This window comes from Rhodanobacter sp. FW106-PBR-R2A-1-15, from assembly GCF_058789735.1.
In genome coordinates, this window is record NZ_JBYTEM010000025.1 from 1 (window position 1) to 55,157 (window position 55,157).

At 68.8% G+C, this 55,157-nt stretch carries 56 protein-coding genes (1 of these 56 running past the window's edge); 35 read left to right on the forward strand and 21 right to left on the reverse strand.

What is annotated here, in order from left to right; translation table 11 throughout:
• Positions 1–269 precede the first annotated feature (269 nt).
• Positions 270–722 (forward strand): DUF192 domain-containing protein, encoded by a 453-nt coding sequence (locus AC3WTD_RS12990; protein ID WP_492614022.1) that lies wholly within the window; start codon positions 270–272, stop codon positions 720–722.
• 219 nt (positions 723–941) lie between these two features.
• Here the strand turns inward: AC3WTD_RS12990 and AC3WTD_RS12995 are convergent, their stop codons facing one another.
• Positions 942–1,136: a rubredoxin gene (locus tag AC3WTD_RS12995; protein ID WP_027491430.1), complete on the reverse strand. Its 195-nt coding sequence runs from the start codon at positions 1,134–1,136 to the stop codon at positions 942–944.
• A 112-nt stretch (positions 1,137–1,248) separates the two neighbouring features.
• Here AC3WTD_RS12995 and thiE point away from each other — a divergent pair, with 112 nt between their 5' ends.
• From thiE to AC3WTD_RS13015, 4 genes are all read left to right on the forward strand, one after another.
• Positions 1,249–1,896 carry a thiamine phosphate synthase gene (thiE, locus tag AC3WTD_RS13000; RefSeq protein WP_027491429.1) on the forward strand — a complete coding sequence of 216 codons (648 nt, stop codon included), beginning with the start codon at positions 1,249–1,251 and terminating at the stop codon, positions 1,894–1,896.
• Positions 1,893–3,176 (forward strand): glutamate-1-semialdehyde 2,1-aminomutase, encoded by a 1,284-nt coding sequence (hemL, locus tag AC3WTD_RS13005; RefSeq protein WP_492614023.1) that lies wholly within the window; start codon positions 1,893–1,895, stop codon positions 3,174–3,176. Before thiE ends, hemL begins: the two co-directional genes overlap by 4 nt.
• A 114-nt stretch (positions 3,177–3,290) precedes the next feature.
• Positions 3,291–3,947, forward strand: a complete 657-nt coding sequence (locus AC3WTD_RS13010; RefSeq protein WP_185754555.1) for a hypothetical protein — start codon at positions 3,291–3,293, stop codon at positions 3,945–3,947.
• Between the two features lie 4 nt (positions 3,948–3,951).
• Positions 3,952–4,593: a helix-turn-helix transcriptional regulator gene (locus AC3WTD_RS13015; RefSeq protein WP_492614024.1), complete on the forward strand. Its 642-nt coding sequence runs from the start codon at positions 3,952–3,954 to the stop codon at positions 4,591–4,593.
• Here the strand turns inward: AC3WTD_RS13015 and AC3WTD_RS13020 are convergent, their stop codons facing one another.
• The 6 genes from AC3WTD_RS13020 to AC3WTD_RS13045 form a co-directional block, all read right to left on the reverse strand.
• Positions 4,594–5,013: a VOC family protein gene (locus AC3WTD_RS13020; RefSeq protein ID WP_027491426.1), complete on the reverse strand. Its 420-nt coding sequence runs from the start codon at positions 5,011–5,013 to the stop codon at positions 4,594–4,596.
• Positions 5,014–5,037: 24 nt separating this feature from the next.
• Positions 5,038–6,273 carry an acetylornithine/succinylornithine family transaminase gene (locus AC3WTD_RS13025; protein WP_027491425.1) on the reverse strand — a complete coding sequence of 412 codons (1,236 nt, stop codon included), beginning with the start codon at positions 6,271–6,273 and terminating at the stop codon, positions 5,038–5,040.
• Between the two features lie 73 nt (positions 6,274–6,346).
• Positions 6,347–7,165, reverse strand: coding sequence for an SDR family oxidoreductase (locus AC3WTD_RS13030; protein ID WP_027491424.1), 819 nt, complete (start codon positions 7,163–7,165; stop codon positions 6,347–6,349).
• A 47-nt stretch (positions 7,166–7,212) separates the two neighbouring features.
• Entirely contained in the window at positions 7,213–7,821 is a 609-nt protein-coding gene (locus tag AC3WTD_RS13035) for an LON peptidase substrate-binding domain-containing protein (protein ID WP_492614025.1), read from the reverse strand.
• A 46-nt stretch (positions 7,822–7,867) separates the two neighbouring features.
• Positions 7,868–9,313: a UDP-N-acetylmuramate:L-alanyl-gamma-D-glutamyl-meso-diaminopimelate ligase gene (gene mpl / locus AC3WTD_RS13040; protein WP_492614026.1), complete on the reverse strand. Its 1,446-nt coding sequence runs from the start codon at positions 9,311–9,313 to the stop codon at positions 7,868–7,870.
• 36 nt (positions 9,314–9,349) lie between these two features.
• On the reverse strand, positions 9,350–9,934 hold the full coding sequence (locus AC3WTD_RS13045) for an adenylate kinase (protein WP_492614027.1): 585 nt from the start codon (positions 9,932–9,934) through the stop codon (positions 9,350–9,352).
• A gap of 191 nt (positions 9,935–10,125) precedes the next feature.
• On the opposite strand from AC3WTD_RS13045, the gene AC3WTD_RS13050 reads away from it, so the two are divergent.
• The 6 genes from AC3WTD_RS13050 (at position 10,126) to ppa (ending at position 18,016) form a co-directional block, all read left to right on the forward strand.
• A complete protein-coding gene (locus AC3WTD_RS13050) occupies positions 10,126–11,403 on the forward strand; it encodes a 6-phosphofructokinase (protein WP_492614028.1) in 1,278 nt (425 codons plus the stop codon).
• Positions 11,404–11,542: 139 nt separating this feature from the next.
• On the forward strand, positions 11,543–11,980 hold the full coding sequence (locus AC3WTD_RS13055) for an RcnB family protein (protein WP_027491419.1): 438 nt from the start codon (positions 11,543–11,545) through the stop codon (positions 11,978–11,980).
• A gap of 163 nt (positions 11,981–12,143) precedes the next feature.
• The gene (locus AC3WTD_RS13060; protein ID WP_027491418.1) at positions 12,144–14,216 is read left to right on the forward strand and encodes a sodium-translocating pyrophosphatase; all 2,073 of its coding nucleotides are present in this window, start codon (positions 12,144–12,146) and stop codon (positions 14,214–14,216) included.
• Positions 14,217–14,431: 215 nt separating this feature from the next.
• Complete coding sequence (locus AC3WTD_RS13065; protein WP_492614052.1) at positions 14,432–16,516, forward strand: prolyl oligopeptidase family serine peptidase; 2,085 nt, start codon at positions 14,432–14,434, stop codon at positions 16,514–16,516.
• 10 nt (positions 16,517–16,526) lie between these two features.
• Positions 16,527–17,381, forward strand: coding sequence for a 2OG-Fe(II) oxygenase (locus AC3WTD_RS13070; RefSeq protein WP_492614029.1), 855 nt, complete (start codon positions 16,527–16,529; stop codon positions 17,379–17,381).
• Positions 17,382–17,476: 95 nt separating this feature from the next.
• Positions 17,477–18,016 (forward strand): inorganic diphosphatase, encoded by a 540-nt coding sequence (gene ppa, locus AC3WTD_RS13075; protein WP_027491415.1) that lies wholly within the window; start codon positions 17,477–17,479, stop codon positions 18,014–18,016.
• 64 nt (positions 18,017–18,080) lie between these two features.
• On the opposite strand, the gene AC3WTD_RS13080 is transcribed toward ppa, so the two are convergent.
• A complete protein-coding gene (locus AC3WTD_RS13080; protein WP_492614030.1) occupies positions 18,081–19,103 on the reverse strand; it encodes a DUF2333 family protein in 1,023 nt (340 codons plus the stop codon).
• 181 nt (positions 19,104–19,284) lie between these two features.
• On the opposite strand from AC3WTD_RS13080, the gene AC3WTD_RS13085 reads away from it, so the two are divergent.
• The gene (locus tag AC3WTD_RS13085) at positions 19,285–20,301 is read left to right on the forward strand and encodes a zinc-binding alcohol dehydrogenase family protein (protein WP_492614031.1); all 1,017 of its coding nucleotides are present in this window, start codon (positions 19,285–19,287) and stop codon (positions 20,299–20,301) included.
• A gap of 18 nt (positions 20,302–20,319) precedes the next feature.
• Here the strand turns inward: AC3WTD_RS13085 and AC3WTD_RS13090 are convergent, their stop codons facing one another.
• Complete coding sequence (locus AC3WTD_RS13090) at positions 20,320–20,916, reverse strand: ferritin-like domain-containing protein (protein WP_492614032.1); 597 nt, start codon at positions 20,914–20,916, stop codon at positions 20,320–20,322.
• A gap of 131 nt (positions 20,917–21,047) precedes the next feature.
• Complete coding sequence (locus tag AC3WTD_RS13095; protein ID WP_027491411.1) at positions 21,048–21,695, reverse strand: TetR/AcrR family transcriptional regulator; 648 nt, start codon at positions 21,693–21,695, stop codon at positions 21,048–21,050.
• A 275-nt stretch (positions 21,696–21,970) separates the two neighbouring features.
• On the opposite strand from AC3WTD_RS13095, the gene AC3WTD_RS13100 reads away from it, so the two are divergent.
• Together AC3WTD_RS13100 and AC3WTD_RS13105 are read left to right on the forward strand one after the other, a co-directional pair.
• Positions 21,971–22,630 (forward strand): protein-L-isoaspartate O-methyltransferase family protein, encoded by a 660-nt coding sequence (locus AC3WTD_RS13100; RefSeq protein ID WP_008438148.1) that lies wholly within the window; start codon positions 21,971–21,973, stop codon positions 22,628–22,630.
• A 34-nt stretch (positions 22,631–22,664) separates the two neighbouring features.
• Entirely contained in the window at positions 22,665–23,966 is a 1,302-nt protein-coding gene (locus tag AC3WTD_RS13105; protein ID WP_027491410.1) for a TolC family outer membrane protein, read from the forward strand.
• Positions 23,967–24,029: 63 nt separating this feature from the next.
• On the opposite strand, the gene waaA is transcribed toward AC3WTD_RS13105, so the two are convergent.
• Entirely contained in the window at positions 24,030–25,295 is a 1,266-nt protein-coding gene (waaA, locus tag AC3WTD_RS13110; RefSeq protein ID WP_492614033.1) for a lipid IV(A) 3-deoxy-D-manno-octulosonic acid transferase, read from the reverse strand.
• Between the two features lie 126 nt (positions 25,296–25,421).
• Between waaA and lpxL the strand changes: the two genes are divergently transcribed.
• The 3 genes from lpxL to AC3WTD_RS13125 all read left to right on the forward strand — a co-directional run bounded on the left by lpxL (position 25,422) and on the right by AC3WTD_RS13125 (position 28,379).
• On the forward strand, positions 25,422–26,339 hold the full coding sequence (gene lpxL / locus AC3WTD_RS13115) for an LpxL/LpxP family Kdo(2)-lipid IV(A) lauroyl/palmitoleoyl acyltransferase (RefSeq protein ID WP_235642464.1): 918 nt from the start codon (positions 25,422–25,424) through the stop codon (positions 26,337–26,339).
• 265 nt (positions 26,340–26,604) lie between these two features.
• A complete protein-coding gene (locus AC3WTD_RS13120; RefSeq protein ID WP_492614053.1) occupies positions 26,605–27,306 on the forward strand; it encodes a polysaccharide deacetylase family protein in 702 nt (233 codons plus the stop codon).
• Positions 27,303–28,379: a glycosyltransferase family 4 protein gene (locus AC3WTD_RS13125; RefSeq protein ID WP_027491406.1), complete on the forward strand. Its 1,077-nt coding sequence runs from the start codon at positions 27,303–27,305 to the stop codon at positions 28,377–28,379. The genes AC3WTD_RS13120 and AC3WTD_RS13125 overlap by 4 nt, the downstream gene beginning before the upstream one ends.
• Positions 28,380–28,389: 10 nt before the next feature.
• On the opposite strand, the gene AC3WTD_RS13130 is transcribed toward AC3WTD_RS13125, so the two are convergent.
• The 4 genes from AC3WTD_RS13130 to AC3WTD_RS13145 all read right to left on the reverse strand — a co-directional run bounded on the left by AC3WTD_RS13130 (position 28,390) and on the right by AC3WTD_RS13145 (position 31,949).
• Complete coding sequence (locus AC3WTD_RS13130; RefSeq protein WP_027491405.1) at positions 28,390–29,142, reverse strand: glycosyltransferase family 2 protein; 753 nt, start codon at positions 29,140–29,142, stop codon at positions 28,390–28,392.
• Positions 29,132–30,463 carry an O-antigen ligase family protein gene (locus AC3WTD_RS13135; RefSeq protein ID WP_492614034.1) on the reverse strand — a complete coding sequence of 444 codons (1,332 nt, stop codon included), beginning with the start codon at positions 30,461–30,463 and terminating at the stop codon, positions 29,132–29,134. The genes AC3WTD_RS13130 and AC3WTD_RS13135 overlap by 11 nt, the downstream gene beginning before the upstream one ends.
• A 70-nt stretch (positions 30,464–30,533) precedes the next feature.
• Positions 30,534–31,661, reverse strand: coding sequence for a glycosyltransferase (locus AC3WTD_RS13140; RefSeq protein WP_027491403.1), 1,128 nt, complete (start codon positions 31,659–31,661; stop codon positions 30,534–30,536).
• A gap of 78 nt (positions 31,662–31,739) precedes the next feature.
• Positions 31,740–31,949, reverse strand: a complete 210-nt coding sequence (locus AC3WTD_RS13145; RefSeq protein ID WP_008438157.1) for a zinc-finger domain-containing protein — start codon at positions 31,947–31,949, stop codon at positions 31,740–31,742.
• Positions 31,950–32,040: 91 nt separating this feature from the next.
• On the opposite strand from AC3WTD_RS13145, the gene AC3WTD_RS13150 reads away from it, so the two are divergent.
• On the forward strand, positions 32,041–32,601 hold the full coding sequence (locus AC3WTD_RS13150; protein ID WP_492614035.1) for a Yip1 family protein: 561 nt from the start codon (positions 32,041–32,043) through the stop codon (positions 32,599–32,601).
• A gap of 3 nt (positions 32,602–32,604) precedes the next feature.
• Entirely contained in the window at positions 32,605–32,739 is a 135-nt protein-coding gene (locus tag AC3WTD_RS13155) for a hypothetical protein (protein WP_255324808.1), read from the forward strand.
• Positions 32,740–32,804: 65 nt separating this feature from the next.
• Here AC3WTD_RS13155 and AC3WTD_RS13160 read toward each other — a convergent pair whose 3' ends face one another.
• Both AC3WTD_RS13160 and AC3WTD_RS13165 read right to left on the reverse strand, forming a co-directional pair.
• Complete coding sequence (locus tag AC3WTD_RS13160) at positions 32,805–33,398, reverse strand: YceI family protein (RefSeq protein ID WP_492614036.1); 594 nt, start codon at positions 33,396–33,398, stop codon at positions 32,805–32,807.
• A gap of 53 nt (positions 33,399–33,451) precedes the next feature.
• Positions 33,452–34,045: a malonic semialdehyde reductase gene (locus AC3WTD_RS13165; protein ID WP_027491401.1), complete on the reverse strand. Its 594-nt coding sequence runs from the start codon at positions 34,043–34,045 to the stop codon at positions 33,452–33,454.
• Positions 34,046–34,178: 133 nt separating this feature from the next.
• Here AC3WTD_RS13165 and AC3WTD_RS13170 point away from each other — a divergent pair, with 133 nt between their 5' ends.
• Positions 34,179–35,168 carry a mitochondrial fission ELM1 family protein gene (locus AC3WTD_RS13170; RefSeq protein WP_027491400.1) on the forward strand — a complete coding sequence of 330 codons (990 nt, stop codon included), beginning with the start codon at positions 34,179–34,181 and terminating at the stop codon, positions 35,166–35,168.
• Between the two features lie 37 nt (positions 35,169–35,205).
• Here AC3WTD_RS13170 and glnE read toward each other — a convergent pair whose 3' ends face one another.
• The gene (glnE, locus tag AC3WTD_RS13175) at positions 35,206–38,061 is read right to left on the reverse strand and encodes a bifunctional [glutamate--ammonia ligase]-adenylyl-L-tyrosine phosphorylase/[glutamate--ammonia-ligase] adenylyltransferase (RefSeq protein WP_492614037.1); all 2,856 of its coding nucleotides are present in this window, start codon (positions 38,059–38,061) and stop codon (positions 35,206–35,208) included.
• A gap of 171 nt (positions 38,062–38,232) precedes the next feature.
• On the opposite strand from glnE, the gene AC3WTD_RS13180 reads away from it, so the two are divergent.
• The gene (locus AC3WTD_RS13180; protein ID WP_492614038.1) at positions 38,233–40,122 is read left to right on the forward strand and encodes an LTA synthase family protein; all 1,890 of its coding nucleotides are present in this window, start codon (positions 38,233–38,235) and stop codon (positions 40,120–40,122) included.
• Between the two features lie 176 nt (positions 40,123–40,298).
• A complete protein-coding gene (locus AC3WTD_RS13185) occupies positions 40,299–40,832 on the forward strand; it encodes a hypothetical protein (protein ID WP_492614039.1) in 534 nt (177 codons plus the stop codon).
• Positions 40,833–40,961: 129 nt separating this feature from the next.
• On the opposite strand, the gene AC3WTD_RS13190 is transcribed toward AC3WTD_RS13185, so the two are convergent.
• From AC3WTD_RS13190 to AC3WTD_RS13200, 3 genes are all read right to left on the reverse strand, one after another.
• Entirely contained in the window at positions 40,962–41,105 is a 144-nt protein-coding gene (locus AC3WTD_RS13190; protein ID WP_185754554.1) for a hypothetical protein, read from the reverse strand.
• Positions 41,106–41,356: 251 nt separating this feature from the next.
• On the reverse strand, positions 41,357–43,006 hold the full coding sequence (gene groL, locus AC3WTD_RS13195) for a chaperonin GroEL (RefSeq protein ID WP_027491395.1): 1,650 nt from the start codon (positions 43,004–43,006) through the stop codon (positions 41,357–41,359).
• A 131-nt stretch (positions 43,007–43,137) separates the two neighbouring features.
• The gene (locus AC3WTD_RS13200) at positions 43,138–43,431 is read right to left on the reverse strand and encodes a co-chaperone GroES (RefSeq protein ID WP_492614040.1); all 294 of its coding nucleotides are present in this window, start codon (positions 43,429–43,431) and stop codon (positions 43,138–43,140) included.
• A gap of 237 nt (positions 43,432–43,668) precedes the next feature.
• Here AC3WTD_RS13200 and cutA point away from each other — a divergent pair, with 237 nt between their 5' ends.
• The 13 genes from cutA to AC3WTD_RS13265 form a co-directional block, all read left to right on the forward strand.
• Positions 43,669–44,013, forward strand: coding sequence for a divalent-cation tolerance protein CutA (gene cutA, locus AC3WTD_RS13205; RefSeq protein ID WP_027491394.1), 345 nt, complete (start codon positions 43,669–43,671; stop codon positions 44,011–44,013).
• Positions 44,014–44,076: 63 nt separating this feature from the next.
• Entirely contained in the window at positions 44,077–44,973 is an 897-nt protein-coding gene (locus AC3WTD_RS13210) for a DMT family transporter (protein WP_492614041.1), read from the forward strand.
• Between the two features lie 72 nt (positions 44,974–45,045).
• Positions 45,046–47,235 carry a protein-disulfide reductase DsbD family protein gene (locus AC3WTD_RS13215; RefSeq protein ID WP_492614042.1) on the forward strand — a complete coding sequence of 730 codons (2,190 nt, stop codon included), beginning with the start codon at positions 45,046–45,048 and terminating at the stop codon, positions 47,233–47,235.
• Positions 47,235–47,774 carry a TlpA family protein disulfide reductase gene (locus AC3WTD_RS13220; RefSeq protein WP_492614043.1) on the forward strand — a complete coding sequence of 180 codons (540 nt, stop codon included), beginning with the start codon at positions 47,235–47,237 and terminating at the stop codon, positions 47,772–47,774. Before AC3WTD_RS13215 ends, AC3WTD_RS13220 begins: the two co-directional genes overlap by 1 nt.
• A gap of 133 nt (positions 47,775–47,907) precedes the next feature.
• A complete protein-coding gene (gene aroQ, locus AC3WTD_RS13225) occupies positions 47,908–48,360 on the forward strand; it encodes a type II 3-dehydroquinate dehydratase (protein ID WP_027491390.1) in 453 nt (150 codons plus the stop codon).
• A 75-nt stretch (positions 48,361–48,435) separates the two neighbouring features.
• The gene (accB, locus tag AC3WTD_RS13230) at positions 48,436–48,894 is read left to right on the forward strand and encodes an acetyl-CoA carboxylase biotin carboxyl carrier protein (protein ID WP_027491389.1); all 459 of its coding nucleotides are present in this window, start codon (positions 48,436–48,438) and stop codon (positions 48,892–48,894) included.
• A gap of 17 nt (positions 48,895–48,911) precedes the next feature.
• On the forward strand, positions 48,912–49,292 hold the full coding sequence (locus AC3WTD_RS13235) for a four helix bundle protein (protein ID WP_027491388.1): 381 nt from the start codon (positions 48,912–48,914) through the stop codon (positions 49,290–49,292).
• Between the two features lie 52 nt (positions 49,293–49,344).
• On the forward strand, positions 49,345–50,712 hold the full coding sequence (accC, locus tag AC3WTD_RS13240; RefSeq protein ID WP_027491387.1) for an acetyl-CoA carboxylase biotin carboxylase subunit: 1,368 nt from the start codon (positions 49,345–49,347) through the stop codon (positions 50,710–50,712).
• A 120-nt stretch (positions 50,713–50,832) separates the two neighbouring features.
• Entirely contained in the window at positions 50,833–51,750 is a 918-nt protein-coding gene (gene prmA / locus AC3WTD_RS13245; protein WP_492614044.1) for a 50S ribosomal protein L11 methyltransferase, read from the forward strand.
• Positions 51,751–51,857: 107 nt separating this feature from the next.
• On the forward strand, positions 51,858–52,718 hold the full coding sequence (locus AC3WTD_RS13250) for a zinc-ribbon and DUF3426 domain-containing protein (RefSeq protein WP_027491385.1): 861 nt from the start codon (positions 51,858–51,860) through the stop codon (positions 52,716–52,718).
• Positions 52,719–52,874: 156 nt separating this feature from the next.
• Positions 52,875–53,198 carry a helix-turn-helix domain-containing protein gene (locus AC3WTD_RS13255; RefSeq protein WP_492614045.1) on the forward strand — a complete coding sequence of 108 codons (324 nt, stop codon included), beginning with the start codon at positions 52,875–52,877 and terminating at the stop codon, positions 53,196–53,198.
• A gap of 154 nt (positions 53,199–53,352) precedes the next feature.
• Positions 53,353–54,963 carry a bifunctional phosphoribosylaminoimidazolecarboxamide formyltransferase/IMP cyclohydrolase gene (gene purH / locus AC3WTD_RS13260; RefSeq protein ID WP_492614046.1) on the forward strand — a complete coding sequence of 537 codons (1,611 nt, stop codon included), beginning with the start codon at positions 53,353–53,355 and terminating at the stop codon, positions 54,961–54,963.
• A gap of 140 nt (positions 54,964–55,103) precedes the next feature.
• Positions 55,104–55,157: the beginning of a glutathione S-transferase gene (locus AC3WTD_RS13265; RefSeq protein ID WP_027491382.1), read on the forward strand. The gene runs 657 nt beyond the window's last position; 54 of the gene's 711 nt are visible here — the first part of the coding sequence; the start codon lies at positions 55,104–55,106; the stop codon falls past the right edge of the window.

Consider the following 55,157-nt stretch of genomic DNA (forward strand, 5'->3'; position numbering starts at 1 on the left):
ACTTCGGTGATCGCCCCGGAACCTTTCGTTCCGGGTGAGCCGCCCATTCTACATCGCTTTTTGCGACCGTCAACACCCGCAGCAAGGAAATTTTCAGCGTGGGGTGTCGCGGAGACCTTCGCGAAAGGGCGCCTCGTCGAAGGGGCGAGAATCATAGCGCCGAGCTGGGCGTCTGGGAAGGGGGCGCATGCACTTTTCTCCGGAAAGCAACGCTCGCGCGCAGCGCTACACTGCCCGTCGCGCCTTCCCGCCCGCGACGAGCAGCTGCAATGAAACGATGGGTTGCCCCGATGTTTTTCCTGCTGGCCGGTTGCTCCGGCCCTGCTCCCACGCCATCCAAGGCATCGGCGCTCGAGCTGCATGGGCAGCATTTTCCGGTGGAGCTCGCCACCGACGACGCCAGCCGCCAGCACGGCCTGATGATGCGCACCGCGCTGGCGCCCGACCACGGCATGCTGTTCGTGTTTCCCCACACCGGGCCGCAGGCGTTCTGGATGAAGAACACCCTGATCCCGCTGGACATCCTGTACTTCGATGCGGAGCGTCGGCTGGTCTCGATGCAAGTGGACGTGCCGCCATGCAAGGCCGACCCTTGCCCGACCTACCCCAGCGATGCGCCGGCAATCTACGTGCTGGAGCTGTCTGCCGGCACGGCGCGACGTATCGGTGCGCAGCCGGGGGATGTGTTGAAGATCGAGGGCGATATCGGGCCGGTACGCTGAACAACCGCACCAGGTACGTCGAGCATGCCGGTGCGATAGGGGATCAGGTCCTCGGGACGCAGGTTTTCCAGTACGCCCCAGTCGTCTTCGAACGGAATGAACTGTCGCATGGGATGTTCCTGAGTACGGCGCGCCGCTTGACCGGCGCAGGAACATCAAAGCAGCCGGCCCGGCCAATGCACTGACGGAATCGGGCCGTTTGCGGGCAGGGATCGGCGTTCAGTCGATCACGATCATCTCGAAATCGTCCTTGGTCGTACCGCAATCCGGGCAGGTCCAGGTGTAGGGCACATCCTCCCAGCGCGTACCGGCGGGAATGCCTTCATCGGGCACGCCCATGGCTTCGTCGTAGATGTAGCCGCAGACAACGCACATCCATTTGCGCAAGGCGGTTTCGGTGGAGCTCTGGCTCATGATCGGGTTTCTTCGGATCGCTAGGGAATGGAGCATTCTCGCAACTCGCCCGACAATACGAAAGCGCGACAATGATGCCGCTACCTTCCCCACCCACCTACGAGGCGACGATTTGAAGAAGACGCCAATACTCTCCGCCGACCGCGGCCTGTACGCCATCACCGACGGGCCGCGCGACGACCTGCTCGCCGTCGTCGCCCAGGCGTTGGCCGGCGGCGCAAGGCTGCTGCAGTACCGCGACCTGAGCGACGACGCGGCGCGGCGCCACGCCGAAGCGACGGCACTCATGCAGCTGTGCCGCACTCATCACGTACCGCTGATCATCGACCACGACATCGCACTGGCCCAAGCCGTCGGCGCCGACGGCGTGCACCTGGGCAAGGACGACGACGATCCCGCTGCCGTGCGTGCCGTGCTGGGCGAGCATGCGATCGTCGGCGTGTCGTGCTACGGCTCGTTGCCGCGCGCACAGGCTGCCGCACGCGCCGGCGCCAGCTACGTGTCGTTCGGCGCGTTCTTTCCCTCACCGACCAAGCCGCTGGCAGCGCGCGTCCCGATCGACCTGCTGAGGCAAAGCGCCGCGTTGGGCGTGCCGCGGGTGGCGATCGGCGGGATCACGCCGGACAATGGCGCCTCACTGGTCGAAGCCGGCGCCGATTACCTGGCGGCCATCACCGCCGTGTTCGCCGCTCCCGACGTGCGCGCCGCCGCGCAGCACTTCGCCGACCTGTACCCCTCCGATCGGGAACCCTCACGATGAGCAACCACGAACTCTTCCAGCGCGCCCAGAAGCTGATGCCCGGCGGCGTGAACTCGCCGGTGCGCGCGTTCAAGTCGGTCGGTGGCGAACCGTTCTTCACCGCGCGGGCAGACGGCGCGTATCTGTGGGATGTGGAAGGCACCCGCTATATCGACTACGTCGGCTCGTGGGGGCCGATGATCGTCGGCCACAACCATCCGGCGGTGCGCGAGGCGGTAGAGCGCGCGGTGCGAAACGGCCTCTCGTTCGGTACGCCCTGCCCGGCTGAAGTGACCATGGCCGAGACCATCACCCGATTGATTCCCTCGGTCGAGATGCTGCGCATGGTGAACTCCGGCACCGAGGCCACCATGTCGGCGATCCGCCTTGCCCGCGGCGCTACCGGCCGCAGCAAGATCGTGAAGTTCGAGGGCTGCTACCACGGCCACGGCGACAGCTTCCTGGTCAAGGCCGGCTCCGGCGCGCTCACCTTCGGCGTGCCGACTTCGCCCGGTGTGCCCAAGGCGAACGCCGACCTCACGCTCACCCTGCCCTACAACGACCTCGATGCCGCCAAGGTGCTGTTCGCCGCGCAAGGCGAGGAGATCGCCGCGCTCATCATCGAGCCAGTGGCCGGCAACATGAACTGCATCCCGCCGATGGACGGCTATTTGCAAGGCCTGCGCGAACTGTGCACGCGGCACGGCGCGCTGCTGATCTTCGACGAGGTGATGACCGGCTTCCGCGTGGCGCTCGGCGGCGCGCAGGCGCATTACGGGGTGACGCCGGATATCACCACGTTCGGCAAGATCATCGGCGGTGGCATGCCGGTGGGTGCCTACGGCGGTCGCCGCGATTTGATGGAACAGATCGCCCCGAGCGGCCCGATCTACCAGGCCGGCACGCTTTCCGGCAACCCAGTGGCGATGGCGGCGGGCCTGGCGATGCTGGAGCTGATCCAGGCGCCCGGCTTCCACGACCAACTGGCCGCCCGCACCCGCCTGCTCTGCGACGGCCTGCAGTCGGTGATGGATGCCGCCGGGGTGGCGTTCTCCACCAACCGCGTGGGGGGCATGTTCGGGCTGTTCTTCACGGCACAGAAGGTCAGCAGCTATGCGCAGGCCACGGCGGCGGACACCGCGCTGTTCAACCGCTTCTTCCACGGCATGTTGGCGCGCGGCGTGTACCTCGCCCCCAGTGCCTTCGAGGCGGGCTTCCTCTCCAGCGCCCATTCCGACCAGGACATCGCCGACACCTTGCAGGCGGCGCGCGAGGCCGCGAGCGCAGCCAAGGCGGGCTGACCCGGAAAAAAATCACGCAATGACAAGCTTTACACATGAACATGTTTACTATTTGTCGCCGTCGTTCAGGATGACGGGGTCGCCATCCGACGACCTATCACCGGAACAAACATCATGAAATCCCTTGCCATTGCCTGTGCCCTTGCCATGGGTCTGAGCCTCCCCCTCACTACGCTCGCGCAGCCGGCCATGCCCGGCATGCAGGCCGCCCCGCAAGCCGCCGCCGCACCCGCCGCACCGAAGCTGCACGCCGCGCTGCGCGGCCTGTGGCACGGCCATCTGGTCGCCACGCGCGACTACGCGACGGCCGTGAAAGCCGGCAACAAGGCGGCTGAAGCCAAGACCGCCGACGCCGTGGTGGCGAACGCCAAGCAGATTTCCGACGCGGTGGCCGGCTTCTACGGCGCCGACGCCGGCAAGGGCTTGCTCACCTTGCTCGCCGGTCACTGGGGCGGCGTGAAGGCACTCACCGACGCGACCCACGCCGGCGACAAGGCCGCTGCCGACAAGGCCATGCAGGCTCTCGCCACGAACGCCGGCGAGATCGCCAAATTCCTGCACGGCGCCAATCCGAACCACTGGCCCGAAGCCACCGTCGATGGCCTGCTGCTGCAACATGCCGCCGACCACCAGTCGCTGGTGGGCGCGATCATGGCCGGCGACCAAGCCACCAGCGCGAAGGACTGGACGATGATGGAAGAACACATGAACACCATCGCCGATGCGCTGTCCGGCGGCATCGCCGCGCAGTTCCCGCAAAAGGCCCAGTAAGTCCGTGGGCGCCCTGCGCCAGCTCGGCCAGACCCAGCAGAAGCTGCTGCGGACACTGCTGGCCGCGCCGCAGGGCGCCAGTGTGGAGGCGCTGTGCCTGGCGCTGCACGTGACCCACAACGCCGTGCGGCAGCACCTCTCCGCGCTGATCGTCACGGGTCACGTCGAACGCGGCACGGCGCGCCCCACCGGCGGCCGGCCGCAGGCACGCTACCTGCTGACGCAGGCGGGCCGCGAACTCTTTCCGCGCCATTACGGCCTGATCGCCGGCAGCATCCTCGAACACCTGTACGCCAGCGCCGGCAAGGCCGGCGTGCAGGCCTTGCTGGCGAGCATGGGCGAGGAACTCGGCCACGCGGCGGCCAGCCGCATCGAGGGCGAAAGCGACGCCGCGATCGCCGCGCGCCTGGCCGAACAGTTGGACACGCTGGGCTATGAAGCCGCCACCGTGAAGCGCGACGGCGAAACCCAGGTGGAGGCCTACAACTGCGTGTTCCACGACCTCGCCAAGACCCACCCCGACGTCTGCCGCTTCGACCTCGCCTTCATGGAAGCCGCCACCGGACGGCATATCCAGCACATGGAATGCCTGGTACGCGGCGGGCAGGCCTGCCGCTTTCGCCTCGGCAAGCCGCGCCCCGGCTGATTACCACGCGCCGGTGTTCGGCATCGAGGCCCACGGCTCGGTCGGCGGCAGGTGACCGTCCTGCAGCAGCTCCACCGAAATCAGGTCGGGCGAGCGCACGAAGGCCATGTGGCCGTCGCGCGGCGGGCGGTGGATGGTGTAGCCCATGTCCATCAGGCGCTGGCAGGTGGCGTAGATGTCCTCCACGCGGAACGCCAGGTGGCCGAAGTTGCGCGCGCTGCCGTAGTCCTCGGTGGAGCCCCAGTTCCAGGTGAGCTCGACCTCGGCCTCGGAGCTGTCCGGCGCGGCGAGGAACACCAGGGTGAACTTGCCCTGGGCATTTTCCATGCGGCGCACCTCGCGCAGGCCCAGGCCCTCGCAGTAGAAACGCAGCGAGGCGTCGATGTCGCGCACGCGCACCATGGTGTGCAGGTATTTCATCGGAACTCTCCTGACCGGCCAGCCTCAGCCTGCCGCAAAATCGCTCAACGCCGCGTGCAGGCGCCCGAGGCCGTCGGCGAGTTCCTCGTCGGTGATGGTCAGCGGCGGCACGAAGCGCAGCACGTCCGGCCCCGCCTGCAGCAGCAGCAGGCCGTGCGCGGCGGCGTGGTCGAGGATCGCGCCGGCCTTGCCCCGATGTGCCTCGGCCAGCGCCGCCCCGATCATCAGGCCGCGGCCGCGCACCTCGTCGAACAACTGCAGCTCGTGGTTGATACGCGCCAGCCCCGCGCGCAGGTCGTTCGCCTGGCGCTCCACGTTCATCAGCACCGCCGACGAGGACAGCTTGGCCAGCGCGACGCGCGCCACCGCGGCGGCCATCGGGTTGCCGCCGAAGGTGGTGCCGTGGGCGCCGTACTGCATCACCTCGGCCACCTTGGGTCCGGCCAGCATCGCGCCGATCGGGAAACCGCCGCCGAGCGCCTTGGCCAGGGTCACGATGTCCGGTGCGACATTGTCGTGCGCATGCGCGAACAGCGTGCCGGTGCGGCCCATGCCGCACTGGATCTCGTCCAGCACCAGCAAGGCGCCGTGTGCGTCGCACAGCTCGCGCACGCGCTTGAGGAAACCCGGCGCGGCGGGCACCACGCCGCCCTCGCCCTGCACCGGCTCCAGCATCACCGCGGCGATGTCGCCGGCGGCGAACGCCGCCTCCAGCGCCGCGGCATCGTTGAAGTCGAGGTAGCGGAAACCCGCCGGCAGCGGCTCGTAGCCCTGCTGGTACTTCGGCTGCGCGGTGGCGGTGACGGTGGCCAGCGTGCGGCCGTGGAACGAGCCATTGAAGGTGACGATGACGCGCCGCTCCGGCGCGCGCCCCTGCGCGGCCGCCCACTTGCGCACCAGCTTGATCGCCGCCTCGTTCGCCTCGGCGCCGGAATTGCACAGGAACACACGTTCAGCGAAACCGCTCGCCTGCACCAGCTCCTCGGCCAGGCGCAGCGGCGGCTCGGTGTAGAACACGTTGCTGCTGTGCCACAGCTTGTGCGCCTGCGCGGTCAGCGCGGCGAGCAGGTCCGGATCCTGGTGGCCGAGCGCGTTCACCGCGATCCCGGCACCGAAATCCACGTAGTCGCGCCCCTCGGTGTCCCACACCCGCGCGCCCTTGCCGTGGTCGAGCACCAGCTCGCGCGGCTTGTACACCGGCAGCCAGTAGCGTTTGCCAAGCGAGATCAGGGCTTCGGTGGTGGCATCGGGGCGGGTCATGGGTGTTCCGGCGTGCGAGAAGGGGAAGGGTTGCGCATGCTAGCGCCCGGCTCGGGCCTTGGCACGGCCGACTTCAGTCGAGGAAGAGATCCGGCAGCAGGGCGGCGCCCGGCTGCACGGCATAGCCGTCGAAATCGCTCACGCCGGCCTCGCGCAGGATCTCTTCGTCGATCGCGAAATGGCCGGTGTAGCTGCGCGCCGGGCGGGTCAGGATGGCGTGGGCGGCGTCGGCCACGATCTCCGGCTTACGGCAATGCTCGGCCTTCACCCCGTCGATCATGCCGATCGCCGCGGTGGCGATCACCGTGCGCGGCCACAGCGCGTTCACCGCGATGCCCAGCGGGGCGAACTCCGGACTCATGCCCAGCACGCACAGGCTCATGCCCATCTTGGCGATGGTGTAGGCGGTGTGCGGCGCGAACCATTTCGGGTCGAGGCTGGGCGGCGGCGACAGCATCAGCACATGCGGATTGGCCGCTTTCTTCAGGTACGGCAGGCAGGCCTGGGTGACCAGGAAGGTGCCGCGCGTATTGACCTGCTGCATCAGGTCGAAGCGCTTCATCGGCGTGCCTTCGGTGCCGGCCAGCCAGATCGCGCTGGCATTGTTGACCACGATGTCGATGCCGCCGAAACGCTCGGCCGCCTGCGCGGCGGCGGCCACCACCTGGGCCTCCTCGCGGATGTCCACCTGCAGCGCCAGCGCCTTGCCGCCGGCCGCCTCGACCTCCGCCGCCGCGGTGTGGATGGTGCCGGGCAGCTTCGGGTTCGGCACGCCGCTCTTGGCCGCGATCACGATATTGGCGCCGTCGCGCGCGGCGCGCAGCGCGATCGCCAGGCCGATGCCACGCGAGGCACCGCTGATGAACAGGGTCTTGCCGGCAAGGTCGGTCATGCGCGTTGCTCCGTCGAATAAAGTGTTCAGTGTAGAACCCGCCGGACTCACGGCTTCTGAAAGCGCGGCAGGATGTCGCGCAGTTCGGCCAGCCGTTGCACCGGATCAGGCAGTTCGAGCATGCGCTGCTGTTCGCCGGCGTCCAGCGGCAGCAGCTCGGCCAGCCGGAAGCCCAGCCAGCTGGCGTCGTCGTAGGCGCTGCGCGGCGCATCGCGCCACTGCGGCGCCATCGTCTCGATCAACCGCTCCAGGATGGTCTGCAGCAGGGCGAACTCGACCGGCACCGGCTGCTCCGGCTCGTCCGGCCAGACCTCCACGTCGCCGCGCAGCAGGCCGTCGACGCGTGCCCGGCTGCGTACCGCACGAAAACGCGGACCGCCCGCGGCGACGATGCCGAGCAGGCCATCGTCGCCACGGTGGAAATCGCTGATCCGCGCGATGGTGCCGATCGCCGCCGGCAGCGCCGGCTCGCCCACTTCCTTGCCCTCGAGGATCAGGCAGACGCCGAAACCAGTGCCATGCCGCGTGCATTCGCGCACCAGATCTAGATAGCGCGGCTCGAAGATGCGCAGCTGCAGCTGGCTGCCGGGAAACAGCACCGAGGCCAGCGGAAACAGCGGCATCTCGACGAGCAGCGACTGGGATTGGGCGACCATCCAGCGAGTGTACCCAGAGCCGGCGCTCCGGTCTGCGGCAGCCGGCTCAGGCCTGCCGCAGGCTTTCCACGAAACGGCGCGGCGCCGCCTCGAAACCGCCGTTGGACATGAAGATCACCTGGTCGCCCGCCCGTGCCTGCGCGCGCAGCGCGGCAATCAGTGCATCGACCGTCGGCGCCGTGGCGCCGCGCCCGCCCAACGCCGCGGTGACCCGGCCGGCGTCCCACGACAGCTCGGGGCGATGCAGGAACACCACCGCATCGGCGTCGGCCAGCGACGGCGCCAGCGCCTCGGCGTGCGCGCCCTGGCGCATCGAGTTGGAACGTGGCTCCAGCGCCACCAGGATGCGCGCGCTGCCCACCTTGGCGCGCAGCCCGGCCAGCGTAGTGGCGATCGCGGTGGGGTGATGGGCGAAGTCGTCGTACACGCGCACGCCGTTCACCTCGCCGACCAGTTCCATCCGCCGCTTCACGCTCTCAAAGCTGGCGAAGGCCGGCAGCAGCACTTGCGGATCGGCGCCTGCGACGGCGGCGGCCGCCAGTGCGGCCAGCGCATTCATCACGCTGTGCTGGCCGAGCAGCGACCAACGCACCTCACCCACACCTTCGCCGTGGTGCGTCACCCTGAACGCGCTGCCGTCGGCCTCGATCAGTTCCGCCTGCCAGTCACCGGTGCCGATGCCGAAGCTTTCCACCGGCGTCCAGCAGCCCATCGCCAGCACCTCGGCCAGGCGCTCGTCGTGCGCGTTGACGATCAGCCGGCCGTTGCCCGGTACGGTGCGCACCAGGTGGTGGAACTGGCGCTGGATCGCCGCCACGTCGGGGAAGATGTCCGCGTGGTCGTATTCGAGGTTGTTGAGGATCGCGATGCGCGGGCGGTAGTGCACGAATTTCGAACGCTTGTCGAAGAACGCGGTGTCGTATTCGTCCGCTTCAATGACAAAAGGCGCCGCCATCGGCGGCACGACATTCCCTTCCCCCTCCGGGGGAAGGTGGCGCGCAGCGCCGGATGAGGGTCCGGGGCCTGCGTATGCCTGCCTGCCCCCCAACCGCGCAGAAACGCCGAAATTCCCCGGCACGCCACCGACCAGAAAGCCCGGCGCCATCCCCGCGCTCTCCAGCAAATGCGCCAGCAGGCTGGTGGTGGTGGTCTTGCCGTGGGTGCCGGCCACGGCCAGCACGTCGCGGTCGGCCAGCACCGTCTCGCCCAGCCACTGCGGGCCGGAGATGTAGCGCAGACGCGCATCGAGCATGTACTCGACGGCCGGGTTGCCGCGGCTCATCGCGTTGCCGACCACGACGAGATCAGGGGCCGGCTGCAGGTGCCTGGCGGTGTAGCCGCTCATCAGGCCGATGCCGAGCGCCTCCAGCTGGGTGCTCATCGGCGGATAGACGTTGGCGTCGGAACCTTCGACCGCGTGGCCCAGCTCGCGCGCGAGTGCGGCGACCCCGCCCATGAAGGTGCCGCAGATGCCGAGGATGTGCAGACGCATGACGAGCGATTCCCTTGCAGGGAGCAGGAAGCGGGCTCAGCCGTTCGCAGCGGCGGCTTCGTTCTGCAGCGCGTGCTCGATCCGCGCGGTGACCTCGTCCAGTTCGCCGACGCCGTCCACCACCTGCAGCTTGCCGCGGCTGGCGTAGAAATCCGCCACCGGCGCGGTCTGCTCGGCGTAGATGGCGAGGCGTTTGCGCACGGTATCCGGGTTGTCGTCGGCGCGGCCTTCGGCCTTGAAGCGGATTTCGCAGCGCCCGATGATCGCCTCGTTCGGCACCTCCAGCTTCACCACCGCATCCAGCGGCTGACCAAGCTTGGCCAGCAGGTGGTCGAGCGCGTCAGCCTGGGCCAGGTTGCGCGGGTAACCGTCGAGGATGAAGCCGGCCTTCGCGTCGGCCTGGGCGAGGCGCTCTTCCAGCATGCCGAGCAGGATGTCGTCGGAAACCAGCTGGCCGGCGTCCATCACCGCCTTGGCCTTGAGTCCCATCGCGGTGCCGGCGGCGACCGCGGCGCGCAGCATGTCGCCGGTCGAGATATGCGGAACGCCCAGCGCCGTCTTCAGTCGGGTCGCCTGCGTACCTTTGCCCGAGCCGGGCGCACCAAGTAGGACGAGTCGCATAATGCTCCACAAGTTCGGCAGGCCGCCGCATGTTGCAGCCGCCTGCCCGATGCACGGAATTGCCTGTCAAATTAGCCGCTGCACCGAGTGCCGTCAAACAGCGACCTTCGTCGTATTCGGCCAAGTACCTGCTGCAGAAAAGATTTGCCGGCGACCGTGGCCAACCACCCCGCTGCCTGACCGAGGATCCCATGAGCCCGAACCGCCGTTCACCCGCCATCGCCGGCAACCTGCTGTACGCCCAGTCCGGCGGTGTCACCGCCGTGATCAACGCCACCGCCGCCGGTGTGATCGAAGCCGCCCGCGGCAAGGGCGTGAAGGTCTACGCCGCGCGCAACGGCATCCTCGGCGCGCTGCGCGAGGAGCTGATCGACACCTCGAAGGAATCGGCCGCCGCGATCGCCGCGCTACGCCACACGCCCGGCGGCGCGTTCGGCTCGTGCCGCTACAAGCTGAAGTCGCTGGACGAGAACCGCGCCGAGTACGAGCGGCTGATCGAGGTGTTCCGTGCGCACGACATCCGCTGGTTCCTCTACAACGGCGGCAACGATTCGGCCGATACCGCGCTGAAACTGTCGCAGATCGGCAAGGCACTGGGCTACGACATCCGCTGCATCGGCGTGCCGAAGACGGTGGACAATGACCTCGCCGTCACCGACTGCTGCCCCGGTTTCGGCTCGGTGGCGAAGTACACCGCGATTTCCACGCTGGAGGCCAGTCTAGACGTGGCCTCGATGGCCGAGACCTCGACCAAGGTGTTCATCCTGGAGGTGATGGGCCGCCACGCCGGCTGGATCGCCGCCGCCGCCGGCCTCGCTGGCGAAGGTGCGGACGCGCCGCCACACATCATCCTGTTCCCCGAGAATGCGTTCGACGAGGCCGCATTCCTGGCGAAAGTGAAAACCACCGTCGAGCGCGTCGGCTGGTGCACCGTGGTCGCTTCCGAAGGCGTGCGCAACACAGCCGGCCAGTTCCTCGCCGAGGCCGGCACCCGTGACGCGTTCGGCCACGCCCAGCTCGGCGGCATGGCGCCAGTGCTGGCGGCACTGGTGAAGGAAAAGCTCGGCTACAAGTACCACTGGGCGTTGCCCGACTACCTGCAGCGCTCCGCGCGGCACGCCGCCTCAAAGGTCGACGCGGAGCAGGCCTATGCGGTGGGCCGTGCCGCGGTCGGCTACGCACTGGCCGGGATGAACGCGGTGATGCCGGTGATCGTGCGCACGTCCGACGCGCCGTACCGCTGGAAGATCGAACCGGCACCGCTGGCGAAGATCGCCAACCGCGAAAAGAAGATGCCGAAGAACTTCATCAGCCGCGACGGTTTCGACATCACCGCCGCCGCCCGCCGTTACCTCGCCCCGCTGATCTGCGGCGAAGCGCCGCTGCCGTACGGCAAGGACGGGCTGCCGCGCTACGTGCGGCTGAAGAACGTGGCGGTGGCGAACAGGCTGGCGGCATTCCGGCGCTGAGGCCGCCTTGCTGGTGAGGGCCACCTGGAACCGGGCCGCGGGATCGGGTTTCGTTCAGCCGCAATTTCCTACGATCCACCCTGCCCGGGTCGATCGCCGCGCTGTTGCGGCCACGACCTGCCACGGGAGGAGACCCGAGATGAAACTCGTCCACCGCCTGCTCATCGCCCTCGCCTTGCTCACCACCGGCAGCCTCGCGCTGGCCGCCCCGGGGCCCGGCCCGGATGATCATGGCCGGCATGGCCATGACCGTGGCTACGACCGTCATCACGACGGCCGCCGCTGGCATGACGACCGTCGCCACGGCGACTGGCGCCGCGACCATCGCCGCCATGACGACCGTCGCTACGGTTACGACCATCGCGACTACCACTACGCCGGCCCGCGCTATTACCCGGCGCACCCCCATCGCTGGGAACGCGGCCACCGCTACTATGGCCCGAGCTACGTGGTGCGCGACTACCGCCATTACCGCCTGCACCCGCCGCCGCGCGGCTACCACTGGGTGCGCGCGAACAACGACTACCTGCTGGTCGCGATCGCCACCGGCATCATCCTGGACTACGCGCTGCGGTAAATCCGCGCCGAGGCAAGCGTTCCGGGGGCTGAGCATCCGCGCATGGCCCTTTTCTTTGGCGGACGGCCCTGCGCCGCACAACGGCCTGCGCCGCCGCGTCTGCCTTATACTCCCTGCGACCGCCCGTTCCGGACGGCCACTTACAACCCATGGGGAGGCTCCGATGCTGCAGCAGTATGGCTGGTGGATCGTCGTTGCGTGTGCGGTGGTGGCGGTTCTGTATGGCGCGCTGTCCGCGCGCTGGATCCTGGCGAAATCGCCGGGCAACGAACGGATGCAGGAGATCGCCGCGGCCATCCAGGAAGGCGCGCGCGCCTACCTCAACCGCCAGTACACCACCATCGGCCTGGTCGGCGTGGTGTTGCTGCTGCTGATCGGTTTCTTCCTCACCTGGCCGACCGCGATCGGCTTCCTGCTCGGCGCGGTGCTGTCCGGCGCGGCCGGCTACATCGGCATGAACGTCTCGGTGCGCGCCAACGTGCGCACCGCCGAGGCGGCGCGCAGCGGCCTCGGCGCGGCGATGGACGTGGCGTTCCGCGGCGGCGCGATCACCGGCATGCTGGTGGTCGGCCTGGCCCTGCTCGGCGTGGCCGGCTACTGGCTGGTGCTCGGCCACTTCGGCGTCACCGGCGAAGCCGCCCTGCACGCGCTGGTCGGCTTGGCCTTCGGCAGCTCGCTGATCTCGATCTTCGCGCGCCTGGGCGGCGGCATCTTCACCAAGGGCGCCGACGTCGGCGCCGACCTGGTCGGCAAGGTCGAGGCCGGTATTCCCGAGGACGACCCGCGCAACCCGGCGGTGATCGCCGACAACGTGGGTGACAACGTCGGCGACTGCGCGGGCATGGCCGCCGACCTGTTCGAGACCTACGCGGTGACGGTGATCGCCACCATGCTGCTGGCCGGGCTGAGCTTCGCCGACAACCTGGCGGCGGTGATGTATCCGCTGGTGCTTGGCGGCGTGTCGATCATCGCCTCGATCATCGCCACCTTCTTCGTCAGGGTGAAGGCCGGCGGCTCGATCATGGGCGCGCTGTACAAGGGCGTGATCGTGTCGGCGGTGCTCTCCGCGGTCGCGTTCTGGTTCGTCACCGGCAACCTGCTGCCGCAGGGCCTGACCGCCGCCGACGGCAGCGTGGTTTCCAGCCATGCGCTGTTCTACTGCGCGCTGATCGGGCTGGTGCTGACCGGCCTGATCGTGTGGATCACCGAGTACTACACCGGCACCCAGTACGGCCCGGTGCAGCACATCGCGGCGGCCTCCACCACTGGCCACGGCACCAACATCATCGCCGGCCTCGGCGTGTCGATGAAGTCGACCGCGATGCCAGTGATCGTGATCTGCGCGGCGATCTGGGGCGCCTACAGTCTGGGTGGCCTGTACGGCATCGCGATCGCCGCCACCGCCATGCTGTCGATGGCTGGCATGATCGTGGCGCTGGACGCCTATGGCCCGATCACCGACAACGCCGGCGGCATCGCCGAGATGGCCGACCTGCCGCCGGAAGTGCGCGGCGTCACCGACCCGCTCGACGCGGTCGGCAATACCACCAAGGCGGTAACCAAGGGCTACGCGATCGGTTCGGCCGCGCTGGCTGCACTGGTGCTGTTCGCCGACTACACGCACAACCTCGACGTCGCCGCGCAGGCCAAGGCGGCGGCCGCGGGCAGCACGTACACCCCGCTGACTTTCGACCTGTCCGACCACATGGTGATCATCGGCCTGCTGATCGGCGGCCTGATCCCCTACCTGTTCGGCGCAATGGCGATGGAGGCGGTGGGCCGCGCCGCCGGCGCGGTGGTGGAGGAAGTGCGCCGCCAGTTCCGCGACATCGCCGGCATCATGCAGGGCACCGGCAAGCCGGAATACTCGCGCGCGGTGGACATGCTGACCCGTTCGGCGATCCGCGAGATGATCGTGCCGTCGCTGCTGCCGGTCGCCGTGCCGATCGTGGTCGGCCTGCTGCTCGGACCGAAGGCGCTCGGCGGCGTGCTGATCGGCACCATCGTCACCGGCCTGTTCGTGGCGATCTCGATGACCACCGGCGGCGGCGCCTGGGACAATGCGAAGAAGTACATCGAGGACGGCCACCACGGCGGCAAGGGCTCCGAGGCGCACAAGGCTGCGGTCACCGGCGACACCGTGGGCGACCCGTACAAGGACACTGCCGGCCCTGCGGTAAACCCGCTGATCAAGATCATCAACATCGTGGCGCTGCTGATGATTCCGCTGCTGTAAGCCGCGCCACCGTCTCTCGCAGAAATCCCGCCGCGTGGCGGGATTTCTGTTTCCGGCTCGCGCGCCTGACTTTAGTCACGGGCGGCGGCCGGCCAAGCCCGGCTACGCTCGGCGGGGCAGGCCGCGCCCACCGCGACCACCTCCAACCGCACACCTGGGGATACACGATGAAAGCAGTCTGGCTGACGCTGGCGCTCGGCGTCACACTGGCGGGCATGAACGATAGCCACGCCCGCGACACCACCCCCGCTCCCGCCGCCAACGCGGCCAGCGACGACCCGTTCCTGTGGCTGGAGGACATCCACGGCGAGCGCGCACTGGACTGGGTGAAGCAGCAGAACGCGACCACCGCGAAGCAGTTCGTCGACAACACCGAGTTCGCCCATACCCGCGACGGCATCCTCGAGGTGCTCGACTCGGAAGCGCGCATCCCCTACGTCAACCGCATGGGCGACCACCTGTACAACTTCTGGCGCGACAAGGCGCATCCGCGCGGCATCTGGCGGCGCACCACGCTGGCCGAGTACCGCAAGGCCGTGCCGGTGTGGGAAGTGCTGCTGGACGTCGACGCGTTGAACCAGGCCGAAGGCAAGCGCTGGGTGTTCAAGGGCGTGCGATGCCTGAAGCCGGCGTACGAGCGCTGCCTGGTCTCGCTGTCGCCAGACGGCGGCGACGCCGTGGCCGTGCGCGAGTTCAGCATCCCGCACAAGGCGTTCGTGAAGGACGGCTTCGTCTTGCCGGTGGCGAAGAGCGAGGTCGACTGGATCGACGAAGACACCCTCTACATTGGCACCGACTTTGGCCCCGGCTCGATGACCGAGTCGAGCTATCCGCGCATCGCCAAGGAGTGGAAGCGCGGCACGCCGCTGGCCGCGGCCACCACCGTGTACGAGGGCAAGCCGAGCGACCTGGCGGTCAGCGCCCACCACGACCGCACGCCGGGCTACGAGCGCGACTTCGTTTCCGTCGCCCGGGATTTCTACCACAGCGACCTGTACCAGCGCCTCGGCGACAAGCTGGCCCGCGTCGAAGTGCCGGCCGACGCGGAAGCCGACGCCCATCGCGACTGGCTGCTGGTGCGCACCCGCTCGCCGTGGACGGTGGACGGCAGCAGCTACCCTGCCGGCGCGCTGCTGGCGGCGCCATTCGACGGCTTCATGGCCGGCAAGCGCCACTTCACCGTGCTGTTCAAACCCGACGTGCACACCTCGCTGGACTCGTATGCCTGGACCAGGAACCACCTGATCCTCAACCTGATGGACGACGTCAAGAGCCGGCTGGAGGTGCTGACTCCGCCGCAGATGGCCACTCCCGACGGCGACTGGAAGCGCATGGCGATGGCGGGCGCGCCGGCGCTGAGCACGATCAGCGTGATCGACACCGACCCCGACCACAGCGACGAGTACTGGCTCGACGTCACCGGCTTCCTGGCCCCTTCGTCGCTGCAGCGCGGCGTGCTGGACGGCGCGGCGGTCGAGACGATCAAGCAGGCGCCGGCGTTCTTCGACGCCACGAAGTTCGCGGTCAGCCAGCACTTCGTGACATCGAAGGACGGCACCCGCGTGCCGTACTTCGAGATCGCCCCGAAAGGTATCGAGCTCGACGGCAGCAACCGTACCCTGCTGTATGGCTACGGCGGCTTCGAGGTCTCGCTGCAGCCGTACTACAGCGGCAGCGTCGGCCGCGCCTGGCTGGAACGCGGCGGCGTCTACGTGATCGCGAACATCCGCGGCGGCGGCGAGTACGGCCCGCAGTGGCACCAGGCTGCGCTGAAGGCGAACCGCCCACGCGCGTACGAGGATTTCGCCGCGGTAGCCGAAGACTTGGTGAAGCGCGGCGTGACCTCGGCGCAGCACCTCGGCGCCGAAGGCGGCAGCAACGGCGGCCTGCTGATGGGCAACATGCTGACCATGTACCCGCAGCTGTTCGGCGCGATCGCCTGCGAGGTGCCGCTGCTGGACATGAAGCGCTACATCCACCTGTCCGCCGGCGCTTCGTGGATGGCCGAATACGGCAACCCGGACACGTCCGACTGGAGTTTCATCAAGACCTTCTCGCCGTACCAGAACGTGCAGAAGGACGGCCACTACCCGCCGGTGCTGTTCTACACCGCCACCAGCGACGACCGCGTCGGCCCGGTGCAGGCGCGCAAGATGGCCGCGCGGATGCAGGCGCAAGGCCACCGGAACGTGTGGTTCTACGAGAACCTCGAAGGCGGCCACGGCGCCGGTGCGGACAACCGGCAATCCGCCCACATGCACGCGATGGCCTACGACTTCCTGTGGGACCAGCTGAAGTAATCCCGACCCCATGCACCCACGCACCACCATCAGCCCCGAGCTGCGCGAATGGATCCTCGCCACCACACGCGCCGGCCACGGCACGGCGGCGGTGCTGCAGTTGATGAAGGAGCACGGCTACGATCCGCGGCAGAGCCGCGGCATCGTCGCCGAGGTGCTGAAGCTGCCGCTGGCGACGCTGCTCGCCGGCACGACCAGGGGATCGCTGAAGGGGCTGCGCGCGAAACACCCCGAGGCGCCCGAGGTCCGCGCCGGCGATCGCACGATCGGCGTCTCGCTCAGCGTCGACGCGCCGGTGCTGCGCGTGCTGGAGAACCTCCTCGACGAGAACGAATGCGACGAGCTGATCGCGCTGGCGCAGCCGCGCCTGCAGCGCGCGCTCACCGTCGACAGCGCCGGCCGCCAGCAGGTGGATCGGCGGCGCACCAGCGAGGGCATGTTCTTCACCCTGGACGAAGTGCCGCCGGTCGGCCGCATCGAGCAGCGCCTGGCCGCCCTCACCGGCGTGCCGGCGAGCCACGGCGAGGGACTGCAGATCCTGCACTACCTGCCCGGTCAGGAGTACGAGCCGCACTTCGACTGGTTCGACCCGGAGCAACCCAGCTACGAGGCGATCACCGCCGCAGGCGGGCAGCGCATCGCCAGCGTGGTGATGTACCTGAACACGCCCTTGCGGGGCGGCGGCACGGCGTTCCCCGAGCTCGGCCTCACCGTCACCGCACGACGCGGCGCCGCGGTGTATTTCGCCTACGAGGGCGGCGACCGCAGCTCGCTGCACGCCGGCCTGCCGGTGCTCGAGGGCGAGAAGTGGATCGCTACCAAATGGCTGCGCGAGCGGCCGTACCGGAAGCCGACGAAGGCCTGAACGCCGGCGCAGCGAAGCCCGCCACTGCTGCATCGCAGCAGCGTTTGGCGTATTCTTGCGGACCCTCTTTTCCCCTTCATCGCCAAGGACAGTCCATGGGTCTGCACCTCGTCTCCGCCGGCCGCAACGTGCCGGAAGAAATCAACGTCATCATCGAGATCCCCAAGGACGCCGAGCCGGTCAAGTACGAGGTGGAGAAGGAGTCGGGTGCGATCTTCGTGGACCGCATCCTGTCCACCCCGATGCGCTACCCGTGCAACTACGGCTACGTGCCGCGCACCCTGGGCGGCGACGGCGATCCGCTGGACGCGGTGGTGATCCTGCCGCTGCCGCTGGCGGTCGGCTCGGTGATCCGCTGCCGCCCGGTCGGCATGCTGAAGATGAGCGACGAGGCCGGCAGCGACGAGAAGCTGGTGGTGATCCCCTCGCCGAAGGTGTTCCCGGGCTACGCGCACATCAACGACATGAAGGGCGTCTCGCCGCACTGGCTGGAACGCATCGGCCACTTCTTCGAGCACTACAAGGATCTGGAGAAGGGCAAGTGGGTAAAGGTGGACGGCTGGGTCGGCGCCAACGAGGCGAAGGCCGAGATCCTCGCCGGCTTCCAGCGCTACCAGGACGCCATCAGCGGCTGAGCCTGCCGCCAACCAGAAGTATCCATGCACAAACCCCGCCCCGGCGGGGTTTGTCGCTCATGCACTAGCCGCGCCTGAGCAGTTCGCGCAGGTCGATCAGCGCCGCGTTCGCGCGTGACACGTAGTTCGCCATCACCAGCGAGTGGTTGGCGAAGAAGCCGAACGGCGAACCGTTCAGCACCATCGGGCTGTGCAGCGGGCGCTGCGCCTCCTCCAGCTCGCGGATCACCTGCTCCAGGCTGACGTCGGCGTGCTTGGAGCGCAGGATCGGGCCGAAGTCCTGGCGGAACGCCTTGAGCTGTTCCAGCAGCGTCCAGGTGTAGCCGCGCGCCTCGTAGAAGTTGTCGTCGATCTTCGTCCATGGCGTCTTCACCAGCCGGCCGCCGCCGGGCGCGGCCACCGTGCCGGCGGCCGCAGGCTGGTCGGCGCCGGCCACCTCGCCGATGCGGATCTGGCCCACGCTGGCTGATAGCCGCTGCGACAGCGAACCGAGCCGCGCCGAGGCCAGCTGCAGGTAGTCGGCCAAGTTGTCGGCGCGGGCATAGAAATGCGCGCCGCTGGTTTCGCTGTCGCCGAGCCGGGCCAGATAGCCTTCCAGATGCTTGATCGCCTTGCGGTACTGGCTCTCCGAACTGGGCAGCAGCCAGCGGTCGTTCGGGCTGTTGAGCAGCGGGTCGGCCTCGGCCAGGTCCTTGTCCTCGGTCGACTGCGTCTGCGAGCGGCTGAAGTCGTTGCGCAGCGCGCGCACCAGGTCGCGCGAGGCGGTCAGCGAACCGAATTCCCAGTTGGGGATGTTGTCCAGCAGCACGCCCGGCGGCAGCTTGTCGTTGCTGAGGTAGCCGCCGCGCTTGTCCAGCAGCGTACGCACCGAGGCGATCAGGGTGGCGGTGGTGGTCGCGCCGGTGCTGACCGGCCGCTTCAGCTCCTGCAGCTGCGCCTGGGTCACCGCCGCCGGATCGAACAGCGCCGGCTCGGTATCCCACCACCACATCAGCGCCGCCACGCCCAGCACCAGCAGCGCGAGCAATGCCAGGATGGCGCGGCGGATGCCGTGACGCGAGGAGTTCGAAGTATCCGGGGTCTGCATCGCGCGGCTCCTGCGGGGAATGGGCCAAGCTTACAGGCTCGGCTCGGCGCCGCGTGACCAGCGCCGAGCCGGCACCATCCCGTCACGCCGCCGGGGCGTACGATCGGGGATCAGGCCGCCTGCCCGCCTCCCTGCGGAGGGAAGCAAAGGGCGGCCTTCGAGTCATCCATGGAGTTGTCCCATGAAAGCCGTCGCACTCACCCGCTACCTGCCAATCGACGACCCGCAATCGTTGTTCGACGTCGAGCTGCCGCCGCCGACGCCCGGCGAGCATGACCTGCTGGTGCGCGTGGAGGCGATCTCGGTGAATCCGGTCGACACCAAGATCCGTTCACCCAAGCCGCAGATCGAGACGCAGCCGAAGGTGCTCGGCTACGACGCCGCCGGGGTGGTAGAGGCGACCGGCGACGCGGTCGACGGTTTCCGGCCGGGCGACCGCGTGTACTACGCCGGCGACGTCACCCGCCCGGGCAGCAACGCGCAGTTCCAGCTGGTCGACGCGCGGCTGGTCGGGCATGCGCCGCGCTCGCTGGACCTGGCCGAGGCGGCGGCGCTGCCGCTGACCGCGCTGACCGCGTGGGAGCTATTGTTTCAGCGCATGCCGTTCGACAGCGAGGATGGCGGCGAAGGCAAGTCACTGCTGATCATCGGCGGCGCCGGCGGCGTGGGCTCGATCGCCATCCAGCTGGCGCGGCGCGCGGGCTTCACGGTGATCGCCACCGCCTCGCGCAGCGAAACCACCGACTGGTGCCGCACGATGGGTGCGCACCACGTGGCCAATCATCGCCATCCGCTGGCACTGCAGTTGGAGGCCCTGGGTTTCAACCAGGTCGACGCCGTGCTCAACCTCGCCGACACCGACCACTACTGGGACGCGGTCGGCCAGCTGCTGGCGCCGCAAGGCCACGTCGGCCTGATCGTGGAGCCGGCCGGCGCGCTGAGGGTCGGCGATCCGTACAAGGCCAAGTGCATCGGCATCCACTGGGAGTTCATGTTCGCGCGGGCGCGCTTTGGCACCGCCGACATGGCCGAACAGGGCCGCATCCTCGAACGGATCGCCGCGCTGGTCGACTCCGGCGAACTGCGCAGCACGCGCAGCGCGCTGCTGGCACCGATCAACGCGGCGAACCTGCGCGAGGCGCACCGCCAGCTGGAGTCCGGCCGCACGCTCGGCAAGCTGGTGCTGGCCGGCTGGTGAGACGGTGCCGGCGAGCGGTCAGCCGCGTTTGCCCGCCGCCTTCCTGGCCGGCGAGGGCTTGGCCGGCTCGCCCTTCTTGCCGAGCTGCTCCAGCAGCGTGTTCATGTCCTCGGCGTGCTCTTCCTCCATCGCCAGGATGCCTTCCAGCACGCGGCGGGTGGTCGGGTCGTCGGTGCCGATGTAGGCGATCACCTCGCGGTAGCTGTCGATCGCGATGCGCTCGGCGACCAGGTCCTCCTTGATCATGTCGACGATATCCTCGCCCTCCACGTAGTCGGCATGGCTGCGGCTGAGCAGGCCGTCCGGCGACAGGTTCGGCTTGCCGTCGAGCTGGGTGATGCGCTCGGCGATCAGGTCGGCGTGGCCCTGCTCCTCGTTCGCGTGCTGCAGGAACTCGGCCTTGATCGCCTGCGAGTGGATGCCCGAAGCCATGTAGTAGTGGTACTTGTAGCGCAGCACGCAGACGATCTCGGTGGCCAGCGCATGGTTGAGCAACTTGACCACCGTTCCGCGATCGGCGCGGTAACCCGCCGTTATCGCGCCCTTGTCGATATCCTGGCGCGCACGCTTGCGGATGTTCTCGATGTCGCTGACGAACGGCTTGGTCTTGGCCATGGCTTGCTCCTGCGGGCACGGATGGGCAGCGGCGAGCGTGCCGATGCCGTCGGAAGTCCGACCAGCCTAGGAACGCGCATGAAAAAGCCAGGTGAAGAGGACTTCACCTGGCTCGTTTCGCCAACGCTGCTTCAACGCGGCTGGTAGGCGCGCAGGAACATCGCGACGCCGGCCCGCGCGGTGCTCTCGATTTCCTCGGCGTAGCTCTCGGCACAGTCGGTGCAGCCGAACATCTGGCGCATCATAAGGTTGCCCTTGATCAGGCTGAGGAACTGCCCGCTGGCGCGCACCACGTCGTCAATGTCGAGCTGGCCGGCGTCAATCGCCTGCTGCAGCAGCCGTTCCATCAGGCCATGCGTACGCGCCGCGCCCTCTTCCCAGATCAGCTTGCCGTAGCGCGGGTTGCCTTGGCGGCAATCGCTGAGGATGGCGCGGAAGGTGCCGACGGTCTCGGCGTTGCAGTCGAGATGGGCGTGAGTCAGCGCCACCCGCAGCAGGGTGTCGTGGATGTCGGCAGCTGGATCGAAGAAGTAGGTCTCTTCCGGCAGCAAGTCCTGGATGCGCGAGCGGATCACCTCGCGGAACAGGTTGTCCTTGTCACCGAAATGGCTGTACACGGTGAGCTTGGACACGCCCGCGTCCGCGGCGATCGCGTCCATACTGGTGCCGGCAAACGCGTTGCGGATGAACAGGGCCTTCGCCGCCGACAGGATCGCCGCACGCTTCTCCATGTCCTTCGGGCGGCCGGGGCCCTGGGATTTGACCTGCGCGCTGTTCATGCCACTACCTTCACACCTTCACAAAGAAATAGCCAAGCTTTATTATACGCAACGGTTCAATTATTTCCAGAACGACGCCAACGCCGTCAGTGTCCATCGCCTGTGCGCCGGACACCATGACGAACGTCAACGCGCGGCGGTGACTTCCGGCACTTCGTGGCCCCGCAGGCAACCGTCAGGCTTGCCAGCACCCCGGAGTGTCGGAGTGTCGTTGTCGAGGCAGGCGCCAGCGCTTATCCTTCTTGGTCTTTTTCGCTCCCCACGGGACATGGCAGATGGTAATGAATATCGAACAGGCGCGGGTGAACATGGTGGAAAACCAGGTACGCCCGTGGGAAGTACTGGACGGCCGCGTGCTGGAGGTGCTCGGCCGCGTGCGTCGCGAGGACTTCGTTGCCGCCCAGCATCGCCAGCTGGCGTTCGCCGATCTGTGCCTGCCGCTGGGCCACGGCGAGGTGATGATGAAGCCGGTGGTGGAAGGCCGCGTGCTGCAGGCGCTGGAGCTGGCACCCACCGACCGCGTGCTGGAGATCGGCACCGGCTCGGGCTTCCTCACCGCCTGCCTGGCCGGCCTTGGCGGGCAGGTGACCAGTGTCGACATCCACGCCGATTTCACCGCCGCCGCCACGCAGCGACTGCAGGCCGCCGGCGTCACTAATGCGATACTGGCCACCGGCGAGGCGGTGCGCGAGTGGCAGCCCGACGGCCTGTTCGACGCGCTGGTGGTGACCGGCGCGGTACACGCGGTGCCGTCACGCTGGCTGGACTGGCTCAAGCCCGGTGCGCGCGCGCTGGTGATTCGCGGCCTGTCGCCGGTGCAGCAGGCCGCCTTGCTCACCCACGAAGGCGCCGGTCGCTACCGCGAAGAAACCCTGTTCGAAACCGACCTGCCCTACCTGACCCACGCCGAACCACCACCGCGGTTCGTGTTCTGATTCCGCCCCCGCACCGATCCTCACGAGGCACCCCATGCGTTTGAAGCTGCTTACCCTTGCCCTGGCCCTGGCTGCCGTCTCGCTGCCCGGTCACAGCGAGGATCTGCTCGATGCTTATCGCGATGCGCGCGCCAACGATCCGGTGTTGTCGCAGGCCGACGCCACCCGCCTGGCCACCGCCGAGGGGGTGGACCAGGCGCGCGCGCTGCTGCTGCCGCAGATCGGCGCCAGCATGAGCCTCAATCAGATCAACGGCGGCAACCAGATCGGCCACAGCCGCACGCGCTCGATCAACGGCACGCTCAGCCAGACCGTGCTCGACTTCAGCAAGTACGCCAACCTCAAGGCCGCGCACTCGGCCTCCGATGCGCAGGACGAGCTGTACCAGGCCGCGGCGCAGGAGCTCTACGGGCGCGTGGCCGCGGCTTACTTCGGCGTGCTCACCAGCGAGGACGAGCTGACCTTCGCCAAGGCCAACGAGGATGCCTTCCGCCAGCAGTACGAGCAGTCCGACCAGCGCTTCAAGGTTGGCCTCTCGGCGATCACCGACGTGTACCAGGCCAAGGCCTACTACGAGGCGGCCAAGTCGCAGACCATTGCCACGCAGAATACACTCAACGACGCCCGCGAGGCGCTCACCCAGGTCACCGGCAAGCCGACCGGTGAACTGAAGAAGCTGCGCGACGACCTGCCGATGCAGCCGCCGACACCGGCTGACCAGGACAGCTGGGTCAAGCAGGCGCTGGAGACCAACCCCAACCTGCTCACCCAGAAGTACAACGTGCAGACGGCGCAGCACAACATCAGTGCCGCGCGCGCCGGCCACCTGCCGACGATCACCGCCGGTGTCAGCTACGGCAAGGGTGCCGGCTGGTCGGACAGCAACGCCGGCGCACGCTACCGCGACCCCTCCTCGACCACCATCGGCCTGACCTTGAACGTGCCGATCTTCTCCGGCGGCTTCACCCAGTCGCGCGTACGCCAGTCGATCTACCAGCGCGACGCCGCCACCGACGCGCTGGAAGCGCAGCGCCGCCAGGTGGTGCGCGACACGCTCAATTACTACCGCTCGGTGATCGCCGGCATCGCCCAGGTGGAATCGGCCAAGGCCTCGGTGGAGTCGGGCCGCAAGGCGCTGGAGGCGACCCGTGCCGGCTTCGAGGTGGGCACCCAGACGATGACCAACGTGCTGTTGGCGATCCAGGTCCTGACCTCCTCGGAGAGCAGCTACTCGCAGGCCCGCCACCAGTTCATCCTGAACAAGCTGCTGCTCAGGCAGACCGCCGGCACCGCCGAGCTGAAGGATATCGAGGAGATCAACGCGCTGTTGCAGTAAACCACCGCGCGTCGCACGCAAGCGCGACCGGGCCCACGCCCGGTCGTGCCGTTTTCCGAGCGGTCACTCCTGCAGCAGGGCGTCGATCAGCCGCATGACCCGCTGCACCGCGCCGCGTTCGCGCTCGAACACGCGCTGCGCGGCTTGCCCCATGCGCGCGCGCGCGACCGCATCGAGCAACAGCTTCAGCGCGGCCGGCCCCAGCCGTGCGGCATCTGCCACGCGCTCGGCGCCGCCCTCCTCGATCAGGCTGCGGGTGATCTCCTCGAAGTTGAAGGTGTGCGGCCCCACCAGCACCGGCACCGACAGCGCCGCCGGCTCCAGCAGGTTGTGGCCGCCGATCGGCACCAGGCTGCCGCCGACGAAGGCCAGGTCGGAGGCCGCGAAGAACGGCATCAGCTGCCCCATGGCGTCGATCACGAACACCTGGTGCGCAGTGGACGGCACCCCGTCGAGGCTGCGCGTGGCGACCGTGAAGCCGAGACTGCGCACCGTGTGTTCGACCAGCTTGAAACGCTCCGGATGGCGCGGCGCCAGCAGCAGCAGCGCGTCGGGCAGGCGCTTCAGCACCTGCAGGTGTGCCTCCAGCACCGCCTGCTCCTCGCCCTCGTGGGTGCTGGCCGCGATCCACACCGGCCGCCGCGGCCCCCAGTGTCCGCGCATCGTGGCGCCTTCGGCCACCGCGCCGGCGGGGATCGGCATGTCGAACTTCATGTTGCCGGTGACCAGCACCTGCTCCGGGGCGGCCCCGAGCAGGCGGTAGCGGGCCGCATCGGTGCGCGACTGCGCAGCGATCAGCCGCACGCAGCGCAGCGCCGAGCGCAGCAGCCCGCGCAACGGCTTGTAGCCACGCAGCGAGCGCTCCGACAGTCGCGCATTGACGATCATCAGCGGAATGCCGCGCCGGTGGCAGGCGAAGTACAGGTTCGGCCAGATCTCGGTTTCCACGATCAGCGCCAGCCGCGGCCGGATCTTCTTCAGGAAGCGGCCCACCGAGTACGGCAGGTCGTACGGCAGGTAGACGTGGAACACGCTGTTGCCGAACAACTGCTGCACGCGTGCGGTACCGGTCGGGGTAACCGTGGTGATCACCAGCGGCGCGTTCGGGTAGTCGCGCCGCAGCGCCTTGATCAGCGGCTCAGCCGCGTTCACCTCGCCCACCGACACCGCATGCACCCACAGGCTGCCGCGGAAACCGGGCGGGTCGAAAAAGCCGAAGCGCTCCGGCCAGCGCCAGTGGTACGGCCGCGAACGCACGCCACGCGCCAGCAGCCGCAGCACCAGCAGCGGCGTCGCCAGATACATCGCGAGGGTATAGAGGTAACGCAACGTCGGGGCCCGTCAGTCCAGCGCGGCAGTATACGAGAGCGCGCGCCGCCCCCGCCGGGCACGCGGCATGCCGTCGCGGCGCGGTGCCGGCTGGCGGCCTCCTCTACAATGCGCACGATGCCCGGCATGCCACGCCCCCGCTTCACCCGCTCGCTGCTCGCGCCGCGCCACTGGCCGGCGTGGCTGGGCGCGGGCGTGATCTGGCTGATCGCGCGGCTGCCGCAGCGCGCGCTGATGTGGCTGGGCCGGCGGCTCGGCGCGCTGGTGCGGCTGGTTCCTTCCGAGCGCCGGCGCATCGCCGCGGCGAACATCGCGCTGTGCTTTCCCGAACTCGACGCTGCCGCGCGTGCCGCGCTGGTCGACGCGAACCTGCGCGACATCGGCCTGATGCTGGTGGAGTTCGCGCTGGGCTGGATGGGCAGCGAGCGGCGCATGGCCGCCATCCCGACCCGTATCGAGGGGCTGCAACACCTCGAGGCGGCGCGCGCGCAGGGCAAGGGCGTGCTGCTGGTCGGCGGGCACTTCTCGCACCTGGAGCTGTGCGCGCGACTGGTCTCGCGGCGCATCCGCATCGCCGGCATGTACCGCCGGATGGATTCGGCCGTATTCGAGTGGGTCGTGCTGCGCGCGCGACTGGACTACGCCGACGCGATGTTCGAGAAAGACGACCTCCGCGGCACCGTGAAGTACCTGCGCGGCGGCGGCACGCTGTGGTACGCGCCGGACCAGGACATGCGCAGCAAGGACACCGTGTTCGTGCCGTTCTTCGGCGTGCCGGCGGCCACCATCACCGCCACCCATCACCTGGCGCGCATGTCCGGCGCGCTGGTGATCCCGTTCTTCCACCGCCGCCTGCCGGATGGCGGGGGCTACGCGCTGCGCCTCGGCGCGCCACTGGACGGCTTCCCCGGCGCCGACGCAGCAGCCGACACCGCCCGCGTCAACGCCTGCATCGAGCAGATGGTGCGCGCAGCGCCCGAGCAGTACCTGTGGGTGCACAAGCGCTTCAAGACCCGCCCGCCCGGGGCGCCCGCGATCTACTGATCCGTAAGCCGGGTGAAAGCCTGGCCCGCCGAGAATTGCACCAATTCCGGGACCCGGGTCGACTCCGCCGACCCGCCTCGCATGCGAGTGGCGACTTTGCGCAACCACCCTGATCCGCACAGGCCGCCGGCCCTTCCAGGCTGGCGGTGCGAACGGACCGGCGGGTTCGCGCAGCGGTTGCGCCGCTTCCCCAGCGCCGCACCGGCACAGGAGTTGGAAAGTGAACGACGCCGCTGCGCAGGGCACACCGCCCCTGCCCATCCTGATGTATCACAACATCGCGCGCGCCCCGCGCGACCTGCGCGTGTACCGCAGCCTGTTCGTGAGCCCGGCGGTGTTCGCGCGGCAGATGTGGTTGTTGCGCCGGCTCGGTTACCGCGGGTTGTCGATGTCGGCCGCGATGCCCTACCTGCGCGGCGAGCGCAGCGGTCGCGTCGCCGTGATCACGCTGGACGACGGCTACGTGGACAACCTGGACGCCGCCCTGCCCATCCTGCAGCGCCACGGCTTCAGCGCCACCTGCTACGTCGTCAGCGGCAGCATCGGCCGCTACAACCAGTGGGACGCCGAACGGCTGGGCGTGCGCAAGCCGCTGATGTCGGCGGAGCAGCTGCGCGACTGGCACCGCGGCGGCATGGAGGTTGGCGCGCACAGCCGCAGCCACCCTCGCCTGACGCAATGCAGTGACGCCCAGCTGCACGACGAGATCCACGGCAGCAAGGCCACGCTGGAGGATCGCCTCGGCACCCCGGTCAGCCAGTTCTGCTACCCGTACGGCGACGCCGACGACCGCGTGGCCGGCGTGGCGCGCGAGGCCGGCTTCGATGCCGCCACCACCACCCGGCGCGGCCGCGCCATTGCCGGCATGGACCTGTGGCAGCTGCCGCGGGTGCAGGTGGCGCGCCACCACCTGCTGCCGCAATTCGCCCTGCGCGTGCTGTCGCGCTACGAGGATCGCCGCGCGTGAAGCTGCTCTTCGTCGGCACCAATCCCGAGAACACCGGCGCCGCCAGCCACTTCGTCGCCCTGGCGCAGGCGATGGCCGTGGCCGGTCATCAGGTCGGCGCAGTGGTCTACCCCAACGGACTGATCTGGCAGGGGCTGGCCGGCTCGGATGTCCGCCTGAGCAAGGCGAAGTTCCGCAACGCGTTCGACCTGCGCGGCTATCTCGCCGTCATCAGGGCGGCGCGGCAGCTGAAACCGGACTGGCTGGTGGGCAATTTCGGCAAGGAGTACTGGCCGCTGATCCTGATCGGGCGACTGCTGCGCATCCCGGTGGCGCTGTTCCGGCATCGCACGCCGCCGATGAAGCGCCTTTCCGGCTGGCTGATCCCGCGCCTCGCGCAACGCTTCCTCGCCGTCTCCGAGCATGCGCGCCAGGCCTATCTGGACCGGGGCGTCCCCGGCCATCTGGTGCGGGTGCTCTACAACCCGGTCAACACGGAACTGTGCCGGCCCGACCCGCAGCGGCGCCGTGAGATCCTGCGCGCGCTTGGCCTGGACGAGCAGGCGATCGTACTCGGCTACAGCGGCCGCATGCATGGCGGCAAGGGCATCTTCCCGCTGTTCGAGGCGGCCAGCGCGGCAATGGCGCAGCAGCCGCGGCTGCATTGCCTGTGGCTGGGCGACGGCCCGGATGCCGCAGCGCTGCGCGAACGCGCCGCGGCGGACCCTACCGCGGACCGGCACCACTTCCTGGGCTGGATCCCCGACGTGCTGCCGTATTACAGCGCGATGTCGATGCTGGCCTTCCCGTCGGTCGCCACGGAAACCTTCGGGCGCGTCTCGGTCGAGGCGCAAGCCGCCGGCGTCCCGGTGCTGGGCAGCGACATCGGCGGGATACCCGAGACGCTGCAGGCCGGCGTGACCGGCCTGCTGCTGCCGCCGGGCGACGTGGCGGCGTGGCGCGAGGCGATCCTGAAGCTGTGCGATCCGGCGCTGCTGGCGTCGATGGGCACCGCCGCGCGCGACTACGTGGAGCAGCACTTCAGCATGCTGGTGATCGCCGACCGCTTCCTGCAGATCCTGAGCGGCGACTGAGCCCGCCGGATCAGTCCCGCGGCCGTCGTCGCTCGTACAGCTTGGCGTACTTCAGGAACGCGTAGAACGCATGGATGCGCGCCGCGATGAAGCCGGCCCAACCGGAGCGCCAGTGCCCGCGCAGTACGTAGTAGCGCAGGAACGCCACCGTCGGATACGCCACCATGCGCAGCCGCAGCCAGCCGACCCGGCGTTTGGCCAGGTCGGCCTGCTGCAGGCTGGAGTAGCGGTTCGCCTTGGCCACGCGGCCGGCGACGTCGGGCTCGCCGTGGTGGTCGATGACCACGTCGAGCACGCCCACCGGGCCGTCCACCTGCACTTCCTCGTGCACTTCATGGTCGCTCATGCGCGCACGCTGCCGGTCGAACAGGCGCACGTAGTGGTTGAGTCGGCCGCGCCGCGACTGCCAGCGCCAGAACTGCCACTCGCGCCGCCACAACTGGTAGCCCGCGCAGTCCGGCGCGAGCAGCGCCCGCTGCAGGGGCGCCGTGGCGTCCGCCTCGAGCGATTCGTCGGAATCCAGCAGCAACACCCAACGGTGGCTGGCCAGGTCGATCGCCGCCTGCTTCTGTGCGCTGTAGCCGGCGAACGGCTGCGCGTGGAGGCGCGCGCCGTAGTGCGCGGCGATCGCCGCGGTGGCGTCGGTCGAGCCCGAGTCCAGCACCACGATCTCGTCGGCCCAGGCCACCCCGCGCAGGCAGGCGTCGAGCGTGCCGGCGCTGTTGAAGGTGGTCACCACCACCGACAGCGCCTCACGCCCCATCGCGCGCCTCCAAGGAGCGTGCTTCTTTGAGGAGTCCGGCACGGATGCCGGGCTCTTCTTTGCCGGCATGGATGCCGGCTACAAATAAACTGGCGCACCACAGCCCGAGCAGCCAGGCGAACAGCAGGCCCCACCAGGCCGAGTAGAACGCCAGGTGGGTGTTCAGCGGGAACAGCATCACCCCCAGCGCCAGCGTGACGGGGAACGCCCGCGCTCGCGCCGCGGCGCCGACCCGGCGCCATGCGCGCCACGCCAGCGCGACCGCGGCCAGCCACAGCGCGAGGCCGAGCGTGCCGGTCTCGGTGAGGATCTCCAGCACCAGCTGATGCGCGTGGCAGGCACCTTCGCCCACGCCGCAGGCCTCGCCGGTGGCCACGAAGTGATCGTTCGCCGGCGCGTACTGCGGATACGCGTAGCGGAAGCCGCGCACACCGACGCCGTTGATCGGGTGCGCCGCGAACATCTTGATGCTGGCGTGCCAGATGTCGAGCCGGCCGCTGAGCGCGGTATCGAGCGACTGGTCGGTGCCGTGCAGCACCAGCAAGGTGCGCTCCATGCGGTCATGGAACCGCGTCGAGGTTTTCCAGGCGATGCCGCCGGCCAGCGCCAGCAGCACCGCCGCGACCGCGCAGAAACCGGCAAAGCGCCATGGCGAGCGCGCCTCGCGCCAGGCGAAACCCAGCGCCACCAGCGCATAGCTCAACCAGGCGGCACGCGAACCGGCCAGCAGCACCGGCCCCAATATCAGGGCGAACGCCAGCAGCAGGCCCGGCAACCCCCAGCGCCGCCGCGCCGCCCACAGCGCGAACGGCGACAGCACCGCAAGCGTCGGCCCCAGCTTGAGATTGTCGGCGCCGAAGATGCCGGAAACGCGCTCGGCCTCGGCGTGCCCGCCCAGGCTCCACCCGGTCAGCGCCTGCAGCCACGCATCGGCGCACCACAACGCCAGCACCCAGGCCACCGCCACGTAGAGCGCCAGCAACTTCTCCTCGCGGCGAATCGCGAAGCAGGCGTACAGGCCCAGCGGCGCGTAGCGCAGCAGCGCAACCACGGTGCCCCAGCTCTTGCCCGGCCGGATCGCATCGACGGCGGAGAACAGCGCCGCCCCCGTGTAGGCGGCCAGCAACCACAGCAGCAGTTGCGCGCCGGGGTGCTCGCGCAGCGCCTGCGGGTTTCGCGCAAACAGCATGATCACGCCGAGCAGGCACAGCAACGTGCCCAGCTCCGAACTGCGCCCGAACGGCAGCAAGGCGACCACCAGCCAGAATGGCAGCAGAGGGGAACGCAGCGCGGCCTTGAACGAGGTGGTGAAGGAATGCATGCGCGAACCGCAGCGAAAGTGGTCACGCATTGTAGGCGAGCGCGAACGTTCGCGGACCCGGAGGCAGGCTCTAGCCGCCGGTCACTTCGTCATAAAGCGCCAGCGTGGCCTGCTGCATGTCGACCAAGCGGTAGCTTTGCAGCGGCGAGATCGGCGGCGCCACCCGCAGCAATTCGGCGGCCCGCTCGACCAGCCGCTCACGGTCGCCCGGCGGCACGCGGCCGGCCGGGTACAGTTCGGCCAGCAACTCGCCCACGCCGCCGTGCGCGTAGCCCAGCACCGGACGGCACAACGACAGCGCCTCGATCACCGTGCGCCCGAACGACTCGGGCCGGTTCGACAGCTGCAGCACCAGCGCCGAGATCGCGTAGATGTCGCGCACGTCGTCGCGCGACGGCGTCAGCACCACCTGTGAGGCCACTCCCCGCACGCGGATCAGCTCGCGCAGTTCGGCCACATAGGCCTCGCGGCCGGGCTCGACCACTCCCAGCAGCAGCAGCCGCGCCTCGATGCCGCGGCGCTTGAGGTCGGCCAGCAGCTCGACCGCATCATGGTGGCCCTTCAGCCGCGTGCCGCGCCCGGGCAGGGTCAGCAGCGGCGCGCCGGCCAGTGCTGGAAACTCGGCGAAGAAGGCTTTCTGCCAGGCGTCATCCGGCCGGTGTCCGTAGGTAAACGTCAGCGGATCGATGCCGCGCGGGATCACCCGCACCTTGCCCGGCTCCAGCCAGCGGTAATGGCTCAGCACGTAGTCGCGCAGGGTCTGCGAGACCGCGATCACGCGTTCGCCGCGCAGCAGGATCGCGCTGTAGCGCCCAGGCGAGTTGAGCCCGTGCACGGTGGTGACGAAATGCGGCCGCGGCGTCATTCCCTTCAGCGCCCACCAGCCCATCCAGGCCGGCAGCCGCGAACGGGCATGCACGATGTCGGGCTTCAGCTCACGCAGCGCCCGCCGCAACGCACCGAGCCGGCCCAGCGTGCCCAGCGACTTGCGCCCCAGGTCCAGCGTGATGTGCTCGCTGCCTTCGGCCTGCAACTGCGCGACCAGCCGCCCGCCGGCCGAGATCACCACCGAGCGGTGGCCGGCCTGCACCAGGCCGCGGGCGATTTCCAGCGCCGAACGCTCCGCGCCGCCGGAATGCAGCGCAGGGATCAGCTGGACCACGGTCAGCAGCTTGACGGGCACGACCATGCTGGACATGAGCTCTGGGCTGGAGGCTTTCATCCTCTGGAGACAAGCAAGAACAATGCCGCCAGCGAGCTGAACGCTGCCGGAGAATCAGTCGCGCAGCACGTAATGCGCGCCACAGTAGGCGCAGACGGTCTCGCCGCCGTCGTCGACGATCGGCAGGTACACCCGCGGATGGGAATTCCACAGCGCCATGCCGGGCATCGGGCAGGACAACGGCAGGTCGGCGCGCGTCACTTCGTAACGATTTTCGGCATTTGCCGGCACCAGCGGCACCGCCGCGGAAAGGGGGGACGACATCGGCGGACTCCGGACTGGACATCAAGCTGCAAATGGTAGCAGGGCTGCAGCCCCCTGTCGGGGGCAGCACACGGAACACCGGGGAGCGGCCATGGGCATCGCCGGCATGCTGCTGCACTACGTGCTGGCGCTGGTGCCGGTCTACGTGGTGGCGTTGATCGTCAACGCGCTGGCGCCGACCTTCGGCGGCGAGAAGGACATGAACCAGGCGCTGAAGGCGGTGGCCTACGCATGGACCGCCAGCTGGGTTGCCGGCAGCGGCGTGATCGGGCCCTGGCTGGGCCTGCCGATCGTGCTGATCGGCGGTGTCTACAGCATCTACCTGCTGTATCTGGGCCTGCCGCACACCATCAAGTGCCCACCGGAGAAAGCCGGCGGCTACGCCGCGGTCAGCGTGATCAGCGCGACCGTGCTGGGCTGGATCGTCGGCCTGGTCGTTGCCGGCGTGATCGGCACTGCCGCGCTGACCGGCGCGGCGGTCGGCGGCATGCATGTCACCGGCAGCAGCGGCGCCGGGGGCTTTATGTCGCTGGCCTCCGCGATGGCGCCGGAAGAGGAGAAGCAGACCGAGCACGGCTACGAGAAGACCTACGGCGCCAATGGCAACCTGGTCCACGAGGAATGGGACACCCAGTCGAAGTACGGTGAGTAAAGCATGGTGGTCGGCAAGCGCTTCACGGTGAAGGCGAACGGCTACGTCGACGGCATCGAGCAGCTGAAGCAGGCGGTGGTCGGCATCGACCTGACCAAGCTGGAATCGCTCAAGGACGTCGGTGTGAGGGCGAACTGAGCCAGCGCATCCACACAAAAAAAACCGCGCCGGGATGGCGCGGTTTTTTTGTGGGCGACGGCGACTTACTTGGCCGCGGCCTGCTTCGGCACCGAGGCCTCAGTGGTGATGCGGATGGTCAGCTCGTCGCCGACGTTCGGCACATAGCCGGCGACACCGAACTCCGAGCGCTTGATGCTGGCGGTGGCGTCGAAGCCGACCGAGGGCGCCTTGGTCATCGGGTGCGGGCCGATCTTGTTCAGTGTCGCGGCGAGCACCACCGGCTTGGTCACGCCGTGCACGGTGAGGTTGCCGCTGACCTTGAACTTGTTGGCGCCGAGCGCCTGCACGGCGGTGCTCTTGAAGGTCACCACCGGATACTGGGCGGCGTCGAGGAAGTCCGCCTTCTTCAGGTGCTCGTCCAGCGCCGGCACATGGGTGTCAAGCAGGTCGAGCGGCAGCTTCACCTCCACGCTGGAGTTGGCCGGGTGCTGCTCGTCGAACACCAGGGTGCCCTCGCCCAGGCCGAGGTTGGCGGTGGGGTTGGAGTAGCCGAAGTGGTTCCAGCTGAACAGCACCATCGTGTGGTCAGGGTCGAGCTTGTAGGTGACCGGGGCGGCCTGGACCGACACGGCGGCGCCGAGCAGGCCGGCGAGAGCGAGATACTTCAATGCGCGCATGAAAAGACTCCTTGGAAAATGGGGGGATGGAAAAGCGGGGTGGGACGCGGGCTTCAGGCTATCGTGCAGGCTTCGTCGAACGTCAGGCGGGGACTGCGCGGAAACAGGTTGCGGCTGGCGTCGCCGTAACCGATGCTGATCAGGAAATTCGACTTGACCGTGGTGCCGGCGAAGAACGCCGCATCCACGCCGGCGTTGTCGAAGCCGGACATCGGGCCGCAGTCCAGCCCGACCGCACGCGCCGCCAACAGCAGGTAGGCACCCTGCAAGGTGGCGTTGCGGAACGCGGTGCTGTCGATCAGCGGCTGGTTGCCGACGAACCAGCTTTTCGCGTCGGCATGCGGGAACAGCTTCGGCAACTGCTCGTAGAACGCGTAGTCGGTGGCCACGATCGCGGTGACCGGCGCCTCCATGGTCTTGGCGCGGTTGCCATCGGACAGGAACGGCTCCAGCTTCGCCTTCGCCGCCTTCGACTTCACGAAGACCACCCGCATCGGCGAGCAGTTCGCGCTGGTCGGACCGAACTTGGCCAAGTCGAAGACCTGCTGCAGCTGTTCGTCGCTCACTTCTTTCGGCAGCCACGCGTTGAAGGTGCGGGCATTGCGGAACAACTGGTCCAGACTGGCCTCGGAAAGCAACTCGCTCATCGGTATCCTCGGTGGAAGACGTGTCGGCAATGATGCCATTGTGCAAGTGTATAGGCGCTTGCAAGCGAACGGCCCACCCACTGAGGGAACATACCGTGTTCATTCGGGAAACAATGTCGCGGCGCCTGCACGCATGTTGAAACTGCGCGGCGAATGCTGGGTGATCACCGACAGCGCCGCCGGCAACCAGCGCCAGGCGCTGGCGTTGGCCGAATACCTGCAACTGCCGCTGCGCCACCTGGTGCTGCAGCCGCGGGCACCGTGGGCGTGGCTGGCGCCGCGGCTGACCCTGGGTGGCCGGCTCGCCCTGCCCGCCCGCCAGCGGCGACTGTTCGCGCCACCGTGGCCGGCCGTGGCGATCGGCTGCGGTCGCGCCGCCGCGCTGTGCACCCGCCTGCTGCGCCGGCTGGCCGATGGCCGCTGCTACACAGTGCAGATCCTGGACCCGCGCATCGACCCCGCGCACTGGGACGCAGTGATCGCACCCCGCCATGACCAGCTCGACGGCCCCAACGTGCTGCAGCCGCTGGGCTCGCTGAACCCGGTCGACGAGGAGTGGCTGGCCGACGGCCGCGACGCCTGCCCCCGCTTTGCCGAGTTGCCGTCGCCGCGCGTGGGCGTGCTGCTCGGCGGTCCGCGCCGCGGCATCGCGCTGGACGCCGACTACGCCCGCCAGCTGGCCGCACACCTGCTCGAACGCCAGCGCCACGGAGGCGGCAGCCTGCTGGTGCTGGGTTCGCGCCGCACCCCACCGGCGCTGGTCGAGGTGTTTCGCCGTGCCTTGCGCGACGTGCCCGGCCTGCTCTGGGCCGGCCCCGACGACGGCCGCAATCCCTACCCCGGCGTGCTCGGCTGGGCCGACCGGCTGGTGGTCACGCCCGATTCGGTGAACATGCTCTCGGAGGCCTGCGCCGTCGGCTGCCCGGTCGAGACCCTGGTCACCGCGCCGCTGCCGGCGAAGCTCGCGCGCTTCCACCAATCGCTGCGCGAAGCTGGCCGGCTGCGTGGCCTCGACGACGACGCGCCGGCGCGGCCACCGTCACCGCTGCGCGAAACGGTCGCGATCGCTGCCGCGCTGCGGGAGCGGATGGCACGGCAACAGGCGGCACAACTGGCGGATTGAGCAAGGTCCGGACCAATCCCGGCAGCGCGCCCGCGATTCAGCCAAACGCAAAACCCAGCGCATCGGTGACCCCGCGCACGCTGCCGCACAGCTGCTCCAACGCCGCCTCGCGCGGCGCGATGCGCGGGCGCAGGTCGAGCGTGCAGGCCAGCGCGCGACGCAGCAGCTCGGCGTGGGCCGCGGCGAGGGCCGCCGCCTGCCGATCGTCGAGCAGCCCGGCGACGCGGCAGGCTTCGATCAGTCCGGCATTCGCGGTGACGCCGAGCAGGCCCGGCTGTTCGGCCGCGTGCGCCAGCACCAGCCCCTGCAGCGCGAACTCGATGTCGAGCAGGCCACCGTGGCCCTGCTTGAGGTCGAACTGGCGCTCGTCGGAGCGGTCGCGCTCGGCGCGCCAGCGTTGGCGCATGCTGCCGACCTCGGCCAGCACGGTGGCGCGCTCGCGCGGCACCGCCAGGATCGCGCGGCGGACCCTGGCCAGCTCGGCGTTCAGCGCCCCATCGCCGGCCACCGGACGCGCGCGCAGCAGCGCCTGGTGTTCCCAGGTCCACGCGCGACTCTGTTGGTAGGCCACGAAGGCGTCCAGGCTGCCGACCAGCAGGCCCTTGGAGCCGTCCGGGCGCAGGCGGGTATCGACTTCGTACAGGCGACCGCCGCGGGTCAGCACGGTGAGCCAGTTCATCACCCGCTGGGCCAGGCGCTGGTACCAGCGTGAGCCCTCGATCGGCCGCGCGCCGTCGCTCAATGCCTGCGCGCGGCGACCGTCGTAGACGAACACCAGGTCGAGGTCGGAAGCAAAGCCGAGCTCCTCGCCGCCGAGACTGCCGTAGCCCAGCACGGAGAAGCCGGAACCCGGCTGCATGTCGGCTCCCGGCAGGCGGCCGTGCTGGGCGACCAGCTCGCGCGCGGCCAGCGCCAGCACCGCGCCCACCACCGACTCGGCCAGCGCGGCCAGCCGGCGCGCGGTGGCTACCGCGTCGGCGCGGCCGTCGTTGAAGGCCAGGCCGAGACGGAACGCGGTGGAGGCCTTGAACTCGTTGATCCGCTCCAGCTCCGCCTCGGCCTCGCGCTCCTCCAGCGTGCCCAGCACGCGGGCGATCTCGGCCGTGATGTCGGCGCGCTTGAGCGGCAACTGGTCGATGCGCGGGTCGAGCACGTCGTCCAGCAGCAGCGGCTGCGCGATGACGCGCTCGGCGAGGAAGGCGCTGTCGGCGAACAGCCGCACCAGCCGCCGCCGCGCCGCCGGCTGCTCCTCCAGCAGCGCGAGGTAGGACGAGCGCCGCGCCACCGCCTGCATCAGCCGGCACAGCCGCAGCAGGCTGGCCACCGGCGCGCGGGTGGCGCGCGCGGCGTCGAACAGCTGCGGCATCAGGTGGTCGAGCCGTTCGCGCGAGCGCGGCGACATCGCGCGCACCGCCGCGGCCTGCGGCAATTTCAGCAGCGCATCCGCCAGTTCGTCGCCGGGCGCGAAACCGGAAGCCTCCAGCGTGGCGGCATCCAGCGATTCGTCGCAGGCGCGCTGCCACAGCAGCTTGTCGGCCGCCGGCACGCGGGCGGCGCGGCCACCCTGCGGCATCAGCACGGCGGCGAATTCCTCGCTGACATTGGCGCGCTGCCTGGCCAGCGCGGCGTGCAGGCTGTCCCAGTCGGGGTAGTCGAGGCCGCGCGCGATGCGCTCGCGGCTGAGCGCGTCGGCGGGGACGTCGTGGGTCTGCGTGTCGCGCAGCATCTGTACGCGGTTCTCGACCCGGCGCAGCAGCACGTACGCCTCGCGCAGCATGCGCGCGCGCGCCGCGCCGATGTGGCCGCGCGCCTCGCACGCGGTCAGCGCGCCGAGCAGGCCGCGCACGCGCAGGCTGGGTTCGCGGCCGCCGCGGATCAGCTGGGTCAGCTGCACGATGAACTCGATCTCGCGGATGCCGCCGGCGCCGAGCTTGAGGTTGTCGGCGAGGTCCTTGCGCGCCACCTCCGCGTCGATCAGCGCCTTCATCTCGCGCAGCCCCGCGAATGCGGTGTAGTCGAGGTACCTGCGGTACACGAACGGACGCAGCAGTTCCTGCAGCTGCTTGCCGGCGGCGAGGTCGCCGGCCACCGGGCGCGCCTTGATCCAGGCGTAACGCTCCCAGTCGCGGCCCTCGCTCTGGTAGTACTGCTCCATCGCGGCGAACGACAGCGCCAGCCGCCCGGCGTTGCCGAACGGGCGCAGGCGCAGGTCGACCCGCGCGCAGATGCCGTCCATGGTGGGCTCGTTCAGCAGGCGCACCAGCTGGCGGCCGAGCCGCACGAAGTACTCGCTGTTGTCCAGCGGACGCGCACCGTCGCTGTGGCCGCCCTGCGGGTAGGCAAATACCAGGTCGATGTCGGAGGAGAAGTTCAGCTCGCTGCCGCCGAGCTTGCCGAAACCGATCACCAGCAACCGCTGCCGCACACCGTCGTGGTCGCGGCTGTGGCCGTAGCGCGCGGCCAGCGCGTGCTCGGACCAGCCCAGCGCCCGTTCGAGCAGCGCTTCGTACAGCACGCTGGTGGCGGACAGCGTTTCCGGCAGCTCGTCCAGCGCGTTGACGTCGCGGAACACCAGCCGCAGCGCCTCGGCATGGCGGAAGCGGCGCAGCGCGGTCATGCAGGCGGCTTCGTCCGCCGGCAGCTTCAACGCGTCGAGGCGCGCGCCGGCGTCGCTGCCCGAGCGCAGCCGCTCCAGCCCGGCCGGCGCCAGCAGCTGCGGCTGGCGGCACCACACCTCGAAGGCAAAGTCGCTGGCCAGCAAGGTGCGACGGATGCGCTCGGCCACGCCGGCGTCGTCGTGCAGCGGTACGCCGGCGGCACGGCAACGAGCGGCCAGCTCGGCATAGCGGTCGTCGATCAGCGCCTGCAGCGCGGCGGATTCCGGATGGGTCATCCGGCCATTGTGCCGCATGGGGGGTGGTTGCCGAAGCCGGCCGGCCACCCGTGAGACCAGCTTGAACAAGCCGCATGCAAGCCCGAAACTCGCCGGCCACGCCTATCCGCGGTTCATCTCGATGTCATTACATTGACAAGTCCAAACCATGACAGTAGCCACGGAACTGCCATGCCCCTGAATTCCGCCAATCCGTCCGCACGCTGGCGCGTCATCGTCCTCCGCGCCGCGCTACTGCTGCTGCTGGTGCTGGCCTTCGTGCTGCTGACCGGGCTGCTGGACGGTGGCGTCGGGGTAGCCCCGTTGCGCCTGTTCGACCAGGCCCGGGTCCCGCTGGCCAACGCCTGGCCGGGTCTGCTGCTGGCCGGCATACTGCTGGCGATCAGCCGGCGCGCGCTGCTGTCGTTCGCGCTGGCGTTCCTGCTGCAGGGGCTGCTGTACGCGGTGAACGTGCTGAAGGTGGCGAACCTCGGCACGCCGCTGCTGCCGGACGATTTCCGCATCGTCGGCCAGCTGCACAAGGGCGGCATGCACATCCTCTCCGGCTACCTGCCGCACAGCCCGTGGCCGTACCTGGGCCTGCTCACCGCGGTGGCCTTGGTTGTCGCGGCGTGGCGGCTTGAACCGCCGCTGTTCCCGCGCCGCACCCGCGGCGCGCGGCTGCTCGGCGGCGGCGTGCTGGCGCTGGCACTGGCCAGCATTCTGCTCGGCCTGCCCGCCTGGGCCAAGGTCTACAACGGCAGGACGCTGTGGCTCGAACCGTGGTCGGCGATCTCCACCACCGCCCATTCCGGCCTGGTCAGCACGCTGATGCTGTTCCATCTCGAATACAACAAGGGCGAGCGCAAGCCCGACCGCGCCGCGGCGGCCAGGCTGATCGAGCAATCCACGCCGGCCCTGCTGCAGTCGATGCAGGCGTCGGCGGCCGGCAGCGAACTGCCCGACATCGTGGTGGTGCAGAGCGAGTCGTTCTTCGACCCGAGCATCATACGCGGCTACGAACGCAGCAACTTCACGCCAAACCTGCGCCGGCTCGCCGCGCGCGGCACCAGCGGCAAGCTGCACGTGCCTACCTTCGGCGGCGGCACCATCCGCACCGAGTTCGAGGTGCTCACCGGCTTGTCGCTGCGCTACTTCGACAACCTGCAGTTCCCCTACCTGCAGATGAGCCACAAGGCACTGCCAGGGCTGGTGCGCACGCTGAACCGGCATGGCTACCGCACGACCGCGCTGCACGGCAACGATCCGGCGTTCTGGAACCGCACCACTGCCTTCAAGGCGATCGGCTTCGACCGCTTCGTGTCGCAGTCCTCGTTCCCGCCCACCGCGACGAACGACGGCCAGTACATGGCCGACAGCGCGATGACCGACGAGATCATGGTCCAGCTGAAGGACGACGGCCCGCCGCAGTTCATTTTCGCCATCAGCATCGAGGCACACGGCCCGTACGACGTCGAGCCCGCCCAGGTTGCCGAGCGCGACGCGATTCCGGTGCCCGAGGGCATCTCGGGTCAGGACAAGCTGGAACTGCAAACCTACCTCTACCACCTGAAGCACGCCGACGCCGAACTCGGCCGGCTGGCAAAACTGCTGGCCGGGCGTCAGCGGCCCAGCGTGCTGCTGTTCTACGGCGACCACCTGCCTGCGCTCAGCAACAGTTACCAGACCACCGGCTTCGTCGACGGCGGCGACATGCTGGGCCAGGCCGGGGTGTGGCTGTTGGTCGATCCGAAGCGCCCGGGCAAGCGCAGCAGCGTCGAAACCGCTTCGTGGCTGCTGCCCGGCAAGCTGCTGGCCCACGTCGGCATCCACGACGACCCGTACTTCGCGCTGACCGAACTGGTCGGCCCGCAGCTGGCCGCGCTCACCGAAGCCCCCGGCGCGCCGCCGCTGCCTGCGGGCGACGCGCAGCAGCAACTCGACCAGGCCATGGCCAGTATCGACCAGCTGCGCATGAAGGACAAACTGGACAACCTGCTGCCGCAGCCGGCGGCGACGGCGACCGGCGTGCTTGCCCATCGCGACGCCGCGCAGAGGCCGTCGTCCGCCACCATCCAGTGACGCGAGGGATTCGGCGCCGGCGTCGGGATCGCCGTTCAGCGAACTGTCCGGCGGCTGAAGGCGGCGACCCCACGTTCAGACGACAGTTCGCCAGCGACGCCTAGGTTCGACCTGCCCGCAGAGCGGCGCGCAGGGGCGTGCTCGGCGGCCTTTCCCCTATCGTGGAGGCTCATCCCATGCGCAAGACCATGCTTTCCGTGCTCGTCATCGGTGCCAGCGTATTCACCGCATCCGCTTTCGCCCAAGCCCACCTGGGCGGCGGCACCCGGGCCGATGCCGGTATCCGTGCCGGCGTCGCCGCACCCGGCGCCATCCACGCCGCCGATCAGGCCACCACCCAGACGGAACGGACCCTGCATCGCAGCAGTTCCCACGTAAAACAGCATGCCCGCAAGACCGTCGACAAGACCCGCTCGGACATCGACGACCACGCCGGCACCGACGCGGATGCCAACGACACGATCGAAGCGGGCGCCGGCGACGCGCATGCCGACGCCAACGCCGACGCGGGCGAAGGCCTCGATACCGCCGCCAATGCCGGCAAGGCTGGCGAGATGGGCCGGGGCGTGGGCGGCGAGGTGCGCGACGACGCACATGCGGCGATCCAGTCCACCGACCGCGCGGCCGGCTCGATCGGTGACGCCGTGCGGGGCGTCAACGCCAGCGGCAACGCCCACGTCAGCGGCAATGCCCACGCCCACGGGCACTGAGCCTTCGGCGAATGCGGCAACGCCAAGCCTCGGGAGGCAACTCCCGGGGCTTTTACTTTGCTGCCGACACTGGACGCGAAGGCTTTCCGCCCCTCCGCGAGACCTGTCTGCGATGCGCAGGCGTACCAATCAATCGTCGGGGCGGCGGTTGTGCCAATGGTCGATACCCGTAGCAAAGTACGCGGCATCCAAGCTCATCGCCAGGGAAGCTGCCATACCCGGCGCGGCAACGGTCTCGTCGAATGCATTTCCAAGCACCGGCTCGAAGCTCACGCCCTGCCGCCTGAGCCGGCGCGGGAACCCGCCACATTTCATCGACTCGTCCCTGTCCGTTCGCCGGCAGCACGACAACATTTTTGATGCATGCAACAACATGCCACTACGGCGAGGCCGCAACGCGGCCAAAGAAAAACCCCGCCGTAGCGGGGTTTTTCGTGTTGCCTTGGATTTCCGGTGCGTTGAGCGGCAGCCCTGCCGCTCGAACGCGCCGAGTTGATCCGTCGCCGCGCAACGGCGGGGGATACTCAGAAATCCATGCCGCCCATGCCGCCCATGCCGCCGCCCATGCCGCCGGCGCCGTGGTTGTGCTCTTCCTTCTTCGGCAGTTCGGCGACGATCGCCTCGGTGGTGATCGCTAGGCCGGCGACCGACGCGGCGTGCTGCAGCGCCGTGCGGGTCACCTTGGTCGGGTCCAGGATGCCCATCTCGACCATATCGCCGAACTCGCCGCTGGCGGCGTTGTAGCCGTAGTTGCCCTTGCCTTCCTTCACCTTGTTCAGCACCACGCTCGGCTCTTCGCCGGCGTTGGCGACGATCGCGCGCAGCGGCGCTTCCAGCGCGCGGCGGGTGATCGCGATGCCCAGGTTCTGGTCGGTGTTGTCGCCCTTGAGGCCTTCGACTGCCTTCAGCGCACGGATCAGCGCAACGCCGCCGCCGGGCACCACACCCTCTTCCACGGCTGCACGAGTCGCATGCAGGGCGTCTTCGACGCGGGCCTTCTTTTCCTTCATCTCGACTTCCGTCGCCGCGCCGACCTTGATCACGGCCACGCCGCCGGCCAGCTTGGCCACGCGCTCCTGCAGCTTTTCGCGGTCGTAGTCGGAGGAGGTCTCCTCGATCTGCGCCTTGATCTGCTTGATGCGCGACTGGATCTTCTCCGCCTCGCCGGCACCATCGATGATGGTGGTGTTTTCCTTGGTGATCACGATGCGCTTGGCGCGGCCCAGATCGCCGATGGTGGTCTTCTCCAGCGACAGGCCCACTTCTTCGGACACGACCTGGCCGTTGGTGAGGATGGCGATATCCTCCAGGATCGCCTTGCGACGGTCACCGAAGCCCGGCGCCTTGACGGCGGCGACCTTGACGATGCCGCGGATGGTGTTGACCACCAGCGTGGCCAGTGCCTCGCCCTCGACTTCCTCGGCCACGATCAGCAGCGGCTTGCCGGCCTTGGCGACGGCTTCCAGCACGGGCAGCAGCTCGCGCACGTTGGAGATCTTCTTGTCGTGAATCAGGATGTACGGGTCGTCCAGCTCGACCTGCTGGCTCTGCTGGTTGTTGATGAAGTACGGCGACAGGTAGCCGCGGTCGAACTGCATGCCCTCGACCACGTCCAGCTCGTTGTCCAGGCCCGAGCCCTCCTCGACGGTGATCACGCCTTCCTTGCCGACCTTCTTCATCGCGGTGGCGATGATGTCGCCGATGTTGGTGTCGGAGTTGGCCGAGATGGTGCCGACCTGGGCGATTTCCTTGTCGTTCGCGGTCGGGTTGGAGAGCTTCTTCAGCTCGCCGACGGCGGCCGCGACGGCCTTGTCGATGCCGCGCTTCAGGTCCATCGGGTTCATGCCCGCGGCGACGGCCTTGAGGCCTTCCTGGATGAACGCCTGCGCCAGCACGGTGGCGGTGGTGGTGCCGTCACCGGCGACGTCGGAGGTCTTGGAGGCGGCTTCCTTGACGATCTGCGCGCCGAGGTTCTCGTACTTGTCGGCCAGCTCGATCTCCTTGGCGACGGACACGCCGTCCTTGGTGATCGTGGGTGCGCCGAAGCTCTTCTCGAGCACGACGTTGCGGCCCTTCGGGCCGAGCGTGACCTTGACGGCATTGGCGAGCGTGTTCACGCCCTTGAGCATGCGCGAGCGGGCGTCTTCGCCGAAACGGACTTCTTTGGCTGCCATAACTTGACTCCGGGATTTGGGATTCGGGATTTGGGATTCGGAAAAGCGGATGTGGCGAGAACGGGACGGGACGGCGATGATCGGGACGAAGCGCGATGCGCCTGCGAATCCCGAATCCCCAATCCCGGCTCTTAGCCCTCGATCACCGCCACGATGTCGTCTTCCTTCAGGAAGACCAGCTCTTCGCCGTCGATCTTGATTTCCTGGCCGGCGTACTTGCCGAACAGCACCACGTCGCCGGTCTTCAGCGACATCGGGCGCACCTTGCCGTCGCTCAGGATCAGGCCGGTGCCGGCGGCGACGACCTTGCCGCGGGTCGGCTTCTCGGTGGCGCTGTCGGGGATGACGATGCCACCGGCGGAAACGCGCTCTTCTTCGAGACGCTTGACGATGACGCGATCGTGCAGGGGACGCAGTGTGCTCATGGAGGACTCCAGCTGACTTGGATGGTGGACGGACAAGGCTTTCAAGACCCGGGCCGGCGGTCTTGCTAGCACTCGAAGTGAACGAGTGCCAATTTTACGGGTATGCGACCCCGCTGCAAGAGCTTGGCGAACCGGGGATGCAGCAGCTAATTGGGCGGACCGGGCTCCGTTTCAAGGGCTGGCCGCCAAATCGCCCATGGCCACGCACGGCCGGCGCGACCCGGGTACGCTTCAGGCATGACCGACCCCGCCACCGTCCTGCTCTGCTATTGCAGCTGTCCCGACGCCGCCAGCGCCCAGGCGATCGCCGAAGCCCTGGTCGGCGAGCGGCTGGCCGCCTGCGTCAACCGCCTGCCCGGCGTCCACTCCACCTACCGCTGGCAGGGCGCGGTGAGCCAGGACCGCGAGGAACTGCTGCTGATCAAGACCACTGCCGTCCGCTTCGACGCGCTGAAAAGCCGCCTGCTCCAACTGCACCCGTACGAGCTGCCCGAGCTGGTCGCGGTACCGGTGGAGCGCGGCCACGCGGCCTACCTGGACTGGGTGCGCGAGGCGACCGGCGAGGCAGCGCAAGACTGCTGACAATCCTTGTCAGCGGCAGGGCGTTAAATTGCATCTTCGCCACCCCGCTGCCGCCTCCCCAAGATGAAGAAGATCGACTACGCCGTGCTGCTGTCGCTGGGCGCCCTGTGGGGCGGCTCGTTCCTGTTCATGCGCATGGGTGCCGGCGCCTTCGGCGCGCTGCCGCTGGCCGGGCTGCGCGCGATCGGCGCCGCGCTGTGCTTCCTGCCGCTGCTGGTCTCGCGTGCGCGGTTGGCCGAATGGCGGGCGCACTGGTGGCCGATCGCGGTGGTCGGGCTGACCAACTCGGCGCTGCCGTTTGTGCTGTTCACCTTCGCCACGCGCAGCCTGCCGGCGGGCATGGCCTCGATCATCGACGGCATGACGCCGATGTTCGCCGCGCTGATCGGCTGGCTGTGGCTGGGCCAGCGACTGGATGTATGGCGCGGCGCCGGGCTGGCGATCGGCTTTGCCGGCGTGGTCTGGCTGGCTGAGGGCAGCCTCGCGCTGGGGCCGGGCGCGGACGTGGCGCTGCTGGCCTGCGTCGCCGCCACCGTGCTGTACGGCTTTGCGGTGCATTACACCCACCTGCGTCTGGGCCGGGTGACGCCGCTGGTGGTGACGGTCGGCAGCCACATGGTGGCCGCGCTGCTGCTGTTGCCGACCACGCTGCTGGCGTGGCCGGCGCAGCCACCGCCGCTGCAGGCCTGGCTGGCCGCCGCGGGGCTGGCCGTGCTGTGCACGGCGCTGGCCTACGTGCTGTTCTTCTGGGTGCTGGCGCGGGTCGGCGCGACGCGGATCATGGTGATCCCGTACCTGATCCCGGCGTTCGGCGTGCTGTGGGGTGCGCTGCTGCTGGGCGAGCCGGTGAGCGCGCGCCTGCTCGGCGGCTGCGCGGTGATCCTGCTCGGCACCGCGCTCACCACCGGGCTGGTGCGCACACGGCGCGCCGCGCCAGCGCTGGCCCCCGAGGAGGCATAAGGCCGTAAGGAACGGAAGCGCGATCGGCATGGTCCATAATGGCTGTCCTGCCGTTGTGCCACTGGAATCGCGATGCGCCTGATCTCCGGCCGCCTGGCCGCCCGCCTGCCCGCACTGGCCCTGCTGCTGCTCGGCCTGCTGTGCACCGCGCCCGCGCCGGCGCAGGACACGGAAAGCCTGCTGCCGGTGACCGAGGCCTACAAGCTCAGCGCCGACACCAGCACCCCGGGCGTGCTGAAGCTGCACTGGACCATCGCACCGGACTACTACCTCTACCGCGGCCGCATGAAGTTCAAGGGCGGCGACGGCGTCACGCTCGGCGAGGCGCAGCTGCCGGACGGCAGGAAGGACCACGACGAGTATCTCGGCGACGTGGAAACCTACCGCCACGGCGTCGACGCCAGCATCCCGTACACGGTCGCCGCCGGCACCACGCGACTCACCCTGAGCGTGCAATACCAGGGCTGCCACGAGGTCGACCCGAAGATCTGCTATCCGCCGCATACCGAGAAGCTGGACCTGCCGCTGCCGGCCAACGCCGGCGTGGCGGCGACGCCGGCGGCCGGCAACGCATTGGGTGCGGCACTGAGCCGGCTGGGCAGCAGCACCAGTACGACCGCGGTGGGCGCACCGCTGCCGGCCGAGCAGGCGTTCCACTTCGAGGCGCTGGCGCAGGGTCCCAAACACCTGTTGCTGCGCTGGACGATGCCGAAGGGCTACTACCTGTACCGCGACCAGACCGCGCTGAAGCTCGCCGACGCCGCCGGTCTCACGCTGACGCCCGCGTGGCCGCCCGGCGTCGCGCATCGCGATGAACATTACGGCGAGGTCATCGTCTACTTCGACCAGGTCGAACTGCCGGTGACGGTGGAGGGCGACCTGGCCGGCCGCACGCATCTCGCGCTGCAGGCGAGTTTCCAAGGCTGCCAGGACGGCGGCCTGTGCTATCCGCTGATGACGCGCACGGTGGACATCGAGCTGAACAGCGGTGCGGCAACGGCCGGCACACCGGCGCCGGAGCTGCCACCGGCCGATCTTGTCGGCGGCCCATTGCAGGTCAGCCTGCTCGCCGCCCTGCTGTTGGCGCTGGGCGGCGGCCTGGTGCTGAACCTGATGCCGTGTGTGCTGCCGGTGCTGTCGATCAAGGCGGTCAGCGTGCTGGAAAGCGGCGAGAACCGCGCCACCGCACGCCGCCATGCGCTGTTCTACACCGCCGGCGTGCTGTGCAGCTTTGCCGCGCTTGGGCTGGGCATCCTCGCCCTGCGCGCCGCGGGTCATGCGCTGGGCTGGGGCTCGCAGCTGCAGCAGCCGCTGCTGGTGGGCGTGCTGGCCTGCGTGATGCTGGCGGTAGGCCTGTCGATGTCCGGCGTGGTGCAGTTCGGCGCCTCGCTGGGCAACACCGGCGCGTCGCTGGCATCGCGTTCCGGGCCGGCCGGTGACTTCTTCACTGGCGTGCTGGCGGTGGTGGTGGCCAGCCCGTGCACCGCGCCGTTCATGGGCAGCGCGCTGGCCTATGCGTTCGCCGCGCCGATGCTGTCGGCGCTGCTGGTGTTCATTGTGCTGGGCGTGGGGTTGGCGCTGCCGTTCCTGGCGGTCGGCTTCGTGCCCGCGCTGGCGCGCCTGCTGCCGAAGCCGGGGCGCTGGATGGAAACGCTGAAGCAGGTGCTGGCGTTCCCGATGTACCTCACCGCCGCCTGGCTGGTCTGGGTGCTGGCGAACCAGCGCGGCGCCGACGCGGTCGGCCTGGTGCTGGTGGCGATGGTGCTGCTGGCGATGACGCTGTGGTGGTTCGAGCGCAGCCGCTCGCGCGGCGCGGCCAGCAAGGTCGCGGTGGTAATGCTGGCGCTCGCCACCCTGGCGCCGCTGTACCTGCTGGCCCACGTGCCACCGCCGTCGGCGGCCGCCACGGCCGAGCAGGGCGTGGTCGCCTACACCCCGCAGAAACTTACCGAATTGCGCGCCGCCGGCACCCCGGTGTTCGTCGACATCACCGCCGACTGGTGCGTCACCTGCAAGGCGAACGAGCACGCGGTGCTGAACACGCAGGCGTTCCGCAACCTGCTCAGGCGCACCGACACGGTCTACATGAAGGGCGACTGGACCGACGTCAACCCGGCCATCAGCGCCTTCCTGCAGGAATACCACTCGCCCGGTGTGCCGCTGTACGTGGTGTTCCCGAAAAACCGCGGACCGGGCCGACAGCTGCCCACCGTGCTGACCTACTCGATGGTCGAGCAGGCGCTGACCGAAGCGACGCGCTGATGCTGAGCCGCAGCAACTGGCTGATCATCGGCCTGGCGGTGCTGGCCGCCGCGCTGGGCGGCTACGCGCAACGCCACCAGCGGCAAGTCGATTCGCCGCCGCCAAGCCTGCTCGGCCAGCCGCTGCCGCCGCTGGTGCTGCCCGACCTGGATGGCAAGCCGCACCGGCTGGACGATTACCGCGGCCGCCGGGTGCTGCTGAATTTCTGGGCCAGCTGGTGCGCGCCATGCCTGCAGGAGATGCCGGCGTTGGCTGAGGCCCAGGCCAAGTTCGGCGAACAGGGGGCGATCGTGGTTGGAATTGCAATGGATGAGCCTGCGCACGTTCACGCCTTTTTGGCCGCACATGCGGTGGATTACCCCATCCTGATCGGCGATCTTGGCCCGCCCAGCACCTCATTGAAACTCGGCAATACGCGTCAGGTGTTGCCTTATAGCGTGCTGATCGACGCCGATGGGCGCATTTTGGCCACGCATGCCGGCCCGCTCCCGCCCGCGCAGCTGGTGCGGTGGCTGGCGCCGGCGCAGGTCGGGCACTGACATACGCCCACGCACGGAAATCCAACGCTTCTCCGCCAAACATCGCCGATCTGCAGCGAACTGGACAACATCCTAGACTGCGTGCACACTGCGCCCGGTTCCGGATCCCCCGGACGCTGGCCGGAACACCACCGTGGCGAAAATCCTGGTCCTGCACGGACCCAACCTCAACCTACTGGGCGCGCGCGAGCCGCACATCTACGGCCACGAGACCCTGGCCGAGATCAACCAGCAGCTGGCCGAGCGGGCGCGCGCGGCCGGGCACGAGCTGGTCTGGTTCCAGTCCAACGCCGAGCATGAGCTGGTCGGGCGCATCCACCAGGGCCGTGACGACGGCACCGCGATGGTCCTGTGCAACGCCGGCGCGTTCACCCACACCAGCATCGCGCTGCGCGACGCGTTCGCCGCCGTGGCGATTCCGTTCATCGAGCTGCACCTGTCGAACGTGTTCGCCCGCGAGCCGTTTCGCCACCAGTCCTATCTGTCCGACATCGCGCTCGGCCTGATCTGCGGCTTCGGCGCCGACAGCTACCGGCTGGCGCTGGACGTCGCGCTGCAGCGGCTGCAGGCCGGCCGCGTTCCCTGATGCCGCGGCCACGCGGCCACCCCATTCAACTCCCAGCCACCGCGGCGGTGGCCTGACTGACCAAAGGCTGATCCGATGGATTTGCGCAAAATCAAGAAGCTGATCGACTTGCTCGAGGAATCCAACCTCGCCGAGCTGGAAATCAAGGAAGGCGAGGAAGTCGTGCGCCTGTCGCGCGTGCCGAAGAACGCCGCACCGGTCGCCGCCGCGCCAGTGGCCCCGGTCGCCGTGGCCGCCGCACCGGTCGCTGCCGCACCGGCGGTCGCCGTCGAGGCGCCCGCCGTGGATGCGCTGCCGGCAGGCCATGTGGTGAAGGCACCGATGGTCGGCACCTTCTACGCCTCGGCCACCCCGGGCACGCCCGCCTTCGTCAAGGTCGGCCAGCAGGTCAAGGCCGGCGAGACGCTGGGCATCATCGAGGCGATGAAGATGTTCAACCAGATCGAGGCCGACGTGGCCGGCACCGTGCAGGCGATCCTGGTCGAGAACGGCCAGCCGGTGGAATTCGACGAACCCATGTTCGTGATTGGCTGAGCGGCCGGGATTCGGGAATGGGGATTCGGGATTCGGCAAAGCGGCCACACCACCAGCTTGAAGTGTGGCGCGATGCCATGGACCTTGTCGAAGCCATTTATCGAATCAGTGCCGGTTTCCCGGACTCCGAACGTTTTACGCTCACTTCGCAACTGCGGCGTGCCGCGATCAGCATCCCGTCGAACATTGCGGAGGGTGCGGCCCGCCGATCCACACCTGAGTATCTGCGGTTCCTGTCCATGGCTCGCGGCTCCTTGTCCGAACTGGACACGCAACTGCAAATCGCCGAACGACTCGCCTATGTCTCCGGCGCAAATGACGTAACCGAGCTGACCGATCGAGTGTTTGCCAAACTCAACGCGCTTATCCGATCCATCGAAGCCAAGAGAGGTGACTGATGCAAAGCCGGCTCTCGCTCCTACGAATCCCGAATCCCGAATCCCGAATCCCATGCTAGAAAAAGTCGTCATCGCCAACCGCGGCGAAATCGCGCTGCGTGTATTGCGCGCCTGCCACAGCCTTGGCATCAAGACCGTGGCGGTGCATTCCACCGTGGATCGCAATCTGAAGCACGTCGGCCTCGCCGACGAGTCGATCTGCATCGGCCCCGGGCCGTCGGTCGACAGCTACCTCAACATCCCACGGATCATCGCCGCGGCGGAGATCACCGACGCCCAGGCGATCCACCCCGGCTACGGCTTCCTCGCCGAGCGCGCCGACTTCGCTGAGCAGGTGGAGCAGTCCGGCTTCGTCTTCATCGGCCCGACCGCCGAAGTGATCCGCCTGATGGGCGACAAGGTCGAGGCGATCCGCACGATGAAGTCGGCCGGCGTGCCCTGCGTGCCGGGTTCCGGCGGCCCGCTCGGCGAGGACGTCGACGAGAACATGCGAATCGCCCGCGAGATCGGCTACCCGGTGATCATCAAGGCCGCCGGCGGCGGTGGCGGCCGCGGCATGCGCGTGGTGCGCACCGAGGCGCACCTGGGCAACTCCATCGTGATGACCAAGCAGGAAGCCAAGGCGGCATTCGGCAACGACCAGGTGTACATGGAGAAATTCCTGGAGAATCCGCGCCACGTGGAGGTCCAGGTGCTCGCCGACGGCCAGGGCCACGCCATCCACCTGGGCGAGCGCGACTGCTCGATGCAGCGCCGCCACCAGAAGGTGGTGGAGGAAGCGCCGGCGCCGGGCATCACGCCCGAGCAGCGCGCGACGATCGGCAAGGTCTGCGTGGACGCCTGCCTGCGCATCGGCTACCGCGGCGCCGGCACGTTCGAGTTCCTGTTCGAGAACGGCCGCTTTTACTTCATCGAGATGAACACCCGCATCCAGGTCGAGCACCCGGTGACCGAGTTCATCACCGGCGTGGACCTGGTGCGCGAGCAGCTGTTGATCGCCGGCGGCGAGAAGCTGTCGATTCGCCAGGAGGACGTGAAGATCACCGGCCACGCGATCGAGTGCCGCATCAACGCCGAGGATCCGGACACGTTCATGCCCAGCCCAGGCACGGTGAAACGCTTCGAGGCACCCGGCGGCCCCGGCGTGCGCGTGGACACCCACCTGTACGACGGCTACAAGATCCCGCCGAACTACGACTCGATGATCGGCAAGCTGATCGTGCACGGCCCCGACCGCGAGACCGCCATCGCGCGCATGCGCCTGGCGCTGGCCGAGACGGTGATCGAAGGCGTCAAGTGCAATATCCCGCTGCAGCAGCGGATCATGGCCGACGCCGGCTTCCAGCACGGCGGCCAGAACATCCACTACCTCGAGAAGCGGATGGCCGAGCAGAAGGATAAAGGCGCCACCGCCGCCTGACCTCACGTAGGAGCGCACCCGGTGCGCGATGCCTTTCCGTCACGTGACGAAGAGCATCGCGCACCACTGAAGGAAGTCCCTTGTGGACAGGGTGCGCTCCCACCGCTACCGAACATGCCCATGCCTTTCCTCGAACTCTCCCTGATCGTCCGCATCGAACAGCAGCCCCGCGCGGAAGAAGCGCTGGAAGACCTCGGCGCGTTGTCGGTCACGCTACGCGACGCCGATGCCGAGACGCCGGACGAGCAGGCGATCTTCGAGCCGGGCGTGGGCGAGCTGCCGCTGTGGCCCACGATCACGCTCAACGCACTGTTCGACGAACGTGCCGACCGCCGCGGCCTCGCCGCCGCGCTGAGCGAACTGCTGCCCTGGCTCGAACCCGGCCAGCTGGACTTCACCGAGGTCGCCGACCAGGATTGGGAACGCGCCTGGATGGACCAGTTCAAGCCGATGTCGTTCGGCCGGCGGCTGTGGATCTATCCGTGGAACATCGAGCCGCCGATGGATGAGGATCCCTCCGGCACCTCCGCTCGCGTCGTGATACGCCTCGACCCCGGCCTCGCCTTCGGCAGCGGCACCCATCCAACCACCGCGCTGTGCCTGGAATGGCTGGACGGCCTCGACCTCGGCGGCAAGACCATCACCGACTACGGCTGCGGCTCGGGCATCCTGGCCATCGCCGCGCTGAAGCTGGGCGCCGCCAGCGCGACCGGCATCGACAACGACCCGCAGGCACTCACCGCCTCGCGCGACAATGCTGAACGCAACGGTGTGGCCGACCGTCTCGCGCTGTACCTGCCGGAAGATTTCGACACCGAGGCGGCCGACGTCTTCATCGCCAACATCCTGGCCGGCCCGCTCGGCGAACTGGCCCCCAGCTTCGCCGCCGCCGCGAAGCCCGGCGCGCCGTTCGCCATCTCCGGCATCCTTGCCGGCCAGCAGGACGAGCTGCTGCAGCGCTACGCCGAATGGTTCGACGAGCTGCGCGTGGACACCCGCGAGGACTGGGTGCGCATCAGCGGCCGGCGCCGCCGCTGAGCATCTGGCCGAGGTCGCCGGCATGGCCGTCCATAGCGTCGGGCATGCACTGAAGCCGCCGCGACCACCCTGCTAAGCTTGCCGGGTATCGATCCGCAACGGTCCGCATGTATACCCAGTGTCCCGAATGCCTGTCCGTGTTTTCGCTTGACGCGCAGACGCTGGCGCAGGCGCACGGCCACGTCGTGTGCGGGCATTGTGAAGCCGGCTTCGACAGCCTCGCCACGCTCGCCGAGCAGCTGCCGCCGGAGCCGTTTGTCGAGCTGTCGCTGAACCAGCCCGCGCTGGAACCGCCGCAACTGGACCTGGTGGTCTATCGACCGCGTCCCGAACCGCCGGCGGTAGTCGTTGCCAATGCGGCGGTCGCCGCGGCCACGCCGCGGCCGGCGATCGATGATTTTTCGCAACTGGTGTTCGCACCGCGTTTCGCCCGCGAGCCGCGTGTGCCACCGCACGGACGGGCGGCCCGACGCAGCCGGCGGCACCTGTACTCGTCCGGCGAGCGGCACTGGCCGTGGATGGTGGCTTGCCTGTTGCTCACGCTGTTGCTCGCCGCGCAGCTGGCCTGGGCCAAGCGCGACGAGCTGATCCGCCAACCCGTCGTGGGCCACTGGCTGCGCGGCGGTTGCGCCATGCTCGGCTGCGAACTGCCGCTGGTCGCCGCGCCGCGGCAGCTGCACCTGCTGGCCAGCAACGTGCAAGCCCATCCCAGCGTCGCCGGTGCGCTGATGATCAGCGCCAGCGTGCGCAACGATGCCGCCTTCGCCCAGCCCTGGCCGGTGCTGACGATCGCCCTGTCCGACGCACAGGGTCGGCGCATCGCCATGCGTCGGCTGCAGCCGGCGGATTACCTGGATGACGCCACCATCCAGCGCCATGGCCTGGCGCCTGGCGGCAGCGCCGTGCTGCTGCTGGAGGTGGAGGATCCGGGCGACAAGGCGGTGGCATTCGAGATCGGTTTCGAATAATGACGTTCGCGGTACTTAAAATTGTCGGCCCGCGCGGGTAGACTCGACCGCTCGCGCCGACATGTCTGACGACATGCCACAGACGCCGCGACACGCAAGAGCAGCCATAACCATAAGCAGCGACCGATGCAGTCGCCACTTCGCACGCGAGGGAAAATGTCCGTGAATGCTGTAAGACTGCCTGCTGCCGAGGCCGCAAAACAGGCCTCGTTGCAGGGCACGGGTTCGCCTGGCGCCAGCCTCCAAGGGCAGAGCGCGCTGAGCGAATGCGTCACCCGCATGGTGCGCCGCTACCTTGCCGACATCGGCGACACCGAATGCGCCAAGGGCCTGCATGCGCTGGTGCTGCACGAGGTCGAGGTGCCGCTGCTGCGCGAGGTGCTGGCATTCCACGATGGCAACCAGAGCCGCGCCGCCAGCGCGCTCGGCATCAACCGCGCCACCTTGCGCAAGAAGCTGGCTGCACACGGCTTGCTCTGAGAGCCCGGATTCGGGAGACGGGATTCGGGATTTGCAAAAGCCGGCTCCCAAGCGCTTCGCCATCTGCGTACTGCGCACTCATCCCACCCCGATTGTCCAGCTCCCCCTCCGCGCCCGAATCCCGTCTCCCAAATCCCGAATCCCGGAGTAATCCATGTCCGCCCCCCAGCTCGTCCCGGTCCGTCGCGCCCTGCTCAGTGTTTCCGACAAGAGCGGGCTGATCGAGCTGGGCCGGCGGCTGGCCGCGAAGGGCATCGAGCTGCTTTCCACCGGTGGCAGCGCGAAGGCGCTGCGCGAAGCGGGCATCGCGGTCACCGAAGTCAGTGACATCACCGGTTTTCCGGAGATCATGGACGGCCGCGTGAAGACGCTGCACCCGAAGGTGCATGGCGGTCTGCTCGGCCGCCGCGGCACCGACGACCAGGTGATGGCCGAGCTGGGCATCGCGCCGATCGACCTGCTGGTGCTCAATCTCTACCCGTTCGAGAGCACCGTGGCGAAGCCCGATTGCACGCTGGAGCAGGCGATCGAGAACATCGACATCGGCGGCCCGGCGATGCTGCGCTCGGCGGCGAAGAACTGGAACGACGTGGGCGTGCTGACCGCGCCTGAGCAGTACGAGAGCGCGCTGGCCGAGATCGAAAGCCAGGGCGGCCTCACCCGCGCCACCCGCTTCAGGCTCGCGGTGGCGGCGTTCAACAACGTGTCCAGCTACGACGGCGCGATCAGCGACTACCTGTCCGGGCTGGAGCTCAACGACACGCAGGACGCGATCGCCGGCCATGCCGCCTTCCCGGGTCAGGTCAACGGCCGCTTCGTGAAGCTGATGGACCTGCGCTACGGCGAGAACCCGCACCAGCAGGCTGCGTTCTACCGCGACCTGTATCCGGCGCCGGGCACGCTGGCCACCTTCCGTCAGCTGCAGGGCAAGGAGCTGTCGTTCAACAACATCGCCGACGCCGACGCCGCGTGGGAATGCGTGCGCAGCTTCGTCAAGCCGGCCTGCGTGATCGTCAAGCACGCCAACCCGTGCGGCGTGGCGGTGAGCCTGGACGGCATCGGCAAGGCGTATGACCTGGCCTTCCAGACCGACCCCACCTCCGCCTTCGGCGGCATCATCGCGTTCAACCGCGAAGTCGACGGCGCCACCGCGAAGGCCATCGTCGAGCGCCAGTTCGTCGAGGTGGTGCTGGCGCCGGCCTATGCGGATGACGCGCTGAAGGCCTTCCACAAGAAGGGCAACGTGCGCGTGCTGGTGATCCCGACGCCTGCTGGCGGCGACTTGCGTGCCGCACACCCCGGCATGAATTCCAAGCGGGTCGGTTCCGGTCTGCTGATCCAGAGTGCCGACACCGGCATGATCAGCGCGGCGGACCTGAAGGTGGTGACCCGCAAGGCGCCCACCGAAGCGCAGATCCACGACCTCATCTTCGCCTGGAAGGTGGCCAAGTTCGTCAAGTCCAACGCCATCGTCTATGCGAAGGAGCGCCAGACCATCGGCATCGGCGCCGGCCAGATGAGCCGCGTCTACAGCGCGAAGATCGCCGGCATCAAGGCCGCCGACGAAAAGCTCGAAGTGCGCGGCTCGGTGATGGCGAGCGATGCGTTCTTCCCGTTCCGCGATGGCATCGACGCCGCCGCCGCCGCGGGCATCAGCGCGGTGATCCAGCCCGGCGGCTCGATGCGCGACGCCGAGGTGATCGCCGCCGCCGACGAGCACGGCATGGCGATGGTGTTCACCGGCATGCGCCACTTCCGCCACTGAGGTCGAGGGCCCCATGTAGGCGCACCCTGTGCGCGATGCTTTTGCGTCACGTGACGAAAAGCATCGCGCACAGGGCGCGCTCCTACACGTCCCGTAGAAGTCGCGCGTGCCAGCATCGGATCCAGTCCGGGGACATGGCCATGCGTTACGAACTGTATTACTGGACCGGCATCCAGGGCCGCGGCGAGTTCGTG

Coding starts and splice junctions, on each gene's coding strand:
- AC3WTD_RS12990 (WP_492614022.1), top strand. CDS start 270: ATGAAACGATGGGTTGCCCCGATGTTTTTCCTGCTGGCCGGTTGCTCC.
- AC3WTD_RS12995 (WP_027491430.1), bottom strand. CDS start 1,136: ATGAGCCAGAGCTCCACCGAAACCGCCTTGCGCAAATGGATGTGCGTT.
- hemL (WP_492614023.1), top strand. CDS start 1,893: ATGAGCAACCACGAACTCTTCCAGCGCGCCCAGAAGCTGATGCCCGGC.
- AC3WTD_RS13010 (WP_185754555.1), top strand. CDS start 3,291: ATGAAATCCCTTGCCATTGCCTGTGCCCTTGCCATGGGTCTGAGCCTC.
- AC3WTD_RS13020 (WP_027491426.1), bottom strand. CDS start 5,013: ATGAAATACCTGCACACCATGGTGCGCGTGCGCGACATCGACGCCTCG.
- AC3WTD_RS13025 (WP_027491425.1), bottom strand. CDS start 6,273: ATGACCCGCCCCGATGCCACCACCGAAGCCCTGATCTCGCTTGGCAAA.
- AC3WTD_RS13030 (WP_027491424.1), bottom strand. CDS start 7,165: ATGACCGACCTTGCCGGCAAGACCCTGTTCATCAGCGGTGCCTCGCGT.
- AC3WTD_RS13035 (WP_492614025.1), bottom strand. CDS start 7,821: ATGGTCGCCCAATCCCAGTCGCTGCTCGTCGAGATGCCGCTGTTTCCG.
- mpl (WP_492614026.1), bottom strand. CDS start 9,313: ATGCGTCTGCACATCCTCGGCATCTGCGGCACCTTCATGGGCGGGGTC.
- AC3WTD_RS13045 (WP_492614027.1), bottom strand. CDS start 9,934: ATGCGACTCGTCCTACTTGGTGCGCCCGGCTCGGGCAAAGGTACGCAG.
- AC3WTD_RS13050 (WP_492614028.1), top strand. CDS start 10,126: ATGAGCCCGAACCGCCGTTCACCCGCCATCGCCGGCAACCTGCTGTAC.
- AC3WTD_RS13055 (WP_027491419.1), top strand. CDS start 11,543: ATGAAACTCGTCCACCGCCTGCTCATCGCCCTCGCCTTGCTCACCACC.
- AC3WTD_RS13060 (WP_027491418.1), top strand. CDS start 12,144: ATGCTGCAGCAGTATGGCTGGTGGATCGTCGTTGCGTGTGCGGTGGTG.
- AC3WTD_RS13065 (WP_492614052.1), top strand. CDS start 14,432: ATGAACGATAGCCACGCCCGCGACACCACCCCCGCTCCCGCCGCCAAC.
- AC3WTD_RS13070 (WP_492614029.1), top strand. CDS start 16,527: ATGCACCCACGCACCACCATCAGCCCCGAGCTGCGCGAATGGATCCTC.
- ppa (WP_027491415.1), top strand. CDS start 17,477: ATGGGTCTGCACCTCGTCTCCGCCGGCCGCAACGTGCCGGAAGAAATC.
- AC3WTD_RS13080 (WP_492614030.1), bottom strand. CDS start 19,103: ATGCAGACCCCGGATACTTCGAACTCCTCGCGTCACGGCATCCGCCGC.
- AC3WTD_RS13085 (WP_492614031.1), top strand. CDS start 19,285: ATGAAAGCCGTCGCACTCACCCGCTACCTGCCAATCGACGACCCGCAA.
- AC3WTD_RS13090 (WP_492614032.1), bottom strand. CDS start 20,916: ATGGCCAAGACCAAGCCGTTCGTCAGCGACATCGAGAACATCCGCAAG.
- AC3WTD_RS13095 (WP_027491411.1), bottom strand. CDS start 21,695: ATGAACAGCGCGCAGGTCAAATCCCAGGGCCCCGGCCGCCCGAAGGAC.
- AC3WTD_RS13100 (WP_008438148.1), top strand. CDS start 21,971: ATGGTAATGAATATCGAACAGGCGCGGGTGAACATGGTGGAAAACCAG.
- AC3WTD_RS13105 (WP_027491410.1), top strand. CDS start 22,665: ATGCGTTTGAAGCTGCTTACCCTTGCCCTGGCCCTGGCTGCCGTCTCG.
- lpxL (WP_235642464.1), top strand. CDS start 25,422: ATGCCACGCCCCCGCTTCACCCGCTCGCTGCTCGCGCCGCGCCACTGG.
- AC3WTD_RS13120 (WP_492614053.1), top strand. CDS start 26,605: ATGTATCACAACATCGCGCGCGCCCCGCGCGACCTGCGCGTGTACCGC.
- AC3WTD_RS13130 (WP_027491405.1), bottom strand. CDS start 29,142: ATGGGGCGTGAGGCGCTGTCGGTGGTGGTGACCACCTTCAACAGCGCC.
- AC3WTD_RS13135 (WP_492614034.1), bottom strand. CDS start 30,463: ATGCATTCCTTCACCACCTCGTTCAAGGCCGCGCTGCGTTCCCCTCTG.
- AC3WTD_RS13140 (WP_027491403.1), bottom strand. CDS start 31,661: ATGTCCAGCATGGTCGTGCCCGTCAAGCTGCTGACCGTGGTCCAGCTG.
- AC3WTD_RS13145 (WP_008438157.1), bottom strand. CDS start 31,949: ATGTCGTCCCCCCTTTCCGCGGCGGTGCCGCTGGTGCCGGCAAATGCC.
- AC3WTD_RS13150 (WP_492614035.1), top strand. CDS start 32,041: ATGGGCATCGCCGGCATGCTGCTGCACTACGTGCTGGCGCTGGTGCCG.
- AC3WTD_RS13155 (WP_255324808.1), top strand. CDS start 32,605: ATGGTGGTCGGCAAGCGCTTCACGGTGAAGGCGAACGGCTACGTCGAC.
- AC3WTD_RS13160 (WP_492614036.1), bottom strand. CDS start 33,398: ATGCGCGCATTGAAGTATCTCGCTCTCGCCGGCCTGCTCGGCGCCGCC.
- AC3WTD_RS13165 (WP_027491401.1), bottom strand. CDS start 34,045: ATGAGCGAGTTGCTTTCCGAGGCCAGTCTGGACCAGTTGTTCCGCAAT.
- AC3WTD_RS13170 (WP_027491400.1), top strand. CDS start 34,179: ATGTTGAAACTGCGCGGCGAATGCTGGGTGATCACCGACAGCGCCGCC.
- glnE (WP_492614037.1), bottom strand. CDS start 38,061: ATGACCCATCCGGAATCCGCCGCGCTGCAGGCGCTGATCGACGACCGC.
- AC3WTD_RS13180 (WP_492614038.1), top strand. CDS start 38,233: ATGCCCCTGAATTCCGCCAATCCGTCCGCACGCTGGCGCGTCATCGTC.
- AC3WTD_RS13185 (WP_492614039.1), top strand. CDS start 40,299: ATGCGCAAGACCATGCTTTCCGTGCTCGTCATCGGTGCCAGCGTATTC.
- groL (WP_027491395.1), bottom strand. CDS start 43,006: ATGGCAGCCAAAGAAGTCCGTTTCGGCGAAGACGCCCGCTCGCGCATG.
- AC3WTD_RS13200 (WP_492614040.1), bottom strand. CDS start 43,431: ATGAGCACACTGCGTCCCCTGCACGATCGCGTCATCGTCAAGCGTCTC.
- cutA (WP_027491394.1), top strand. CDS start 43,669: ATGACCGACCCCGCCACCGTCCTGCTCTGCTATTGCAGCTGTCCCGAC.
- AC3WTD_RS13210 (WP_492614041.1), top strand. CDS start 44,077: ATGAAGAAGATCGACTACGCCGTGCTGCTGTCGCTGGGCGCCCTGTGG.
- AC3WTD_RS13215 (WP_492614042.1), top strand. CDS start 45,046: ATGCGCCTGATCTCCGGCCGCCTGGCCGCCCGCCTGCCCGCACTGGCC.
- AC3WTD_RS13220 (WP_492614043.1), top strand. CDS start 47,235: ATGCTGAGCCGCAGCAACTGGCTGATCATCGGCCTGGCGGTGCTGGCC.
- accB (WP_027491389.1), top strand. CDS start 48,436: ATGGATTTGCGCAAAATCAAGAAGCTGATCGACTTGCTCGAGGAATCC.
- AC3WTD_RS13235 (WP_027491388.1), top strand. CDS start 48,912: ATGGGGATTCGGGATTCGGCAAAGCGGCCACACCACCAGCTTGAAGTG.
- accC (WP_027491387.1), top strand. CDS start 49,345: ATGCTAGAAAAAGTCGTCATCGCCAACCGCGGCGAAATCGCGCTGCGT.
- prmA (WP_492614044.1), top strand. CDS start 50,833: ATGCCTTTCCTCGAACTCTCCCTGATCGTCCGCATCGAACAGCAGCCC.
- AC3WTD_RS13250 (WP_027491385.1), top strand. CDS start 51,858: ATGTATACCCAGTGTCCCGAATGCCTGTCCGTGTTTTCGCTTGACGCG.
- AC3WTD_RS13255 (WP_492614045.1), top strand. CDS start 52,875: ATGTCCGTGAATGCTGTAAGACTGCCTGCTGCCGAGGCCGCAAAACAG.
- purH (WP_492614046.1), top strand. CDS start 53,353: ATGTCCGCCCCCCAGCTCGTCCCGGTCCGTCGCGCCCTGCTCAGTGTT.